This is a genomic window from Bradyrhizobium sp. HKCCYLRH3073 (assembly GCF_051167995.1).
GTDB lineage: Bacteria > Pseudomonadota > Alphaproteobacteria > Rhizobiales > Xanthobacteraceae > Bradyrhizobium.
This window is the reverse complement of sequence record NZ_JBNPUD010000018.1, coordinates 1-57,671: the sequence shown is the minus strand read 5'-3', so window position 1 is coordinate 57,671 and position 57,671 is coordinate 1. Positions and strand designations below refer to the sequence as shown.

The following is a 57,671-nucleotide window of genomic DNA, read 5'->3' as shown; positions in this document are numbered from 1 at the left end:
GCTACGAGGCCGCGTTGTCCTGGGCCCGCGAGGAGCTGTTTCTCTACCCGAACCATCTGCAGGCGCTGACGATCCGCGCGGCGACCCTGGCGCAGCTTGGCGCGACCGATCAGGCGGGCGACGCCGTCGACGTGCTGCGCGCGCAATATCCCTGGCTGACGCTCGACCGCCACATCAAGAACATCCGATGGAAACGCCGGGAGGATATCGATCACTACCGCGACGGACTGATCAGGGCCGGGCTGGTTTGAGCCAATCGGGCCGCATGGTGCCGGCCCGCCACATGGCCTACACATTGCTTCCGCAAATTGATTGGATTCGACCGCTGTTGCCGTGGTATCGCCGTGTGTGGGAGCAAAGACGGAATGGAGAGACGGCTGGCCGCGATTGTCTGTGCCGATGTGGTCGGTTACTCGCGGATGATGGGCGCCGACGAGGCGGGAACCCATGCCGCGTTCAAGGCGCATCGCGGCGCCATCCACCCGATCATCCTCAATCACGGCGGCCGCATCGTGAAATACACAGGGGACGGGTTTCTCCTGGAATTTCCGAGCGTCGTCGGCGCCATCGCGGCCTCGGTCGAGGTGCAGAAGCTGATGGCCGAGCGCAATGCTCATTTGCCGGCCGACCGCGTGATGCAGTTTCGCCTCGGCCTCAACATGGGCGACGTCATCTTCGATGAGGACGAGGTATTCGGCGACGGCGTCAATACTGCGGTGCGACTTGAAGCCGCAGCACCGCCTGGCGGAATTGCCGTCTCCCACAAGGCCTACCAGGAAGCCAGCAAGCACCTCACGGTCACCTTCGTCGACCGCGGGCCGTTCCGCTTCAAGAACATCGAAGACACGATCAACGTCTGGACCTGGGATCCGTCCTCGCCGGAGAAGAGACGCGAGCAGCGGTCCGCCACGGCCCTGCCGGCGCAATACCGGACCGCCATCGTCGGCGTGCTGCCATTCGCCAATCTCAGCGGCGAGACCGACGAGTACTTCTCGGACGGCCTGGCGGAGGACCTCATCCATGCGCTGTCGCTGCAGTCGTTCTTCCGGGTGCTCAGCCGCAACTCCACCTTCGCCTTCAAGCATGCCGGCATGAGCGCCCGCCTGATCGCACGCGAGATCGATGCGACCTATCTCATCCAGGGCTCGGTGCGGCGCTCCGGCGACAAGATCAGGGTCACCGCCGAGCTGGTCGCGCCGGAGAACGGCGAGCAGCTGTGGGCCGGCCGCTACGACCGCGACATCGGCGACCTGTTTGCCGTGCAGGACGACATCACCGCCAACCTGTGCACCGCGCTGATCCCCGAGATCTACCGCGCCGAGGCCGCGGTGCCGGTGCGGTCCAAGACGACCGACCTCACGGCGTGGGACCGCTTCCTGCGCGGGCTGTCGCACTACTACCAACCGACCAAGGCCGACTACGAGAGCTCGATCGCGCTGTTCCGCGAGGCGATCAGGATCGACCCAGGTCTCGCGATCGCCCACACCTATCTCGGCACCATCCTGCTGCAGGGCATCCATTTCGGCTGGATCAGGAATTCACGGGAGCTGTGGGACGAGGCAATGGCGCTGGCCGAGGCCGGTGTCCGGCTCGATTCCCGCTCGTCGTTCTCCTATTCGCTGCTGGCCTATGTCCATGCCATGCAGGGCCGGGTCGAGGCCGGGATGGAGGCGGCGCGCAAGGCGCTGCAGCTCAATCCCTATGACATGGGTGCGCGCGGCGTGCTTGGCGTCTGCCATCTCGTCGGCGGCGAGCACCGTCAGGCGATCGAGCTGTTCTCGGTCGCTGCCCAGCGCGGCAACAGCGATCCGCGCTATCAATGGTCGGTGCTGAGCGCGTTCAGCCACTACATGCTCGGCCAGTACGACGCCTCGCTGTCCTGGGCGCGGGAGTCGCACTATCAGAATCCGAACCATCTTCAGTGCCTCGCGATCCGCGCCGCCGCGCTGGCGCAGCTCGGACGCTCGGTCGAAGCCGGCGAGGCCGTCGCGGCGCTTTTGAGCCAGCATCCGTGGATGACGATCGAGCGCCTCCTGAGCAACATCCGCTGGCGCAATCCTGCTGACATCGCGCATTATCGCGACGGCCTCACCAAGGCCGGCATCCCGTTGACCAAGCTCACCCTCGTGGACACCAAGGCCAAATTCGCGGGCGAATAGCGCGATCGCGACTTGAGGTTGACACTTGAGGTTGACACTTGGGCGGGTTACTCCAATCATTCACGATTGCATTGTAGCGTTCAGACGGCGGCCGACCCGCCCGTTCCTCGGCGCAATTCGGCGCCGCCTTCGTTTGTTTGCGTGATTTCGTTTTCATCACTCAGGTGCTTTCCAAGGATGTTCTTCGATGCAAGAAGACAGCGCCCGCGCCCGTGACGCCCTGCCCGGACAGCTTCCGGTCTCGTCCGACAACCCGTGCCCCTTCCTGCGCGCGCTCGTCGCCGGCGGCTTCGTCGACGGCCACAGCGTCCCGCTGAAGACCATCGGCGACCGGGTCGAGGCGGCAAGCGGCGAGACCGGCTTCAAGAAGCGGCTCGTCGGCATCGAGACCTTCGGCGTGGCGCTGATCGCGAACGGCCTGTCGCCGCTGCGGCTCCTGAAGAGCCTGTGGTCCGGCGCCGATCTCGACCAGTTGCGCAACGGTCCGCTCGACAAGCATGGCGGCGGCTCGCGCATCCTCGACGCCGAGGCCAAGGTCCATCCCGAGGAGATCGACCGCTTCGCAAGCTTTGGCAGCGACTATCCCGATCCCAACGGGGGCACCGAGCGCGGCCTCAACGCGGCCCAGATCCAGACCTTCATGAAGGCCAATCTGACGCGCGACGGCGACCAGGCACGCTGGTACTTCCCGATCCTGATGCAGGGCGAATGGCCGGTGCTGCTGAACATCCTCGGCAAGGGCGACGGCGATGGCCGCTATCTCTCGGTCGCCGAGGTCCGCACGCTGTTCGTCGAGCGTCGCCTGCCGCAGCGTATCGCCGCGCGGCTGATGGCCAAACCCAAGCCCGCGAACATCGTCTGGCGCATCGGCAAGGCGCTCGTCGGCGGCGCGGTCGCCGCGGCGCTGGCGCTGCTGCTGCTCTGGGTGGCCGCGCCGGACGCGGTGAGCGACAAGCTACGCTCCATCCTGCCGTCCGATGCCGCGGCCCTGGTGCCGCCCGCGCTGCCCGAGACCGAGCCGACCAAGGCGGCCTACTGGCTCGACCAGGGCTGGAGCACGCAGGACCGGCACTGGTTTCACCACGTGACGCAGGGCACCGCGACCTTCCCGATTCCCTACGCCTGGTTCATGGCGATGGAGCAGCCTTATCTGACGCCGTTCGGCGCGCCCGGCCTGATCTCCGACAGCGCCTATCTCGAACGTTTCGGCTTCATCCCGAGCCCGAAGAGCGTCGACGGCGACCCAAGCGTCCTCCGGCCGTTCGGCTACGCCGCCACGGCTGCCAAGACCGAACCCGCCGCGCCGCTGCCCGCCGGCCTCAAGCCGACCCCGGCCGGCAATGAAGGCGGCCTGCCGGTCGGCTTCGCGCGGCTCACTGGCGCTGCCGATCCCACCACCGGTGCGCCGCAATCCGACAAGATCGGCCTCACCTGCGCGGCCTGCCACGCCGGCAGCATTCACTACAAAGGCGTGAGCGTGCGCTTCGACGGCGGCCCCGGCATGGTCGACCTGCGCAAGCTGGAAGAAGCCATGGGTTTTGCGATGATCTTCACGCAATACGTGCCCGGACGCTTCTCGCGCTTTGCCGATCGCGTGCTTGGGCCCAATGCAACCGATGCCGATCGCGACGCCCTGAAGAAGGGGCTGAAGGACGCGACCTCCTTCGCGCTCAACATGCAGGCCAAGAACTACAAGGACACGATCAAGGCCAAGAAGCAGATCGAGACCGAGGAAGGCTTCGGCAGGCTCGATGCACTCAACCGCATCGGCAACCAGGTGTTCTATCTCGACATGGCCGTGAGCGGCCTGCCGAACATGCTCGGCAACCAGGAGGCCATCGACGCGCCGGTGTCGTATCCGCCCATCTGGACGGTGCCGTGGTTCTCCTGGGCGCAGTATGACGGCTCGATCGCGCAGCCCTTGATCCGCAATGCCGGCGAGGCGCTCGGCGTGTTTGCACAGATCAACCTCTCGCCGGAGACCGCACGGGACAAGCTGTGGCGCTCGTCGATGGCGATCGAAAATCTGCTCTACATCGAGAACATGCTGCGCGGTCCCGATCCGTTCGCGACGACGACGCCCGCGTTCGGCGGGCTGACCTCGCCGAAATGGCCGGAGAAACTGTTCGCCGGCGACGACGCCTGGAAGATCGATCCGGCCCGCGTCGAACGCGGCCGGAAGCTCTATGCAACGATCTGCGTCGAGTGCCATCTCGGGCCGGTCGCCGACACCGTGTTCGACAAGACCTATCCGGACAAGAGCTTCTGGAAGATCAAGCCGGCCGATGACTGGGAGAGCAAGGGCTGGAATGCCAAGGGCCCGATCCTCGACCTCGTGCAGAAGCCGGTCGACGCGATGCAGACCGACCCTGGACAGGCGAGCATTCTCGCCAACCGCAAGGTCAGGGTGGCAGGCTTCCTCGAGGTCGATCCGGCCAAGGACCTGAAGGGCTGCAACCTGCCGCAGGACTCGACCACAGACATGCCCTATGCGCTGGCGCTGATGGCCGTCGTGCAGAAGGCCAGTGACAAATGGATGGAAGACCGCAAGCTCTCCGAGGCAGAGCGGGCCGCATTGTGGGGCGATCGCAGGAACTGCCCCAACCCGGCCGGCAAGAGCTATCGCGCCCGCCCGCTCAACGGCGTCTGGGCGACCGCGCCCTATCTGCACAACGGCTCAGTGCCGTCGCTGTACTGGCTGCTGACGCCGGCTGCCGAGCGGCCGACGTCGTTCTGCCAGGGCGCGCGCGACTATGACCCGAAGCCGGTCGGCTTCGCCGTGCCGAAGGGCGGCGAGAGCGCGTGCAAGGTCGGACAGACGCTGTTCATGGCCAATGATTCCAACGGCAAGCCGATCAAGGGCAACAGCACGCTCGGTCATTCCTTCGAAGGCCCGACCAAGCCCAACAAGGATTATCCGAACGGCATCATCGGCGGTGCCTTCTCGGAGGACGAGCGCTGGGACCTCATCGAATATCTGAAGACGTTGTGAGGATGTGAAGCGGCGCGCCTTGCCGACGGCGAGGCGCGCCAGCGCGTCATGCCGCTCTCCAGAGACCGGGGCGTAGGCACCGCCGGATGGTCGTGCCCTGCTCGCTCAGCGAATGCAGCATCACCCAGCCGTTGGCGACGAGATCGCGGACGCCCTGGTGGCGTTGCATGATCTCGTCCATCGCACTCTCCGGCGCGGCGATGAACACGTTCAGGCGAACCGGCTCGTGGATGAAGCGGGTGCCGTCATGCACCGACTGCCAGGGCAGTCCGACCCGGAGATCGCCGGCATTGCCCTCGAGCACGCCGAGTTGCCCGACGATGTTGTGCAGCACCTTGTTGCCGCTGCCGAAGGCGGCATTGTTCACGGTCGAGCCGTAGTACTGCAGATTGATCCAGCTCGCGACCACCATCGGCGCCGTCATGATCAGTTCGAGCGTCCGATGTCCCTCGTCGCGCCCCGCCTCGTAGGAGTGCAGGAAGACGCGGCCGCCGAGGTCAAGCCCGCGGGTGAAGCTGCGCGGCGCGGCGATGAAGGCGGCGTTGCCGGCGAGCCCCCATTCCGGCCGCACCTGCGACCAGTCGCGGGTGCGCGCGACGACGGCCTCGTCGACATCCGAGGCGTCGCGGATGCCGAGCAGCGCGCTGCGCTCGAGCCGCGCCAGCCGTCCGGCCTCGGTCAGCCGCGCCCTCAGCCGCGCGAGGTCCTGCGCGAGCGCCGCCGGAACGTCGTCCTCATCGAACAGCGTGACCGCATCGGTGGTGGTGTCGTGCAGCGCGCCGATGAACCAGCAGTCGGCGGGAATGTCGATGTCCTTGGCACGGAGGCCCTCGCGGACGCGCCGGTCGTTGAGCACGGCTGCCGCGACACGCGCGTTGGCTTCGCCCGTATGACCGCCGCAGGCGCCGCAATCGAGCCCGGAGGCGTGCGGATTGTTGACCGTCGTGCTGCCGTGGCCGGCCAGTAGCACGAGCCGCGCGAACGGCCCGGTCAGCGACATCGCCTTCAGCACCGCCTCCGCCATCGCGACGCGCTGCACGTCGTCGAAGCCGGTCACGCGCCCGCCGAGTTCGCCGGGCGTCAGTTGCGGCATCACCCGCGAGGCGACCTCCGGATCGAGACCATCTACGACCGGCGACGGCACCGGCCGTGTGACGCCGGCGCTATCGGTCGCGATCTTGGCGGCGAAGCCGAGGCCCGCAGCCTCCACGAAGGAGAACGACGACACGGCCGAGACCTTGAACGACTTCCATGCCTTGGCCGCGCGCCGCCGCAGCAGCCGCAGGCCGAGCACCTCGGCCTCCTCGACATCGTCGGCGCCCTTGACGGCCTCGCAGACGATGAAGGCGGGCTTCAGCAGCACCGGGCATTGCGCGCCGCCTCTGGTGTGGCCAATCGGCACGTATTCGATCGGGAAGCCGAAGAAACCGGCGAAGCCGATGGTCTCGGCTTCCGGATAGGCGGTCTCCAGCGCGCGGCGGAAGATCTCCGAGCGCACGTCGATGCAGAACGCGGCCTGGACCAGCGGCCGGGCCGGCAGCTGCGTGATCGAGCCATGCGCGCCGTGCGCGGCGAGCCGCGCGACAAGCTTCTCCCGAAATGCGATCTCATAGGCCTCGTGAAGGACGAGATCGATCGCGAGCTCTGGCGTCTCCTCGAGGCGATGATCGGCCGGCAGCCGGGAGGCCTCGGCCATCGCCTGCGCCCAGGCCGCCTTGAACGCCTCATCGGTCCGGGCCTGGAACAGCGCAAAGCCCCAGGCGAGCCGGATCGTCAGGAGCTCCAGCAGCGTATCGTCCCGCCGGCCATCGAGCTGCGCGTTCCAGCCGATATAGCGCGCATAGGCCGACCAGCCGCCGAGATCGAACAGCGCCCGCACCAGATAGTCCTCGACGGCGCGATCCGGGATTCCCAGCCGGTCGACGATCAGGCCGATCGCCTGCACCGGATCCGCCGGCAGCTCGGCGACAGCTTTGCGGAATCCCGCAAGGCCCATCGCCTCGGGATTGCGATCGTAGGCCGCGAATTTGCGCCAGGCCGCGTAGGGCTTGAGCTTGCGCACTGGGCTCGGCCAGCTCGCCTGCCCCTCGTCGAAATAGGTGGCGCAGAAGGCCGAGATCTCGTCGATCATGAAGGCGACAAGCGAGACGTAGCGGTCGCCCTCGGCGAGCCGGTCGAGCACCTCGGCGACGGTCGCGACCACGGCGGGCGGCGACGACTGCGCGGCCTCGGCAAGAGCCTTGCTCTTGAGCTGTTCGACGTCGAGGCCCATGGATGGATGCGACATGAGAGCCTGCGTCAGCGCGGCATCGTCGATCCGGCCGTCATCGAGCGCCTGCCGGTAATACGCCCGCGGCATCAGCATGCGCGTGCGCACCACGCGCTCGAAGGTGGCGGCGGTCGCCGCGAAGCTTTGGCCGGTGAAGCCGAGGAACGGATTGACCGCGACGAAGTGCTTCAGCGGCCACAGCGGCGCGACCCGCTGACAGGCGCTGTCGATGCGGGCCATGAGCCCGGCATCGGCGGGGGTGTCGAGCGGATCGGCCATGGACATGGCGAGGGCGGCCTGGGTCATCGGAGATCTCGGATCACTGGTTGGACGGGAGACGTGCGGTCGAATGCCTCGGCCCTAAGGTCAGCACGAGACGGTTGGCGAGCGTGTTGAGATAGAGGCCGTTGCGCAGGTGGACGTAGGCCGCGATCCAGAACGGCGCGTCGGCGCGGCGCATCATCTGGTTCTGGAACACGGTGACGGCCGCGAACGACACGACGACGGCGGCCGCGATCAGCATCGGCACGATGCCGTCGACCGGCCGTGCAGCCGGGATGCTGCCCCCGACCAGCCAGGCCATCGCGGCCTGCAGCGCGAAGTAGACGATCGCGACACCGGCCGCGGTGACCGCGGCGCGAGCGACGACGAAGGCGTTCGGCCGCTCGTCGATGGCGTTGGCCATCAGGTGAACGAGCCCCATCAGCAGCACCGAGCCGAGTGCGATCTGCGCCGGGTTGGTGCGCAAGGTCATGCCGAAGGCGAACCCGGTGAGCAGCGCGAGCCCGATCACGGCGACCAGCGCCAGGATCAGCCGTGCCGCGTGCGGCTGGCCGCCGGGGCTCGGTGTCCAGGACGCCCGGGCAAGATCGATGATGCTGCCCGAGGACAGGAAGGCATGCGCCTTGTAGAGCGAGTGCGCCACGATGTGCAGCAGCGCCGCGGAGAAGGCGCCGAGCCCGCATTGCAGCAGCATGAAGCCCATCTGCGCCACCGTCGAATAGGCCAGTTGCACCTTCACCGAGGTCTGCGTCAGCATCACCAGCGAGCCGAACAGCGCGGTGGCGCCGCCGACGATCGCGAGGACGTCGAGCGCGGGCGTGGCCAGCAGCAGCACGTCGCTGAGCCTGAGCACCAGGAAGCCGCCGGCATTGATGATGCCGGCATGCAGCAGCGCCGACACCGGCGTCGGCGTCTCCATCACCTCGATCAGCCAGCCATGCAGCGGCAGCTGGGCGGATTTCAGCATGGCGGTCGCGACGATCAGGAGCGCTGCAATCGTGACGATCGCCGAGCCAACCCCCTCGCCCGCCCGGGCGTGGGCGACGAGGCCGGCAATCTCCAGCGTGCCGAACCGGATGTAGAGCAGCAGCGCAGCGAGTGCGAGGCAGGCGTCGCCGAGCCGGCTCGCGACGAACTTCTTGCGCGAGGCGCGGATCGCAGCCGGCCGGGTCTCGTAGAACAACAGCAGCTTGCCGAGCGAAAGGCTCGTCGCGACCCAGGCGGCGAGCAGAAGCACCAGATTGCCCGCGATCAGCAGTGTCAGCACCGCGGCGAGGGTCAGCAGCAGCCAGCGCGTGAACCGGACCTGACCTGGATCGCCGTCGAGATAGTTGCGGCTGTAGCGCACCACGACCATGCCGATGAAGCTGACGAGAACCGAGAGGATGGCGCCGAGCGCGTCGAGCTGAAGCGACAGCCCGAGGTCGTATCCGCCAAGCAGCGGCGTCCGCCCTGCCCCGACGACGGCCGCAGCGAGGCTCGCGACCGTCGCGATGCCGAAGGCGATCGCCGCGGCGAGGATCGCGCGGCGAGCAACGTCACGGGCGCTGGCGTGGATGCCCACAAGTGCGGCGACACACAGCGTGAGCGGCGCAAGCGCCGCGAGGCAGGGAATGAGCGGGTTCATGACGGCTCGACAGGTTGATCAAATGAGACGGCTGCCCCCTGCTTTACCGGCCCACGATGCTTCTTAAAATTTCAATGATTGAACCTGATCGTTATAAAATATAGAACGATGCCATGCCGCACCTGAACTACCATCACCTGCGCTATTTCTGGGTCATCGCCAGCGAAGGCAGCATGAGCCGCGCCGCGCAGCGGCTCAACGTCTCGCCCTCCTCTCTCTCGGTACAGATCAAGGCGCTGGAGGCGCAGCTCGGGCAGAAGCTGTTCGAGCGCACCGGCCGCACTCTGCAGCTCACCGAGGCCGGGCGCATCGCGCTCGACTATGCCGGCAGCGTGTTCAAGTCCGGCCATGAGCTGATCGAGACGCTGTCGGGCCTACGGCCGGGACGACAGTTGCTGCGGGTCGGCGCCGCGGCGAACCTGTCGCGCAACTTCCAGATCGCCTTCCTGAAGCCGCTGATCGCGCGGGTCGACGTTGAGCTGATCATCCGCACCGGCCAGTTCGCCGAGCTCCTGGAGCAGCTCGATTCCCACAAGCTCGACCTCGTGCTCGCCAACCATCCGGCAGCGCCGGACATGCGCAGCAGTTTCGAGAACACACTGATCGACGAACAGCGCGTCAGCCTCGTCGGCCGCAAGCCGACCAGGCCCGCGCGATTCCGCTTTCCGCAGGATCTCGCGACGACGCCCGTGATCCTGCCCGGCCGAGGCAGCGCGCTGCGCTCGGCCTTCGATGCGCTAGTCGGATCGGGCGGGATCCGCCCGATCATCGCCGCCGAGGTCGACGACATGGCGATGCTGCGCCTGATGGCCCGCGAGAGCGGCACCGTCACATTGGTGCCGTCGATCGTCGTGATCGACGAGTTGCGCTCCGGCACGCTCGTCGAGCGCGCGCGGCTGAGTGCGCTGAAGGAGCAGTTCTTTGCCGTGAGCCAGCAGCGCCGCTACGCCAATCCGCTCGTCGCCGAGCTGATCGGATCGCGCGCCAGGAAGACCGGTTCACGGCCCGAATGACTGTCGGTGACAGCTTGTCTCGAGAGAGGTTGCAGGCAGCCCGCCTCGGGACGGGTGAGTCCTGCGGACCAACTACCGACTGGGGCCGGGTCGGCAGCAGTCCGATCAGAACATCGCGGGCGGGCTGACATTCACCCCGTGCTGGACCAGCACGAGTGAAGCGACCACGCCGGTCAATGAGAACATGGTCACCAGACCGAAGCCGGAATTGAGCGCGTGGGGACCAACCAGCTTCCGCGCAATCTTCATAATCATCAATGTCTCCTCCAGGAATGTCGTTAGTGGACGCCACTAGCGGGACGGCGCGTTACCGGGACGTTTCCAAACTTGGAGAGATCGGCGCGTGGTGAATGCATCCTTGAATGCACAGCAAGCCCGGCATGAAGCCCGATTAACACTGACGGCGGATTCACAAATGCATCGGGACGAGGGAAGCGTCGGCGCTCGAAAAGGTTGAACCTTCTTAACAGCTCGCGCTTGACGGATGATGTCGACGACAAGGGTGGACTACGACCGCGCTCGAGGCATGGTGGTTCGCGTCGCGCCGAGCGATCGCATCTACGCGCGGCGCGCTTAGTTCGACGCTTCTCAGCGGAAGTACATCGCCCCCCGAATGAAGTGTCCGCAGCCGTCAGGCTACCCTCATTCATTCGGCTGGTGACATCCGGTTAGGGACGGATCGCGTCGAAGACGTTCGCCGTCTGCGTCCTGATAGGGTCCTACTTCGCCTCGTTCATCGCCGTCGCTGCGAGCAGCGCCGCCTCGATCGTGTCCCGGGTCTTGTCGAGATGCGCCGTCATGAGCATCACCGCGCGCTCGGTGTCGCGCGACAGCGCCGCCTCCATCAGTTCGCGATGCTCACGCGCGGCATCGCGGTTGCCCCGATCGGTCTTGCGGGCAAGATCGAGATAGCGCTCATTGTGCGCAAACAGGAGATCACGCACCCGCATCATCCAGGCGCTGCCACAGGCCTGGGCCAACGCGGCATGAAAATCGGCGTGCGCCAGCATCCAGGCCGGCGAGAAGCTGCCGTCATGGGCCGCGATCGGCGTCCCGGTCAGACGGTGATGCGCGGCAACGACCGTGGTCTCCCAGGCGAGATCACCGTTGGCGATGGCGCGGCGCAGGCACTTGGTCTCGATCTCGACGCGCATGTCGGTCAGATCGCGCAGATCGGCCACCGAGACCGGCGCCACGCGAAAGCCGCGCTGCGGCGTAGCCGTCACCAGCCCCTCCGCCGTGAGCCGCGCCAACGCCTCGCGGATCGCCCCGGTGCTGACCGAGAAAGCTGATCCGAGCTCGCTGATCTTCAGCTTCTCCTCCGGACGATAGAGGCCGGCGAGCAGGCTGGCACGCAACTGCTCGTAGACGGTCTGGGTGGCGCTGCCGGACATCGACTCACTTTCGCGAAACAATTCATACTAGCAGAGCCAGAAAGTACATTTTTATAAAAAAGTATATTTTAATTGCACGGCCCTCAACCTCCCCCTATGCTCAGCGCCAAAACGCCGCCGACAGCGCGGCCATCAGGGAGGTCTCCATGCGAAGCGCCATCGCAGCGGCAGGATTGTTCGTCGTCGCGTCCGTCCACGCCGCGCCCGTGCGGGCGGAGGATCAGCCGGGCGTCACCGCCACCGAGATCCGCATTGGACAGACCATGCCCTATAGCGGGCCGGTGTCCGCCTTCGGCATCCTCGGCAAAGGCGAGGTGGCCTATTTCAAGATGGTCAACGACCGCGGCGGCATCAACGGCCGCAAGGTCAACCTGATCTCGCTGGACGACAGCTACGTGCCGCCCAAGACCGTGGAGCAGACGCGACGGCTGGTCGAGAGCGAAGAGGTGTCGTTCATCTTCTCGACCATGGGCACCGCGCACAACACTGCGATCGCCAAGTATCTCCAGGGCAAGAAGGTGCCGCAGCTGTTCGTGGCCTCGGGCGCCTCGAAGTTCGGTGATCCCCAGCAGTTTCCGCTGGCCTTGATGGGGGTGATGGCGCCGTTCCGCAACGAGGCTCGGATGTATGCGCGCTACGCTCTGCAGAAGAAGCCGGATGCGACCTTTGCCATTCTCGCGCAGAATGACGATTTTGGTCGCGACTATCTCGCCGGGCTGAAGGACGTGCTGGGCGAGCGTTTCGACAGCGCGGTGACCGTCGCAAGCTACGAGTCGACCGATCCGACCATCGACTCGCAGATCGTGAAACTGAAATCGACCGGCGCCGATGCGCTGATCATCGCTGCGACGCCGAAATTCGCCGCGCAGGCGATCCGCAAGATCCACGAGATCAACTGGCGCCCGCTGACGTTCCTGACCAACGTCTCGGTGTGGATGTCGTCAGTGATGGAGCCCGCGGGCCTCGAAGCCGGCAAAGGCATCATCTCGACGGCCTATGTCAAGGATCCTCTGGATCCGGCCTGGGCGGACGATGCCGGCGTCAAGGGCTGGCGCGAATACATGGCGAAATACGTGCCGGACGGCGACATCCGCGATTCCAACTACGTCAACGGCTACAACAACGGCATGGTGCTCGAGCAGGTGCTGAAGGCCGCGGGCAACGATCTGTCGCGCGAGAACATTTTGCGGCAGGCGCTGTCGATCAAGGATCTGGAGCTGCCGATGCTGCTGCCGGGCATCAAGGTCAGCACCAGCGAGAGCGACCACCTCCCGGTCGAGCAGGTGCAGTTCATGCGCTTCACCGGCAAGCAGTGGGAGCGGTTCGGCGAGGTGCTGTCGACCAAGTAGCGGCGGCTGCTCCGTGGATCGTCGGCGCGGCTCCGCGCTGACGACAGGTGCATGCATGGGCTGGCACGGTATTGGAGGACGGCGCCTCTCTCTCGCCACGTAAACAAAATCGCAACAGTCGCCTGCGATGTTTCGTCGCAGGTCAACCGAATTCGCAATCGGCGTCCGCATACATCCACATGTGGTCCCGCGCGCGACGGCGTACCCCTCTGCTCACGACCGGGGAGCGGGCGGAGCTCGTGCCCGGTTCTCACTGCAGGTCTCCTTGAAGCAGTCGCGGAGATGATCGCCGCAGGGAAGCGCCAACAAGGAAAAGAATACAGGTCCTCACCGCCCCAACGGGATCTTTTGAGGAAGAGCATGACGGATATCAGCCGACCAGCGAGCCGGGCGATCGCCGCCATCGCGCGCTTCTCCCGCGACAGCAAGGCCAATATCGCGGTCACATTCGCGCTGGCGCTGTTGCCGATTCTCACGGCGATCGGATGCGCGACCGACTACTCCATGGCCATGCGCATGAAGATCAGGCTCCAGTCTGCGGCCGATGCCGCGAGCATCGCCTCGATCTCGGTCAACTCGGCAGGCTATGCAGCGGCGATGGCGATGACGTCGGACGGAACCGTTACCGCCGGGGTCTCCGAGGCGGACAACATCTTCAAGGGCAACGCCTCTACCTTTCAAGGCTACACATTGACGTCTGAGACCAGCACCGTCACCAAGAGTGGGTCCACACTGACGTCGCAGGTGCAATTCACCGCCAACGTGCCGGCCACGTTCCTGACGGTGATCGGCTATCAGAATCTGACGGTCAGCGGCCAATCGTCCTCCTCCGTCACCCTGCCGCTCTATCTCGACTTCTACTTGACGCTGGACGTCTCCGGCTCGATGGGCCTGCCGTCGACATCGGCCGAAGCGCAGCGCATGCAGGCGATCAGCCCGGACAACTACCGGCAATACCCCACGGGGTGCACGCTGGCGTGCCACTTCTCGCCGCAGAACAGCGCGTGCACCGATACGGGGACCCAGGGATATCCTACCAACAACTATTGCCTGGGCTATGCGATCTCGCGCGTCAGCCAGAGCGGCTACAAGAGCCTGCTGACCACCAACAAGAACAACCCCAAGGGCGTTCAACTGCCGTCGTCGATCGTGTCCGGCCTGCCGAACTCGCTGTACAAGAACCTGGCGACCGTTGCGAACTGTCCGACCGACGGGACGGATTCTTGCATCCAGCTGCGGCTGGATGCGGTGGGCTATGCCGTGAACCAGCTGTTCGTCACTGCGAACAACACCAAGAAGGTCAGCAACCAGTTCCGGATCGGTCTCTATCCCTTCATTCGCTATCTCTATTCCTACTTCCCGCTCACCAGCAGCATCAACGGCTCGACGTCGGATTCGACCACCATCAACTATGCAGCCGCCAACCTCGCGACCCTGCTCGACACCAACACCAACGCATCTCTGGGCTCGGGCGGCACGCACATCGACACGGCCCTCTCCAGCGTCAACAACCTGATCGTCAGTGTCGGCAACGGCAGCGCTTCGACCAACACCCTGCCCTACGTATTCCTGGTCACCGACGGCGCACAGGACCCGCAGGTCAAGGGCGTCCCCAATGGCTCATGGTCAGGCAGCAACCATGCCACCGTGATCGATCCGAACACCTCCTGCACACCGCTGAAGAACCGCGGCATCATCATTTCCGTGCTCTACATACCCTACCAGGTGATCAATCCGGTGAACGCATCCTTCGCCGGTGACGAAGACGACTATGCCAACAGCAACATTCCTTCGATTCCGCCGAGCCTGAAGGCCTGCGCCTCGCCAGGATTCTTCTATACTGCGAACACGCCCGCCGACATCACGTCGGCGCTGAACGCGATGTTCAATCATGCGGTGTCCGAGGCGCATCTGACGAGATAGAGCATCGCCAGGCCCAGGCTCGGCCGGTTGGACTTTCGGCGGCGAAGGCGTAGACATCTGCCGTCGTCCCCAGGAGAACCGCGGCGCCGATGTCCGAGACTGAACCGCTCATGCTGAAATTCCGGTGTCCGAAGGAGCTCGAAGACCTCATTCCGCAGCCGGTACCGGCGCCGATGGGCGTTCCCGACTGGGTCAAGACGATGCCGGCCACCGCGTTCAGCGCGCTCAACCAGGCCGAGGAGCAGACCGTCAAGCGCTGCCCGCCCTTCATCGACGCGATGACGACCGGCTTCCTCATTCCGCTGATCTGCGATCTCACGGTCGAGGATGGCGGCATCAGCTGGGACAACGAGCTGCCGCCGGGCGGTGCGATCGATTTTCCGCGCTCGCCGATCAGCTTCCACGACGTCGCCCAGGTCACGGGCTCGCCGCTGTTCGAGGCCGACCGCTTCCTGCTCAAGTTTCACAATCTGTGGACGATCGAGTCGCCGGAGGGCTGGGCATTGCTGTTCACGCATCCCGTCAACCGCTTCGACCTGCCCTTCACCACCTTGACCGGATTGGTCGACAGCGACCGCTTTCACGACTCGTTCGTGCACTTCCCGGCGCACTGGCATGACACGGCGTTCCGTGGCCTGATCCCGAGAGGAACGCCGGTCGCGCAATGCATTCCGGTGAAGCGGCAGGCATGGGCGATGCAGACCTCGGCCTTCACCGAAGAGGAGATCGCCGAGATCCACGAGGTGCGCGATGCGCTGAAGCGCGAGACCGGCGTCTATCGCAAGCGGTTCAGGGCTTAGCTGTCGCAGCGCCGTCGATCTGCAGGAATCTGGCAGCGTCGCTCGGACGGAAGAAGAAACGGCCGTGCGAGGTGACGGCGAGCGTATAGGCCGCGCGGGTCAGCAGATGCGGCCGGCCGCGCACCGCCGTGCGCAGCGCAGCCTGGGCGCCATCGCGATCCCCCATCTCGGCGAGACACATCGCGAGATTGGCGCGGGTCTGCGTGTCCTCCGGCCGCAGCCCGAGCGCATGGCGGTAGGTGCCTGCGGCCTCGGCATAGTCGCCGTCGAGGAACTGCACCCAGGCGAGCTCGATCAGGATGTCGGGCCGTCCCGGCGCGGCCTCGCGCGCCGCCAGCAGGTGCGTGCGGGCACGAACGCGGTCATTGGCCTGAAGAGAGAGGCGTCCGAGATCGAGCTGGAGGTCGACGCTGTCGGGTGACAGCGTCAGCGCCTCCTCGATCACGGCGATGGATTCACCAAGCTGCCCCGACTTGGCAAGCCGCCCCGCCAGCTCCTGGAACGCCGGCAGAAAAGGCGGCCGCCGCGCCGCGGTCTTGCGCAGCTGCGCGATGCCGTCGGCGGCGCGTCTGGACTCGCACAAGGCGGCGCCGAGCAGCGTCTCGAGTTCCGGATCGCTGCCGCGGAGCACCGCCTTCTCCAGCGGCACGATCGCCTCGTTTGCGCGGTGCTGGCCCAGCAGCGCATGGGCATGAACGAGCAGCGCGGCACGATCGGTCCTGGCCGTGCGCAGGATCGAGGCGGCGATCTGCTCGGCGCGGGCGAACTGCCGTGCACGCAGCGCGTGGATCGCCTCCTGCAGCGCCTGCGCCTGCTGATTTTTCCGCCGTTCACTCACGTCTGCCGCCAAGCTCCGAGGAGGACGTCGGGTCTAGCTAGCCCGCCCGCCCAGGGGTGTCCAGCGGACGGCGCGACGGCTCAGCCGAACAGCGGGGTGCCCGGCACGAAGGCATCGAACGCGGCCCAGAACTGCGAGCGGTAGCGGTCCTGCTCCTGCAGGATCTCGTGCTTGGCGCCGGCGATCACGAGATGCGAGCCGGCGCGCAGATGATAGGCGAACTCCTCGATCGCAGCCGTCGACACCACGGTGTCGCTGGAGGCCGCCAGCATCAGGATCGGCTGGCGGATCTGCGACGGATAGCTCATGCCGCGGAAGGTCATCATCGCGGAGAACGCGGCGTCGGCCCAGGCGACCGTGGGCGAGGCGATGCCGAGCGTCGGATCTTCTTCGAGGATCGCGGCGTTGCGGGCATAGCGGACCGGATCGGAGGTCAGCGGATTGTTGACGAATGGCGCCAGTCCGCTGATCTCGTCGTTGCCGCCCGGCACGTAGCGGCCGCCCTGCCCGGCGATGCGCATTGCCCGCAGCAACAGCCGCGCCGGCAGCGCTGTGCGGCTGCCCGGAAGGTCGATCATCGGCGCCGACAGCACGATGCGATCGAACCAGCGCTTGCCGGCATGCGCGAGCCGCAGCAGCACCGTGCCGCCCATCGAATGCGCCAGCGCGAAATAAGGCGGCGGACAGTCCGGCAGCACGACTTGCGTGACGAAGGTCTCCACGTCGGTCTCGTAGTCGGAGAACGAGCGCACATAGCCCTTGCGGGAATCGCGCAGGCGCCGCGACGAATGGCCCTGGCCGCGCCAGTCGATGATGGCGACCGCAAAGCCGCGATCGCGCAGATCGCGCACCGTCTCGAAATACTTCTCGATCATCTCGCTGCGGCCGGTGAACACGCACACCGTGCCCTTGCGCCCGGCCGGCGGCGCCCAGCGCGCAAAGCGCAGCTCGGCGCCATCAGGGGTCTTGATGGTGCCGGCAGTGACGTTTTCGGGAACGGGATTGGCGGGAATCGAGACGAGCGTCATGAGGCACCCATCGAATAGGTGAAAGGCAGCGGGAATCAAGGGGTGGAACGGCAAAAAGAGCAGGTCCCGAACGCCCTTGAACGTCGAAACGCCTGCCCTACATCGAGATCGTGCAGGCCTCTGATGGCTGCACGACGGCCCGGCCCGATGGCGGGCGGGTTTGCCCAATAGTCGCTCAATGGAGGACTTTGACCATGCGTACCTACGACCTCACCCCCTTCTATCGTTCCACCGTCGGTTTCGACCGTCTGTTCTCGATGCTCGATCAGGCCACCGCCGAGCCCACCCCCGGCTATCCGCCCTACAATATCGAGCGCACCGGTGAGAACGCCTACCGCATCACCGTCGCCGTCTCCGGCTTTGGCAAGGATGAGCTCTCCCTCGTCGCGAAGGAAAACACGCTGACGATCAAGGGCGAGAAGGCCGCCAATGAGAACGGCAAGAAGGCTGAGGTGCTGTATCGCGGCATCGCCGCCCGGGCGTTCGAGCGCTCGTTCCAGCTCGCCGACCACGTGGTGGTGAAGAACGCCAGCCTCGAAAACGGCCTGCTCCACGTCGACCTCGTACGCGAGATTCCGGAAGCGAAGAAGCCCCGCTCGATTCCGATCTCAACCGGCGCGCAAGGCTCCGAGCAGCCGGTGATCGAGGGATCGGCCGAGAAGGCCGCCGCTTAACCGGCACTCAGACTTGAGAATGCGAACGCCCCGGGCAGCCGGGGCGTTTTTTTGTGCGTTGCTGCAGTGCAATCAAACGATCGTGACGGGCGGTAACGGCCTGCACCCGGCCAGCGAAGACGCCAGTGATGACCTCACTCACCCGAGCCACTGGAGCCTCAACGATGAACGTCGTTCGCACCCTCACTTTCGTCGCCGCCCTGACGGCATTGGCCGGCCCTGCTCTGGCGCAGCCCGCGCCGCCGCCCAAGGTCCACAACGTCGTGCTGGTGCACGGCGCCTGGGCCGACGGCTCGAGCTGGGCCAAGGTCATCCCCTATCTGCAGGCGGCCGGCCTCAAGGTCACGGCCGTGCAGAACCCGCTGACCTCGCTGGCAGACTCCGCGGCCGCCACCCGCCGCGCCCTGGCCGAGCAGGATGGGCCGGCCGTGCTGGTCGGCCATTCCTGGGGCGGCACGGTCGTGAGCGAGGTCGGCACCGATCCGAAGGTCAGCGCGCTGGTCTATGTCGCCGCCCGCGCCCCCGATGCGGGCGAGGATTTCGTCAAGCTCGCCGGCCAATATCCGACGCCGCCGGCGCGCGCCGGCATCGTCGACCATGACGGCGAGACCAAGCTCAACGAGGACGCCTTCCTGACGGACTTCGCCAACGGCGTCGATGCGACGACGGCAAAGGAGCTCTATGCGGTGCAGTGGCCGACCGCGGCGACGATCTTCGGCAACCGCACCACCCAGGCGGCATGGCACGACAAGCCGTCATTCTATGCAGTGTCGAAGCAGGACAAGACCATCGATCCGGATTTCGAGCGCTTCCTGGCCCACCGCATGAAGGCGACCACGATCGAGCTCGACGCCGGGCACCTGTCGCTGGTGTCGCATCCGAAGGAGATCGCTGATCTGATCCTGAAGGCCGCCGGTCAGCACGAGTAGTGCGACCGATGGTGCTGGGGTCTCATCGGCTGCTCCAAACGACCTGTCATGCCCGCGAAAGCGGGCATCCAGTCCGCGGCGGCGGTCGTGAATGACCGAGATGCCGGTGTTGACTGGATCGCCCGGTCGAGCCGGGCGATGACGGCGTTGGGGGTGGCAAGCGGCCGGGCAGACCGTCTGACTGCCTCTATTCCAAACCCTGTACAGCCGGCATCTTTGCCGTCGGCAGGATCTGGGGCACCGGCTTCGCCGCGGGCGCCGCGACGGAGCCAGTCGTCTGCGGCGTGGCCGTAGCCGCGGCCGATTGCACGGGCTTCGGCTCAGAGGGTTTTGCGTCTGAAGCCTTGGCCTCTGAAGCCTTGGCGTCTGAAGGCTTCGCGTCAGAGGTGTTGGCGTCCGAAGCCTTGGCCTCGGCCGGCTTGATGTCCGCGGGCTTGGGCGGAAGGGCCTTGGGTGCGTCCGCCGGTTTCGGATTGAGCGCTGCGGTCTGCGGTGCCGGTGCACTCGGCCGCGCGGCAGGCGTCGGCACTTTCGGCTGGATCGGCGCCGCGGTGGCAACGCGCGGCGCAGCCGGCATCGGCGGCACCAGGCGCGGATCGGCCCGGATCACGCTCGGCGGCGGCAGGCGGTCGAGGCCACCGCGCGGGGCGGGCTCATAGCGCATCCGCTCGTACTCCTCGCCCCATTGGAACGCCGGCACGAAGCGGATGATGCGGCCGGAGCGGGCATCGACGACGAGCTTGCCGTCCTCGCCCTGGCGATCGAGCACCGCCACGATCCAGACATTGCCGCGCTGGCGCGGCGCGCCGAGCGGCGAGAAACCGTTGTCGCGCAGAATGGCATAGACCTCATGCACCGGCAGGAACGCGGGCGCATAGCCATAGTCCTGCTGATAGCCCTCTCTGTAATTGTCCTGACGGTAGACCGGCGCCGGCGGCACATAGCGCTCGTCGCGGTAGCCGTAGTCAGGGCCCGGCCGGTAGCCGTAACGCGGCGGTGGCGCAGGCACGACGGCCGGCGGCGGCAAGTCCGAATAAGGCGCATCGAAATCGGAGACTGCCGTATACGGCCCGTGGAGGCCGGACGGTGGCAGCGGCTCGGCCTGCGCGGCGGCGAACGTCGCGACCAGCGCGGCTGAGACGACTCCAACTAGCAACTTCATGGTTCAAAGCTCCTGCATGCCCCCGCACGTGAAGCTGTTCGCTTCTTCTCAAGTGCGGCGGAAGTTCTGCCGCGATTCCGGCGGTCCTGGGTCGGCGAAGGGGCGGGATCGGGGCGTTAGGTTTCAAAATCGAGCGCGGCGCGTGATCGCCGGCCCGGCCGGATCGTTCGGTCAGCGGCAGAAACGGAAGATTTGCCGGGGAATGAGCGTGTTGCGGCGCCCGAACTCGAGGACTCCGCAGTGCTTGTGTGATAGGTTAAAGTTTGGCATCTTGCGGTTTAGGACAGAAATGCTGTCTAAAATTTCGTTGCAAAGGTGACCGAGACTTTGCAATGATGTTACGGCGCCTGAGGGCGCTGCGACATTAACAGGCCGCGGTCGTCCAGCGGGGACATGGTCCCCCGGCGGCTGGCCTGAATTCTGCAAATGCGGCTCGCTGAAAAAGGACGAGCGTTGGCTCCGGAGAGGGGCCGCGCAGCGCCCGGGGTGCGCCGGACTGTGTACCGGACTGTGGTGAAGGCCCTGACCAATAACTGATGGGGACGGATATGAGCGGATCGAAGGTCGAGCACGGAATTTTGGGCGGCGCGGTGCTGGCTGTGGATTCGCACGAGAAACCGGCCGAGATCACCCGCGAGCTGCACACCTGGCGTCCGGAGGCCGAAGGTCTGTATGACCCGAGCCAGGAGAAGGATTCCTGCGGCGTCGGCTTCATCGCCAACATCAAGGGCCAGAAGTCGCATCAGATCGTCGCCGACGCGCTGAACATCCTGTGCAACCTCGAGCATCGTGGCGCCGTCGGCGCCGACCCGCGCTTCGGCGACGGCGCCGGCATCCTGGTGCAGATCCCGCACGCCTTCTTCTCGCGCAAGGCGAAGGAGCTCGGCTTCACCTTGCCCGCCCCCGGCGAATACGCCATCGGCGCGCTGTTCATGCCGCGCGACGATTCCTGGCGGAACGTCATCAAGAGCATCATCGCCGACCAGATCGAGGAGGAAGGCTTGGTCCTGCTCGGCTGGCGCGACGTGCCGACCGACAACTCCTCGCTGGGCGTGACGGTCAAGCCGACCGAGCCGCGCAGCATGCAGGTGTTCATCGGCCGCAACGGCGCCGCCAAGACCGAGGACGAGTTCGAGCGCAAGCTCTACATCCTGCGCAAGTCGATCTCGCAGGCGATCTATCAGCGCCGCGACCGCGGCATGTCGGGCTATTACCCGTGCTCGATGTCCTGCCGGACCGTGATCTACAAGGGCATGTTCCTGGCCGACCAGCTCGGCAAGTACTACGCCGACCTGCACGAGCCGGACTTCGAGAGCGCGCTGGCGCTGGTGCATCAGCGCTTCTCGACCAACACCTTCCCGACCTGGTCGCTGGCGCATCCCTACCGGATGATCGCGCATAACGGCGAGATCAACACCCTGCGCGGCAACGTCAACTGGATGGCGGCGCGGCAGGCGTCGGTGTCGTCGGAGCTGTTCGGCAAGGACATCAGCCGGCTCTGGCCGATCTCCTATGAGGGCCAGTCGGACACCGCCTGCTTCGACAACGCGCTCGAGTTCCTGGTGCAGGGCGGCTACTCGCTGCCACACGCGGTCATGATGATGATCCCGGAGGCGTGGGCCGGCAATCCGCTGATGAGCGAGGAGCGCCGCTCGTTCTACGAATATCACGCCGCCCTGATGGAGCCGTGGGACGGCCCGGCCGCGATCGCCTTCACCGACGGCCGCCAGATCGGCGCCACGCTCGACCGCAACGGCCTGCGGCCGGCGCGCTATCTCGTCACCAAGGACGACCGCATCGTAATGGCATCCGAGATGGGCGTGCTGAAGATCCCGGAGGACCAGATCGTCACCAAGTGGCGGCTGCAACCCGGCAAGATGCTGCTCGTCGATCTCGAGCAGGGCCGCCTGATCCCGGACGACGAGATCAAGGCGCAGCTCGCCGCCAGCCATCCCTACACCGAGTGGCTCGGCCGCACGCAGATCCAGGTCGAGAAGCTGCCGGATGCGCCGACCACGGGCGCGCGGACCAACCTGCCGCTCTTGGACCGGCAGCAGGCGTTCGGCTACAGCCAGGAAGACATCGCGATCCTGATGACGCCGATGGCGGCGACCGGCGAGGAGGCCACGGGCTCGATGGGCAACGACACGCCGATCTCGGCGCTGTCGGACAAGCCGAAGCTGCTCTTCACCTACTTCAAGCAGAACTTCGCACAGGTCACCAACCCGCCGATCGATCCGATCCGCGAGGAGCTGGTGATGAGCCTGGTCTCGATCATCGGCCCGCGACCGAACCTGTTCGACCTCGAGGGTGTCGCCTCGACCAAGCGGCTCGAGGTGCATCAGCCGATCCTGACCGATGCGGACCTGGAGAAGATCCGCTCGATCTCTGAGGTCTCCGACAGCCACTTCGTCTCACGCACGCTGGACACCACCTTCGATGCGAGCCTGGGCGCGGCCGGCTTCGAGCAGGTGCTCGACGATCTCTGCGGCCGCGCCGAAGCCGCGGTGCGCGAGGGCGTCAACATCATCATCCTGTCCGACCGCATGGTCTCGGCCGACCGGATTCCGATCCCGTCGCTGCTCGCCTGCGCCGCCGTGCATCATCACCTGATCCGCACCGGCCTGCGCACGTCGGTCGGCCTCGTCGTCGAGAGCGGCGAGCCGCGGGAGGTGCATCACTTCGCCTGTCTGGCCGGCTACGGCGCAGAGGCGATCAATCCGTATCTCGCCTTCGAGACCATCATCGCGCTCAAGGACAAGCTGCCGGGCGCGCTGAGCGACTACGAGGTCGTCAAGCGCTACATCAAGTCGATCGGCAAGGGCCTGCTCAAGGTCATGTCGAAGATGGGCATCTCGACCTATCAGTCCTACTGCGGCGCGCAGATCTTCGACGCGGTCGGCCTTCGCGCCGAGTTCGTGCAGAAGTTCTTCGCCGGCACCCACACCCGCATCGAGGGCGTCGGCCTCGCCGAGATCGCCGAGGAGACCACGCGCCGTCACCGCGACGCGTTCGGCGATGCGCTGGTCTACAAGAGCGCGCTCGATGTCGGCGGCGAATATGCCTACCGCACCCGCGGCGAGGACCATGCGTGGACGGCCGAGTCGGTTGCGACCTTGCAGCACGCCGTGCGCGGCAACTCCAGGGAGCGCTACCAGGCGTTCGCCAAGCTGCTCAACGAGCAGTCCGAGCGGCTGCTGACCCTGCGCGGCCTGTTCCGGATCAAGTCGGCCGAGGACGACAAGCGCAAGCCGGTTCCGCTCGACGAGGTCGAGCCGGCGAAGGAGATCGTCAAGCGCTTCGCCACGGGCGCGATGAGCTTCGGCTCGATCTCGCGCGAGGCGCATACGACGCTCGCGATCGCCATGAACCGGATCGGCGGCAAGTCGAACACCGGCGAAGGCGGCGAGGAGGCCGACCGCTTCAAGCCGCTGCCGAACGGCGATTCCATGCGCTCGGCGATCAAGCAGGTCGCCTCGGGCCGGTTCGGCGTGACGACGGAGTACCTCGTCAACTCCGACATGATGCAGATCAAGATGGCGCAGGGTGCCAAGCCCGGCGAAGGCGGTCAGCTGCCCGGCCACAAGGTCGACGCCACCATCGCCAAGGTGCGCCACTCGACGCCCGGCGTCGGCCTGATCTCGCCGCCGCCGCACCACGACATCTACTCGATCGAGGATCTCGCGCAGCTGATCTACGACCTGAAGAACGTCAATCCCGACGGTCAGGTGTCGGTCAAGCTCGTCTCGGAGGTCGGCGTCGGCACGGTTGCGGCCGGCGTCGCCAAGGCGCGCGCCGACCACGTCACGATCGCGGGCTTCGAGGGCGGCACCGGTGCCTCCCCGCTCACCTCGATCAAGCATGCGGGATCGCCGTGGGAGATCGGCCTTGCCGAGACGCATCAGACGCTGGTGCGCGAGCGGCTGCGCAGCCGCATCGTGGTCCAGGTCGACGGCGGTTTCCGCACCGGCCGCGACGTCGTCATCGGCGCACTCCTTGGCGCCGACGAGTTCGGCTTCGCCACCGCGCCGTTGATCGCGGCCGGTTGCATCATGATGCGCAAGTGCCACCTCAACACCTGTCCCGTGGGCGTCGCCACCCAGGACCCGGTGCTGCGCAAGCGCTTCACAGGCCAGCCCGAGCACGTCATCAACTTCTTCTTCTTCGTCGCCGAGGAAGTCCGCGAGATCATGGCCGCTCTGGGCTACCGCTCGTTCAACGAGATGGTCGGACAAACCCAGATGCTCGACCAGTCCAGGCTGGTGGCGCATTGGAAGGCCAAGGGCCTCGACTTCTCGAAGCTGTTCGTCAAGCAGAAGGCGGAGCCGGGCCAGAAGGTCTATCACGCCGAGAAGCAGGACCATCACCTCGACGCCGTGCTCGACCGCAAGCTGATCGAGCAGGCCAAGCCCGCGCTCGACCGCGGCGCGCCGGTCAAGATCGAGGCCGAGATCAACAACACCGACCGTTCGGCGGGCGCGATGCTCTCCGGCGCGGTGGCGAAGATCTACGGCCATGCCGGCCTGCCGCAGGATACGATCCATGTCAGCCTGAAGGGCACCGCCGGCCAGGCGTTCGGCGCCTGGCTCGCCAACGGCGTCACCTTCGAGCTCGAAGGCGAAGGCAACGACTATGTCGGCAAGGGCCTGTCGGGCGGCCGCATCATCGTCAAGCCGCCGCGCAACTCCGGCATCGTGCCGGAGGAGTCGATCATCGTCGGCAACACCGTGATGTACGGCGCCATCTCCGGCGAGTGCTTCTTCCGCGGCATCGCCGGCGAGCGCTTCGCGGTGCGCAACTCGGGCGCGGTCGCCGTCGTCGAGGGCGCGGGCGATCATTGCTGCGAGTACATGACCGGCGGCATCGTCGTCGTGCTTGGCAAGACCGGGCGCAACTTCGCGGCCGGCATGTCCGGCGGCGTCGCCTATGTGCTCGACGAGGCCGGCGACTTCGACAAGCATTGCAACATGGCGATGGTCGAGCTCGAGCCGGTGCTGTCGGAGGAGATGATCGCGGAAGCCTCCTATCACCAGATGGGCGATCTCGAGGCGCATGGCCGGGTCGACGTGTTCAAGAACCTGCTGGCGTCCGACATCGAGCGCCTGCACATCCTGATCTCGCGTCACGCCAAGGCCACCGGCTCGAAGCGCGCCGCAGAAATCCTGGCGAACTGGAAGGACTATGCGCCGAAGTTCCGCAAGGTGATGCCGGTCGAGTACCGCCGCGCCCTGAAGGAAATGGCGGCCAACGCCGACGCCGAGCCGAAGATCGCGATCGGGGCTTGATAACTCTCCTCATGGTGAGGAGGCGCGTAGCGCCGTCTCGAACCATGAGGCCGAGAGCGGGGCCTCACCCTTCGAGACGCGGCGAAGACGCCGCTCCTTAGCGGTGAGGAGAAAATAGGAGCAAACCCTCATGGTGAGGAGGTGCGCAGCACCGTCTCGAACCATGAGGCCGAGAGCGGGGCCTCACCCTTCGAGACGCGGCGAAGACGCCGCTCCTCAGGGTGAGGAGAAGTAGGAGCAAATCCTCATGGTGAGGAGGTGCGAAAGCGCCGTCTCGAACCATGAGGCCCGAGCAGTCAGGGACGTCGTAGGTCATGGGCAAGGTCACAGGTTTTCTCGAAATCGAGCGGCACGATCGCAAGTACGCGCCGGTTGCCGAGCGTCTGAAGAACTTCAACGAGTTCGTGGTGCCGCTCTCCGAAAAGGAGCTGCGCGACCAGGCGGCGCGCTGCATGAATTGCGGCATCCCCTACTGCCACGGCACGGGCTCGGCCGCGCCGGGCACCACCGGCTGCCCGGTCAACAACCAGATCCCGGACTGGAACGACCTCGTCTACAACGGCAACTGGGAAGAGGCGTCGCGCAACCTGCACTCGACCAACAACTTCCCGGAGTTCACCGGCCGCATCTGCCCTGCCCCGTGCGAGGCGTCGTGCACCTTGAACATCGACGACAACCCGGTGACCATCAAGACGATCGAATGCGCCATCGTCGACAAGGCCTGGGAGAATGGCTGGCTGAAGCCGGAGCCGGCCTCCGTCAAGACCGGCAAGAAGGTCGCGGTCGTCGGCGCGGGTCCGGCCGGTCTCGCAGCCGCGCAGCAGCTGGCGCGCGCCGGACACGAGGTGCATGTCTATGAGAAGCACGCCAAGGCCGGCGGTCTGCTGCGCTACGGCATTCCCGACTTCAAGATGGAGAAGGGTATCATCGACCGCCGCATCGCACAGATGGAGGGCGAAGGCGTCGTCTTCCACTACGGCGTCAATGTCGGCGGCAAGGATGGCCTCGATGCCAAGACGCTGCTGAAGGATTACGACGCCGTGGCGCTGACCGGCGGCGCGGAAGCCCCGCGCGACCTGCCGATCCCCGGCCGCGATCTCGCCGGCATTCATTACGCGATGGACTTCCTGCCGCAGCAGAACCGCCGCGTCGGCAACGAGCCGGTGAATGCGACCGAGATCCTCGCCGGCGGCAAGCATGTCGTCGTGATCGGCGGCGGCGACACCGGCAGCGACTGCATCGGCACCTCGCTGCGCCAGGGCGCGCTCTCCGTGACCCAGCTCGAGATCATGCCGGCCCCGCCGGAGCGCGAGGACAAGGCGCTGACCTGGCCGAACTGGCCGCTGAAGATGCGGACATCGTCGAGCCAGGCCGAGGGCGCGATGCGCGAGTTCGCGGTGCTGACGCAGAAGTTCGAGGGTGAGAACGGCGCGGTCAAGAAGATGCACTGCGTCCGCGTCGACGCCCAGTTCAAGCCGATCCCGGGCACCGAGTTCGAACTCGCAGCCGACCTCGTGCTGCTGGCGATGGGCTTCGTGCATCCGGTGCACGAGGGTCTGCTCAAGAGCCTTGGCGTCGACCTCGACCCGCGCGGCAACGTCAAGGCCAACCTGACCGACTACCAGACCTCGCTGCCGAAGGTCTTCTCCGCCGGCGACATGCGGCGCGGCCAGTCGCTGGTGGTCTGGGCGATCCGCGAGGGCCGCTTGTGCGCCCAGGCCGTCGACAAGTTCCTTATGGGCAAGACCGAGCTGCCGCGCTGAGCGCGGAGTGTAGTGGACGTGCTGTAGATCAGCCTTAGCCCGACTGCCCACCCCGACGCCGGTGCGCTCCCCTCCCCCTTGCGGGGAGGGGTCGGGGGTGGGGGTCACCGGGCGCCGAACAGCGTTGGATCCGCCGGCGCTTCAACATGCCCAAGAACATGCCGAAGAACATGCCCAAGGCAGTCACCGCTTTCGTCGCCCTCTTCTTCTGAAGTCAGCTATGAGCTTCCGTCATTGCGAGGAGCAAAGCGACGAAGCAATCCAGAGCCGCGCAACCGACTCTGGATTGCTTCGCTGCGCTCGCAATGACGCGGTGAGACTATCGAGCTCAGCATGCGCCCTACTCACGGATAGAGAATTCAGCTCTCATCAGATCGAACGTGACTCGGGGACCCCCACCCCCGATCCCTCCCCGCAAGGGGGAGGGGAGCGCACCGATTGCGTCGCTTGCAGCTCCAATCCAATTTGCAGCATTCATTGCACGGACAACAAAAAAAGGGATGGGGGCTTCCTCGACGAGAGTCTCCGCTCGGCCTGAAGTGGCAGGTCAGGCCGTGGTCTCATGATCGATCGGATGAGCGTCGAAGCGTCAGGGTCGACGTTGCAACCGTGAAGCCCCCACCCGTCCTGGCCGTGAGGCCAGCTCGGATGAGCCGCGGTGCGCGGCTCCGATGTCAGGAAGGATGCGGCCGTGTTCGGTGAGGGCAGCCCCGCGCGGACACACTCGGCAGGATTGATCGCGTCGCGTGCATCACGATGTCAGTCATGCTGGACGATCCCCATTGTTCGACGGCTGGCAGCCGCGAGCCCCTCAGGTTCCCGCAACCTAAGGGTGCGACTCTTAACATAAACACAATGAGAGGGCCGGCATTCCCGTCAAATTCCGCACGACACGCGAAAAAGGTCCGCAGCGACTCGTGCTCGCATGCGCGGCCGCAACGCACGTTCGATCACAGAACATCGCGTGCAACCTGCAACGCGATCAGCTCGACGTCCGCGCCCAGATGTCTTCGACCGGCACCGGGGGCGTCACACGGAAGATGTCGTCGATGAGACGGCCAAGCTCGCCGGCGCTCTCGATGATCCGCTCCTCGATCACCTCGCCATCGCGCGCCTGCCGCTGATAGCGGCGGCTGACCAGCTTGTGCCGCACACGAGGCTCGACACGCTCCATCATCAGCGTATGCGTGGCCGGCACGTTCGGGCTGGTCGAGGTGTACCAGTTGCCGAGCACGTAGTCGGCATGGATCTGCGGCGCGAGATCGAAGGCGTACATCATGCGCCAGCCCGCCGGCTGCTTTGCGCTGACCGTGTAGAGTCCGTCCCACGTGCCGATGCGAAACGTCCCCATCGGCGTCTGCTGCTCGGGCCCGATCTCGAGACGGATGGGCGCATCCATCATGCAGATGCCGAAGCCGACATCGACGAGATGCGGATGGCCGTCGACCTCGACGAGCAGCATCATGTGCTGGCGCGGCCCGAGCGGATCTGATGGCGCCGAGCGCCAGCGCACGCGCCCCGTCAGGCCGTTGACCTTGAATCCGATCGCTTCCAGCGCAGCCTGGAACAGCACGTTCTGCTCGAAGCAGTAGCCGCCGCGGCGGCCGAGCACGAGCTTCTGCTGCACGGACGGCAGGTCGACATGGACGAGACGGCCCATCAACGGATCGAGCGCCTCGAATGGCAGCGCGTCGACATGCGCGGCCTGCAGCGCTGCGAGCGTCGCCAGGTCGGGCGCGAGCGGCCCGCGATAGTCGATGCGGGCAAGATAGGAATCCAGCTGAAACTCATCCGCCATCGCAACGCCTTCCCGTCAACCCTCGATGCGCGCCCAGATCACATCGACGGACACCGGAGGTGTCAGCCCGAACACCTCCTCGATGACGCTGCGCAGCGTCTCGGGCGTTTCGATGATCTGCTCGCTCCTCACCTCGCCATCGCGCGCCTCGATGACCAGGCGGCGATTGACCAGCTTGTAGCGCGCCTCTGATGTCAACCGCTCCAGGATCAGCATCGAGGTGAACGGCGTCAACGGGCTGGTCGAGGTAAACCAGTTGCCGAGCACGTAGTCGGCATGAATCTGCGGCGCGAGGTCGAAGACGTACATCGTGCGCCAGCCGGCCGGCTGCCTCGCCGCGAGCCAATACAGCCCATCGGAGAGCGTCAGACGGAACGTACCCATCGCGGTCGGCTGCTCGATGTCGGCAACCATCTGCAGCGGCGTATCGAGCAGGCAGGAGCCGAAACCGACATCGGCGATGTACGGCCCCTCCGGCAGGTCGACCTTCAGCATCATGTGCGTGCGCGGCGTCAGTGGCGCGTCGGCATCGAGCCGCCAGCGCACCCGCGCCGAGAGCGGCGTCACCGCAAAGCCGATCGCCTCGAGCGCGGCCTTGAACAGCGCGTTCTGCTCGAAGCAATAGCCGCCCCGACGGCCGTCGACGATCTTGGCCTGGACCGAGGCGAGATCGATGTTCACGGGCCGGCCGAGCAGCGGATCGATGCCTTCGAAAGCGATGGCATCGACATGGGCGGCCTGCAATCCGGCGAGCGTCTGGAACGTCGGCGTCAGCGGGCCGCGATAGCCGATGCGGGCGAGATATCTGTCGAGATCGAAACGGTCGGTCATGGTGGGAAGGTCACGCCACCCCTGCCCGCAACAGATCGTGCATGTGCAGGATGCCGACCGGCTTGGCGCCGTCGGTCACGATCAGGGTCGTGATCTTGGCGGAGTTCAGGATCTCCAGCGCCTCGGAGGCCAGCGCCTCGCGGCGCACGGTGCGCGGGTTCGCGGTCATGATCTCGTCGACCGAGACGGACAGCAGGTCGGCACGCATCTTCCGGCGGAGGTCGCCGTCGGTGATGATGCCGGCGACATGGCCACGGCCATCGACGATGATGACGCAGCCCAGACCCTTGGCCGACATCTCGGCAAGCGCATCGGCCATGCCGGTGCCGAGCGGCTTCAGCGGCACCGCGTCGCCCGAGCGCATCAGATCGGAGATATGTTTGAGCATGGCGCCGAGCTTGCCGCCCGGATGGAAATTGGCGAATTCGAGCGCGGTGAAGCCGCGGCCTTCGAGCAGCGCGATCGCGAGCGCATCGCCGATCGCGGCCTGCATCAGGGTCGAGGTGGTCGGCGCCAGATTGTGCGGACAGGCCTCGCGCGCCTTCGGCAGCTCCAGCACGATGCGCGCCGCCTCCCCCAGCGACGATTGCGCATTGGAGGTGACCGCGATCAGCGGGATGGCGAAGCGCTTGGTATAGTTGACCAGCGTCTTCATCTCCGGCTGCTCGCCGGACCACGACAGCGCGATGACGACGTCGTCCGAGGTGATCATGCCGAGATCGCCATGGCCGGCCTCGGCGGAATGGACGAAGAAGGCGGGCGTGCCGGTCGAGGCGAGGGTTGCGGCCATCTTGCGGGCGACGTGGCCGGACTTACCGAGGCCGGTGAGGATCGCCCGGCCCTTGGCTTGGCGGATCAGCTCGACGGCAGCGGCGAAGGCTGCTCCCAAGGGCCCGGATAGCGCCGCGGAGATCGCGGCAATGCCGTTGCTGCCGGCGTCGAGCGTGCGCAGTGCCGACTGGATATCTGCGTTGGCGGGAGCGGTGTCGGGCAACGGCTTCGATCTCGGCATGCGGACTTCCAGGGCTGAACAGTCAGGCGCCGCTCTTTAGCATGGGTAAGGCAGCAAGGCGCCATCAACAGCCCATTAACCATATTTGTTTTTACTCCCTTAACGACGCGGTTTGCCGGCGGCGCGGGCGTCCCGACGACGCAATTGATTTTGTTGGAGTATTTTCATCGTGGGGTGGAGGCCTGACAGCGGCCGCGCGAGGCGCGCGCGAAGGCGCGCGGTGTGGCGCGGCGCGTCCGCCGCATGCCTGCTGCTCGCCGCGCTCGGCCCCGAGGCCGCCCGCTCCCAGACCATCGACGTGTTCCGGCCGGTGCGCGACGGCTTCCTGGCTCCGCAGGACTCCCCGTTGCGGCGGACCGTGGTCAGCGGCCTGACCGATGCCGTCCCGACGCCAGGGCTGCCCGCGACGCCTGCGCCGGCCAGCTCGGCCGCACGACGAAATCTGGTCCCCCTGCCCGGTGTGCCCGCGGCCAGCGGCGCATCCGATGTCGGCTATGATTCGCTGAATCGCACCCGCAAGAAGCCGAAATACTATCCCGCCCAGGCGCGGCCCAAGCCGGCGCCGGGCCCCGGCACACCGCCGTCCGGCGAGCTCACCGGCCAGTTGCGCCCGACCTTGCCGCCCTCGGCCTCCGCCAACCGGCAGCCGCTGCCGCCCGCGATGGCGGGCACCGTCCCCGGCCAGCCGCCGCGCAAGCGCCTCAGGATCGACGACGACCCGTTCGGCGCGGTCGGCGACTACGCCGGGCCGTTCCTGATCAAGGGCGCGGTCGAGCTCTCCGCCGGCTATGACAGCAACCCGGCCCGCCTCGCCAGGCCGCGCGGCATGCCGGCCTGGGTGATCGCGCCGGAATTCCTGGCGGTGTCGAACTGGGATCGTCACGCCCTCGTCGCCGACCTCAGGGGATCCTTCACCGGCTATGGCAGCACCCTGCCGGCCGTCATGGACGGCGGCATCAATTCGGCACCGACCACGCTCGACCGCCCCGACTTCACCGGCCATGTCGACGGCCGCCTCGATATCACGCGCGACACCTCGATCGGCGCCCAGCTCCGCCTGCGCGCGGCGACCGACAATCCCGGCAGCCCCAGCGTGCAGGCCGGATTGTCGCGCTATCCGGTCTACACCACGCTCGGCACCACCTTAGGCATCGACCAGCGCTTCAACCGGCTGCAGGTCTCGGCCGGCGCCACCGCCGATCGCACCAGCTATCAGCAGAGCAAGCTGACCGACGGCACGATGACGTCGAACGATGACCGCAACTACAACCAGTTCGGCGGCATCGGCCGGGTGTCCTACGAGGTCATGCCCGGCCTGAAGCCGTTCGCCGAGATCCAGGGCGACAGCCGCGTGCACGATGAGCGGATCGACCGTTCCGGCTATCAGCGCGATTCATCCGGCGGCTACGCCAAGGCCGGCACCTCGTTCGAGTTCACCCGGCTGCTGACCGGCGAGGTCTCGCTCGGCTATGCCACGCGCAGCTATGTCGACCCGCGGCTGAACCGGCTGCAGGGCTTCCTGACCACGGCCTCGCTGGTGTGGTCGGCGACGCCGCTGACCACCGCGCGCTTTCTCTCCGACACGCAGCTCGCGGAGACCACGGTGGCCGGCGCCTCCGGCGTGCTGGTGCGCACCTACACGGTGCAGGTCGATCACGATTTCCGCCGCTGGCTGACCGGCATCGGCAAGTTCAGCTTCGGCACGCTCGACTATCAGGGCTACGGCCGCAGCGACCGCACCTATTCGGCCGAAGGCAACCTCGTCTACAAGATGTCGCGCAACGTCTGGGTCAAGGGCACGCTGCGCTATGACAAGCTGGACTCCAACATTGCCGGCGCCGGTTCGTCGGGCACGGTGGTGATGCTGGGCGTGCGGCTGCAAAACTGATCCCCGCTCTCTCCTCCGTCATTGCGAGGAGCGCAGCGACGAAGCAATCCAGGGTTTTGGAAACGACTCTGGATTGCTTCGCTGCTGTTTAGCCCGGAGACATAGCTTACACCTGTTCGGGGACATGGTTGACACTTTTGGGGTCACGCAAATCGATCGCTGCGATCTGATGAGCGGCAAAGAAAACTCCGAATTTTCCGTCTTGGCTGAGTGGACGAATAGCGAGTCGCTCACCGCGAAAGGCTTGAGGGACTTTCCAGAGCCGTCCCTCGAAACTGACATAGGCCTTCGTGCTCGACACGGAACGGACGATCTCCCCCTCGTCGTAGTCCACCGTCGGAAGGCGATCCGGCATGGTGCGTTGGCTGGGCCGATAGCGGCTTGCCGGCACATTGAAGTCGAGAGCCTCATGGGGGCGGTCGAGATTGTAGACGGCTCGCCATTCGTCGAGTGCCCGCTGGACATCGGGAAGGTCCCTGTAACGCTTGAAGGCAAAGACCTCGGCCTTCAGGCTGCGGTGGAAGCGTTCGTTCTTGCCGCGGCTCTGGGGATGATAGGGCCGGCTATGGATCGTTCGAACGCCGAGCTTCAGCAGCCAGACCGTCAACGCGGTCCAGGGGTCTTCGAGAGTAAAGCCCCAGGGGCCACCGTTGTCGACGAACATCGCATCCGGCAGTCCATAGCGGCGGAACGTCGTCTCCAAATGTCCTTTGACCGTAGAGCCGCGCTCATTGTCGCAGGCCGCCAGGCACAAGGAAAAGCGCGAGTGATCGTCCAGCGCGGTGAGCGGATGACAAGACACACCGTTCTCCAGCGCACTGTGTCCCTTGAAGTCCATCTGCCACAGCTGATTGGGCGCATCCTTCTCGAACCGCGTGTAGGGCTGCCCGGGCGTGCCGCCAGGCTCCGTCACCCGATCGTAGCGGCGCAGGATGTTATGCACGGTGGAGATCGCCGGGACAGCTTGCCCATCGCGATCGAGACGATGCGCGAGCTTGCGCGCGCCCCAGGCCGGGTGAGCATCGCGCAACGCGACAATCTGCTGCTCAGTCGCAGCTGCGGTGCGCTCCGGACTTCGATGCGGCCGCCGCGACCGGTCCGCCAGCGTCGTATCGCCGGCGTCAGACCGCTCGATCCATTTGTAGCCGGTCTGGGGGCTGATGCCGAACCGCCGACACAGCTGCCGCCGGTTGGCTCCCTCCTGCTTGGCAAGCATCACAAACTCTCGTCGCTGGTCCATGACAGACACCTCTCGCCACGGCATCGCTCGCCCCTTTGCTTGACGAATCGAGCCAATTTTGAGGTGTCAACCATGTCTCCGAACACCTGTCAGCCATGTCCCCGGGCTGAACACTGCGCTCGCAATGACGTGGTGAGAGCGTTGCTTCAATCAGGCGACATCACCCGGAGCTTACGCCGCCGTCACCGTCAGATGTGCGCCGTCCGCCTGCACGATGCGCACGCGGCTGCCGGCGGGCGTGTCCGGGCCGGCGACGCGCCACACCGTGTCGTCGATGCGCACGGTGCCGTTGCCGCCGACGATCGGCTTCTCCAGGGTGAACTCGCGGCCGACCAGCGCGGCCGAGCGGCGGTTGAGGAACGGATTGTCCTGCGATGGCGCCGCGTTGGCGCGCGCCAGCCGCCGCCACAGCGGCACGGCCGCGATCGCGAACAGCGCGAACAGCAGTATCTGCAGTTGCCATCCCGGCGCGACGACGAACGAGATCAGGCCGACCAGCAGCGCCGCGAGGCCTAGCCAGAACAGGAAGATGCCGGGCGCCAGCAGCTCCAGCGCCATCAGCAGGACGCCGAAGATCAGCCAGTTCCAGGTGCCGAGCGTGACGAACATGTCGCTCATGATCGCCTCCTTCGCTCTACGTCCGCGGCGGCACGGGCGGCGCCGGCGGCGTCCCCGCCGACGGCACCGAACCGCCGCGGCGCGCGGCGGCCACGGCCGAAGCCGCGCTCTCGCCGAACGTCGCCTTGGCGATCTCGCCGATGCCGGCGAGCGAGGCCAGCATGCCCGTCGCCTCCAGCGGCAGCATGATCACCTTCTGGTTCGGTGAATCGGCGAGCTGGCCGAATGCCTTGATGTATTTGTCCGCGATGAAGTAGTTGAGCGCGGCGACATCGCCCTTGCCGATCGCGTCCGACACCATCTGCGTCGCCTTGGCCTCGGCTTCGGCCGCGCGCTCGCGCGCCTGGGCATCGAGAAAGGCCGATTCGCGGCGGCCCTCCGCCTGCAGGATCTGGCTCTGCTTCGCACCTTCCGCGCGCAGAATCTCCGACTGGCGCTGGCCCTCGGCCTGCAGGATGTCGGCGCGCTTGACGCGCTCGGCCTTCATCTGACGGCCCATCGCCTCGACCAGATCGGCCGGCGGCACGATGTCCTTGATCTCGATCCGGTTCACCTTGAGGCCCCACGGCGACACCGCGGCGTCGACGACCCGCAGCAGCCGCTCGTTGATCTCGTCGCGATGCGACAGCACCTGGTCGAGATCCATCGCGCCCATCACCGAGCGGATGTTGGTCATGGTCAGCGTGACGATCGCCTGGTTGAGGTTCGACACCTCGTAGCTCGCCTTGGCGGCGTCGAACACCTGGTAGAAGGCGACGCCGTCGACCGTCACGGTGGCGTTGTCCTTGGTGATGACCTCCTGCTCGGGGATGTCGATCACCTGCTCCATCATGTTGATCTTGCGCCCGATGCGATCGAAGAAGGGCACGATGATGTTGAGGCCCGGCGACAAGGTGCGGGTGTATTTGCCGAACCGCTCGACGGTCCAGTCGAACCCCTGTGGCACGGTCTTCACGCCGGAATACAACGTGAAGATGACCAGCAGCACCAGCGCTATGGCGAAAATGTCGAAACCGCTCATGGATCCTCCAAGGGAGGAGACGGTCGTCCCCTCACCAGCCTCTGCAGCCATCACAATCTAGGGATTGCTGCATGATTTTGTCGGGGATTCGCTAGGCGCGGTTCAGGAAAGTATTTTCGAAGGTTGCAGCGGCATTAACCTTGCGCCGCCGCACGGCTCACCTAGCCGAAGGCAGAGAAGCGCCGGCGGGCCGGCTCAGAGCCAGCCCGTTACAGCCAACCCTGCAGCTCGCGCAGCACGAGCTGCCGCAGCACCTCCATGCCCGGCGCGCTGTCGTTCAGGCACGGCACGGCGGAGAATTCCTCGCCGCCATTGTGCTTGAAGATCTCGCAGTTCTCGCCGGAGATCTCCTCCAGCGTCTCCAGGCAGTCGGCGGCGAAGCCGGGCATCACCACGGCGATGCGCTTGACGCCGTCCTTGGCGAGCTTCTCGATGGTCTTGTCGGTGTAGGGCTGCAGCCACTCCGAGAAGCCGAAACGCGACTGGAAGGTCAACAGCAGCTTGGTGTCGTCCATGCCGAGCCGCTTGCGCAGCAGCTCGGTGGTGGCGACGCACTGCTCGCGATAGGGGTCGCCCTTGTCGACATATTCCTTCGGCATGCCGTGGAACGACGCCACGATCAGCTCGGGCGTGTACGGCAGCGTCTTGAGATGGTCCTCGATCGAGACCGCCAGCGCCTCGATGTAGAAATCGTCGTTGTAATAGGGCGGCGTCACCCGGATGGTCGGCTGCGCCCGCAGCTCGGTCAGGACGCGGAACGCCTCGTCGCACACGGTGGCCGAGGTCGCGGCCGAATATTGCGGATACAACGGCACGACCAGGATGCGGTCACAGCCTTTGGCCATCAGGCCATCGACACCGGCCTTGATCGACGGATTGCCGTAGCGCATCGCCCAGTCGACGAGGACGTGGCTGCGGTCGGCGATCGCAGCGGCCAGCTTCTCACTCTGCGCGCGGGTGATCGTCTTCAGCGGCGATTCGTTCTTCTCGGTGTTCCAGATCGACTGGTAGTCCTTGGCCTTCTTGCGCGGCCGGACGTTGAGGATGATCCCGTTGAGGATGATCTTCCACAGCAGGCCCTGGTCCTCGATGACGCGACGGTCGGACAGGAACTCTTTCAGATACACCCGCACGCCAGCGGCGTCGGCCGTATCGGGCGTCCCGAGATTGACCAGCAGCACGCCGACGCGTGACGTGCTCGCGGCCGGCAACGGCTTCGCATCAAGAGCCTTGGCATCAAGAGCCTTGGCATCGACAGGCCTGGCATTGTCGAGGGAGATGGCGGCGGTCATGATGCCTGTGACTGGTGAAGGGCGTGGCTTGGCGGCTTGTTTCGACATTGTCAAGATAAGGGCCATTTCACCGATGTCATCGGGCTGGAGGAGCCATGACGATTGCAGAATGGTGCATTTTCGCCAGCGTAATGCTCTACCTTTTAACGATCGTGCCGGCGAAATGGATCAAGGTCGACGGCGCCGGGCGCTATGACAACGCCCGGCCGCGAGATCCCGCCTTCTACGCCGGCGGCATCCGCGAGCGGGCGCTGGGCGCCCACCAGAACGGCATCGAGGCGTTCCCGTTCTTTGCGGCGGCGGTACTGCTGGCCGAGTTCCGCGGCGCGCCGCAGAACCTGATCAACGAGCTGTCGGTGCTGTTCCTGATCGTGCGCATCGCCTACGTCCTGACCTACGTCGGCGACCGGCCGTCGCTGCGCTCGATCCTGTGGGCGATCGGCTTCCTGATCACGGTCGCGATCTTCTTCCTGCCTTTGCTGCGCAATTACCTGCCGGTTTGAGCGGAAGCCGCGGCCCCCGCGCGTGAGCGGTGTCACATCCCTGTCCCCGCCGAGGTGCTAACCACGAGCGCTGAAGACCTCGGTCCGTACGCTTTTCGTTTCCGCTTTGATCCGGCCTGGTACGGCCAGTTGATTGGATTTGACGGCGAAATTCCCTATAGGGCGGGGTGAATTCGACGGCTGCAGCGGCGCTATCGGGCCGCCAGAGGGATGATGATGACTTTGACCAGCTCGGCTTCCGCGCGCGCGCCGCGCGACCCGGGAAATTACCAGACCGCCCTGCAATCGACGGTGCGGGCGGCTTCGGACTGGCTGATCGCCAACCAGAAGCCGGACGGCCACTGGGTCGGCCGCGCCGAATCCAACGCCTGCATGGAAGCGCAATGGTGCCTGGCGCTGTGGTTCATGGGGCTCGAGGACCATCCGCTGCGCAAGCGCCTGGGCCAGTCGCTGCTCGACAGCCAGCGCCCGGACGGCGCCTGGCAGGTTTATTTCGGCGCGCCCAATGGCGACATCAACGCGACCGTCGAGGCCTATGCCGCGCTGCGCTCGCTCGGCTTCCGCGACGATGAGCCGCCGGTGCGCCGCGCCCGCGAATGGATCGAGGCCAAGGGCGGCTTGCGCAACATCCGCGTGTTCACGCGCTACTGGCTGGCGCTGATCGGCGAATGGCCGTGGGAGAAGACGCCGAACATCCCGCCCGAAGTGATCTGGTTTCCGCTCTGGTTTCCGTTCTCGATCTACAATTTCGCGCAATGGGCACGCGCCACCCTGATGCCGATCGCCGTGCTGTCGGCGCGGCGCCCGAGCCGGCCGCTGCCGCCCGAGAACCGGCTCGACGCGCTGTTTCCGCATGGACGCAACGCGTTCGACTACAACCTGCCGGTCAAGGCCAACGCCGGCGGCTGGGACAAGTTCTTCCGCGGCGCCGACAAGGTGCTGCATGCCCTGCAGAACTTCGGCAACAAGCTCAATCTCGGCCTGTTTCGCCCGGCGGCGACCAGCCGCGTGCTGGAATGGATGATCCGCCATCAGGATTTCGACGGCGCCTGGGGCGGTATCCAGCCGCCCTGGATCTACGGCCTGATGGCGCTCTACGCCGAGGGCTATCCGCTCAATCACCCCGTTCTCGCCAAGGGCCTCGATGCCCTGAACGATCCCGGCTGGCGGGTCGATGTTGGCGACGCCACCTACATCCAGGCGACCAACAGCCCGGTGTGGGACACGATCCTCACTTTGCTCGCCTTCGACGACGCCGGCGTGCTCGGCGATTATCCGGAAGCCGTCGACAAGGCGGTGAACTGGGTGCTGGAGCGCCAGGTGCGGGTGCCCGGCGACTGGTCGATGAAGCTGCCGCACGTCAAGCCCGGCGGCTGGGCGTTCGAATACGCCAACAACTACTATCCCGACACCGACGACACTGCCGTCGCGCTGATCGCGCTGGCGCCGCTGCGCCATGATCCCAAGTGGAAGACCAAGGGCATCGACGAGGCCATTCAGCTCGGCGTCGACTGGCTGATCGGCATGCAGAGCCAGGGCGGCGGCTGGGGCGCGTTCGACAAGGACAACAACCAGCAGATCCTGACCAAGATTCCGTTCTGCGACTACGGCGAGGCGCTCGATCCGCCGTCGGTCGACGTCACCGCCCACATCGTCGAGGCGTTCGGCAAGCTCGGCATCTCGCGCAGCCATCCCGCCATGGTGCGCGCGCTGGACTACATCCGACGGGAGCAGGAGCCGAGCGGTCCGTGGTTCGGCCGCTGGGGCGTCAACTACGTCTACGGCACCGGCGCGGTGCTGCCGGCGCTGGCCGCGATCGGCGAGGACATGACGCAGCCCTATATCGGCCGCGCCTGCGACTGGCTCGTCGCAAATCAGCAGGCCGATGGCGGATGGGGCGAGAGCTGCGCCTCCTACATGGATGTCAGCGCGGTCGGGCGCGGCACCACCACCGCGTCGCAGACCGCCTGGGCGCTGATGGCACTGCTCGCCGCCAACCGTCCTGATGACAAGGAGGCGATCGAGCGCGGCTGCATGTGGCTGGTCGAGCGCCAGTCCGCCGGCACCTGGGACGAGCCGGAGTTCACCGGCACCGGCTTCCCCGGCTATGGCGTCGGCCAGACCATCAAGCTGAACGATCCCTCTTTGCAGGAGCGGCTGATGCAGGGCCCCGAGCTGTCCCGCGCCTTCATGCTCCGCTACGGCATGTACCGCCACTACTTCCCGCTGATGGCGCTCGGCCGCGCGCTGCGGCCGCAGGGGCATGGCAACACCGCATCCGCACCCTCGCTGTCGTCCCGGCCTTGAGCCGGGACCCATAACCACAGGGAGCGGTTTGAGGCAGGCGTGTAGTTAAAGGCTCGCTCAATCACAGCCGCCGCGGAGTATGGGTCCCGGCTCAAGGCCGGGACGACACCGATAGTTTTGCGCGATCTCGGCCCACCCCACCGCTGTCATGCCCCGCGCAGGCGCATCCAGTACGCCGCGGCGGACTGTTGCGCAGGAGCGGAGTAGCTGACCGCACCCCGCTCAGAAGCAGGTCGTGCGTTCCGCCGCCATGTAGCCGAACAGCAGGCCGACACCGAACAGCAGCACCAGCCCGGCCGCGCCGAACTCCAGTCCCCGCATGATCAGGGCGCCGCCGCCGTCGCGGCCGGCGCTGAGGCGGCGGGCGATGTCCTTGGCGGCGACCGCGATGACGGCGATGGTGGCGACGGTCACCGCCGTGCCCATGCCCATCACGAAGGTCGCAGCGACGCCGGCCCAGAACAGGCCCTGCGCCAGCGCGAACACCAGCACCAGGATCGCGCCCGAGCACGGGCGGATGCCCGCGGCGAAGATCGCCTGGAAGCCGCGCTGCCAGCCGCCGGGACCGGCGAGCTCGCTCGGCGCGGGCCCGTGGGAATGGCCGCAACCGCAATCATCGCCGTGAACGTGATCGTGAGCAGCGTGACCATGCGCCGCCGCAGCATGGGCGTCCGCACGATCGTGGTGATGAGGATCGTGGCCGTGGTGGTCGTGACCATGATGGTGATCATGACCGTGATGATCATGATGAGGCGCGCGGTGCTGATGATCATGCGCATGGCCATGATCATGCACTGACGGCGCCACCGCCGCCGCAGGCGCGCCCGCCAAGGCCAGCGCCGGCGTCGCCGGCTGCCAGGTGCGCAGGAATGCCGCGCCCTTGACCCAGACCAGACGTGCGCCGAGCAGCGCGATCAGGCCGTAGCTTGCAATCTCCACCACCTTCTCGGCGCTGCACATGTTCGCAGCCGTGGCGTTGAGCAGCACGGCACCGATGCCGACGATGACGACCGCGACCAGCGACTGCATCAGGCCCGAGGCGAACGAGAGCACGATGCCGCGCTTTGCCGTCTCCTGGTTGGCGACGAGATAGGACGCGATCACGGCCTTGCCGTGGCCGGGACCAGCCGCATGAAAGATGCCGTAGGCGAACGAGATCGCCAGCAGCCACCACACCGCCGAGCCATCTTGCTTGGCCGAGCGGATCGCCCCCGACATCTGCCGGTAGAACTCCGATTGCTTGGCGAGCAGCCAGCCGACGATGCCGCCGACCTGCGGCTCCGCCGGCGCGCCGAATGGCGGCTTGGCGAGCAGCGCATGCGAGGCGGCGTCGGCGGCGAGAAGCGCTGCGAGGATCGCAGCGCAGGTGAGGAGCGGACGGGCGGAGCTGGGGCGAGGTGTCATGGACATTCCACTGAGATCTTGTTGGCGAAATTCATTCCGAAATTGGCGTTCGCCCCGCCGCTCAGGAATGTCTGTTCGTTCATGGTCTGCGCGACGGAGCCGCCGTCGCTCGGTCTCACCAGGCCGAACTTGCAGCCCGCGGGAGCACTGACCAGCTTGACGGGATCCTTCTCCGCCATCTGGAAATCGATGAAATAGCTGGGATCGTACACCTCGACCTGGAGCTCCCTGGGCTTCACCGGCGCCTTCAGCGGCAGAGTGAAGTGCAAGGTCAGCTTGGTGTCCTTGTATTCGAGGTAGTAGTCGACGGGATCCTCGAGCTTCTGCTTGCGGCCGTCGGACTTGATGAAGGTGAAGTAGGCATATTCCTTCAGCGACTCGGCATTGGTCTGCGCCAGCGGCGCCAGCTCCTCGCGGGTGTAGACGCCCTTCTGCTTGGTCTCGAGGCCCTGCAACGCGTAGGTCGCGAACATGTCGTCGAAGGTCCAGGCGTGCCGCACGCCGGTCAGCGAACCGTCGGCCGCGTAGAGCAGCTCGCTGGTCGCGGTGACCCAGACATGCGGATGGGCGCTCGCCGCGCTCGCGCCGAGCACGAGCATCAGCGCACCGAGAACGAAACGAACCACCGCCATCCCCTTCACCTCAAGCCGCCGCGGGGACATCGAGCAGGCCACGCCGGCGGAGCAGCGCGTCGGGCTCGGGCTCGCGGCCCCGGAACGCGACATACGCCGCTTCCGGATCGAGCGAGCCGCCCGAGGAATAGACGTTGTCGTGAAGCCGCTTGGCGACGGTGGGATCGAAGATGTTGCCGGCTTCCTCGAAGGCGCCGAAGGCATCCGCATCCATCACCTCCGACCACATGTAGCTGTAATAGCCCGCCGCATAATGGTCTCCCGAGAAGATATGGCCGAATTGAGTCGGCCGGTGGCGCAGCGCGATCTCCTGCGGCATGCCGATCTTCTCCATCTCGGCCTTTTCGAACGCGCGCACATCCTTCGAAGCCGATGCCGACTGGGTGTGGAACTCGAGGTCGATCAGCGCCGAGGAGACGAACTCGACCGTGGCAAAGCCCTGGTTGAAGCGGCGCGCCGCCAGGAAGCGGTCGAGCAGGTCCTGCGGCAGCGGCTCGCCGGTCTGGTAGTGACGCGCGAAGGTTTGCAGCACCTCGGGGCGCTCCTGCCAGTGCTCGTAGAGCTGCGACGGCAGCTCGACGAAGTCGGTGAACACGGCAGTGCCCGACAGCGACGGATAGGTCACGTTGGACAGGATACCGTGCAGGCCGTGGCCGAACTCGTGGAACAGCGTGCGCGCATCGTCCGGCGACAGCAGCGAGGGCTGGCCGTCGGCGCCCTTGGCGAAGTTGCAGACGTTGATGATCAAGGGCGCGGTGTCGCCGTCGAGCTTCTGCTGGTCGCGCAGCGAGGTCATCCAGGCGCCGGAGCGCTTCGACGAGCGCGCAAAGTAATCGCCATAGAACAGCGCCTTGTGGCTGCCATCGGCCGCCTTGATCTCCCACACCCGGACGTCCGGATGCCAGACCGGGATGTCCTTGCGCTCGGCGAAGGTGATCCCGAACAGCCGCGTGGCGCAATCGAAGGCGGCCGCGATCATGTTATCGAGCGAAAGATACGGCTTGATCGCCGCGTCGTCGAAGTTGGCCTTCGCCTGGCGCAGCTTCTCGGCATAGTAACGCCAGTCCCAGGCCTCGAGCTTGAAGTTGCCGCCCTCCGCCGTGATCATCGCCTGCAACTGGTCGCGGTCGGCCAGCGCCTTGGCGCGGGCCGGCTTCCAGACCCGCTCCAAGAGGCCGCGCACCGCCTCCGGCGTCTTCGCCATGGAATCCTCGAGGCGATAGGCGGCGAAGTTGGGAAAGCCCATGATCCTGGCGGCCTGCTCGCGCAACGCCAGGATCTCGCCGATGACGGCGTTGTTGTCGTTGGAATTGCCATTGTCGCCGCGCGCGGTGAACGCCTTGAACACCTTCTCGCGGAGGTCGCGGCGGGCGGAGCTCTGCAGGAACGGCTCGACCGAGGAGCGCGACAGGGTCACGATCGCCTTGCCGGGCATGCCGCGCTCTTCCGCCGCAGCCTTGGCGGCAGCCACGAAGCTCTCGGACAGGCCGGCACGGTCGTCCTCGCCGAGCTCGAGGACCCAGTCCTGCTCGTCGCCGAGCACGTGGTGGCTGAAGGTGGTGCCGAGCTGGGCGAGCTTCTCGTTGATCTCGGCCATCCGCACCTTGTCGTCATCGGACAGGCCGGCGCCGGCACGGCGGAAGCGGGTGTAGGTGCGCTCCAGGAGCCGCTGCTCCTCACCGGTGAGCTTGAGGTCCTTGCGGTTGTCGTAGAGCAGCGCGATGCGGCCAAACAGCACGGCATTCATCATGATCGGGTTCCAGTGCCGCGCCATCCGCAGCGACACGTCCTTGTCGATCTCCAGAATCGCCGGGTTCGAATGCGCCGACACCAAGTCGTAGAACACCGCCGCGACCTTCGACAGCAGCTTGCCCGAGCGCTCCAGCGCCGTGATGGTGTTGGCGAAGTCGGGCTCGGCCGGATCGTGAGTGATCGCGGTGATTTCGGCGGAATGGTCGGCGAAGGCGCGCTCGAAGGCCGGCAGGAAGTGCTCGGGCCTGATCGCGTCGAAGGGCGGTGTCTGGTGGGGGGTCTCCCAGGCCACGAGCAGCGGGTTGGTCTGGGCGTCGATCACAGCGGTGGTGTCTGACATCGGCTGGGGTCCGTCCTCTCCCGGAAGTTCGATGCGCCCTCATATCACGGAGCCGGCCCTTTTTGGGTCATTTCCCCTTGAAGGGCCGGGCCTTTTCGGAGAGATTGCGGCCCGCAACAGGACCCTGGACCATGAACGCAGAGACCACCTCCAAAGCCGGCCGCCAGATCGCCTGGCCGACCGTGATCACCGTCATCTCGGCGGCGATCCTGATCGGTGCCGAAGTGTTCGGTGCGGCCTTCGCCGGCGGCTGGGCGCTGGCGATTCTGTTCGGGCTCGGCGATAGCGGCGCGCACATCGTTCAGGCCGTGCTGTTCGCGATCGGCGTGTTCGTGATGATCGGCTTCATCCGCGGCGCGCAGCGCATCGAGCCTTTCACCAAGCGCGCGTGAACAGCACAAAAACACTGTCCTGCAAGCGTGAACGCGTTACGAAAGTTTAAGCTCGCTTAACGTTCGTTCAGACATCGACGCCGCTCTGTGTGTCGCGCAAGCACAGATGAGGGAAATCTTTCCCCGCGTCCAAAAATGCCTTGCGAACGAAATTCAAAACGCTTATTTCCGCTTCTGCCCAATTTCGCACGTGCCTGTGGTCGTGTGTCAGTCGGTAGGTATCCGGACAAGAGGCCGGACAGCCGCCAAGGGATGAGGAACCGAGGGGCCCTCGGATCGTTGCGGTCAAGATCATCATGATCGAGATCGTCATGCTCCAGAGCCCAGCATCTCTCTCAAGAGATGCCGCTGAAGGTCACCCCATCTTTTGCAACCGTGACTGGCAGCCGGAGGCGAACCGGCGCACCCCGCTCTCAACGGGGGACGCGACTTAAAGCAACGACGGATCGGGCTTTTTTGGTCTCTACCGGCAGTCCAAAGCCGGCGCGGGCTACTGAAAAGGCTTGTCCTTCATTGCCAGGTGTGCGGGCGGGAAATTCCCAACCAATCCACGGCAGCACAATTCGGCTACGGGTTCGAGGTTTTGTCGCCTTTCCATCGGGCGGCAACGCCAAGGCACCCGTGTCGGGATCATTTTGAACGGGTCTCGTCGCTGGGGCCGTTTGGAGGGTGCTATGACCGAACGTATCCGGGAATTCCTGCGCAACCGCCGCGAGGAAGGTCTGGACCACGAGCCCTGTCTCGTCGTCGACCTCGAGATCGTGCGCGACAACTACATGAGCTTCGCTCGGGCGTTGCCGGACAGCCGCGTGTTCTACGCGGTCAAGGCCAACCCGGCGCCGGAAGTGCTGTCGCTGCTCGCCTCGCTCGGCTCGTCCTTCGACACGGCGACCGTCGCCGAGATCGAGATGGCGCTGGCCGCCGGTGCGACGCCGGACCGCATCTCCTATGGCAACACCATCAAGAAGGAGCGGGACATCGCGCGCGCCTATGCGCTCGGCATCCGCCTCTTCGCCGTCGACTGCGCCGCCGAGGTCGAGAAGATCGCGCGCGCAGCGCCGGGCGCGAAGGTGTTCTGCCGCATCCTGTACGATTGCGCCGGCGCCGAGTGGCCGCTGTCGCGCAAGTTCGGCTGTGATCCCGAGATGGCGGTCGAAGTGCTGGACCTGGCGAAGCGCCTGGGCCTGGAGCCGTGCGGCATCTCGTTCCATGTCGGCTCGCAGCAGCGCAAGGTGAAGGCGTGGGACCGCGCGCTGGCGATGGCCTCGACGGTGTTCCGTGACTGCGCCGAGCGCGGCATCAACCTGACCATGGTCAACATGGGCGGGGGCTTCCCGACCAAGTACCTGAAGGACGTGCCGCCGGTCGTGCAGTACGGCCGCTCGATCTTCCGTGCGCTGCGCAAGCATTTCGGCAACCAGATCCCGGAGACGATCATCGAGCCGGGCCGCGGCATGGTCGGCAATGCCGGGATCATCGAGTCGGAAGTGGTGCTGATCTCGAAGAAGAGCGACGAGGACGAGCTGCGCTGGGTCTATCTCGACATCGGCAAGTTCGGCGGTCTCGCCGAGACGATGGACGAGTCGATCCGCTACGCCATCCGCACGCCGCATGAGGGCGCGGAGATGACCCCGTGCGTGCTCGCCGGCCCGACCTGCGATTCGGCTGACGTGATGTACGAGAAGCTGCCGTATCCGCTGCCGGTGACACTCTCGATCGGCGACAAGGTGCTGATCGAGGGGACCGGGGCGTATACCTCGACCTACGCGTCGGTGGCCTTCAACGGCATCCCCCCGCTGAAGACCTATCACATCTGATCTGGCTGCCCTCGCCCCTGCGCGGGTGAGATGGGCAAGAGCCTCGGGTGGGGCTGCCCCCACCCCGACCCTCCCCCGCAAGCGGGGGAGGGAGCGATCCACCGTCATCTTCAACCTGACATCACGTGTTTGCGCGCGAGCCCAAGGTCCGCCGCGCAGGCCGGGGACTGACGTGCCATGACCGCTTTTCGCATCCCTTCGACCACGCCGCTTCGGACTGCCGCTCCGTTCGTGATCCGTGCCGAGCGTGCCTCCGACGTCCCGGCGCGCGAGACGCTGCTCGATGCCTGCTTTGGCGACAATCGCCATGAGCGCACCTGCCAGCGCCTGCGCGACGGACGCGCGCCCGCCGCAGGCCTCGCCTTGTCGGCGACGCGCGGCGGCGTCCTCGTGGGAACGCTGCGGCTGTGGCACGTCAGCGCCGGCGGACGCGACGCGCTGATGCTCGGCCCGCTGGCGGTCGCCGCCGAGGCGCGCAGCCTCGGCGTCGGTGCGGCGCTGATGAATGCCGCGCTGATGATCGCGGCGTCGCGCGGCCATGGCGCGGTGATCCTGCTCGGTGATGCGCCCTACTACGCCCGCTTCGGCTTCTCGGTCGCGCAGACCGCCGAGCTGGAGCTGCCTGGTGCGTTCGCGCGCGAGCGCCTGCTCGGGCTCGAGCTGGTCGATGGCGCGCTGCACGGGGCGACCGGCATGATCGTCGCCACGGGAGCGGCCGAGCGCAAGGCCCGCCGCTCGCGCCGCGAGCGGCAGATATCGTGCGCGGCGTGAGGACCAGGGCGGCGGCCACGCCGCGGCGGCGAACGCTGTTGCCAACGCTCCTGCTGATCCTGCTCGGGATCATGATCGTTCGCGACATCATGGTCCGGCGCTGGAGCAGCGGCCCGCCCGCCGGACCCGACGTCACCCGCCTGCGTTAGGCATTCCGGCAACGGGCGCCGCAGCAGCCCCGCGAGGGGTTGCGCAGGTGCAGCAAAAGCTCTTTAACCCCCGAAAATCCCCCACGAGGTCCGTCATGTCCCGCCGCCTGATCTCTACCGGATCACCGTTCGAGAAGACCGCCGGCTACAGCCGCGCCGTCGTCGATGGCGACTTCGCCTTCGTCGCCGGGACCACCGGTTATGACTACAGCACGATGACGATGCCGGCCGATGTCACGAGCCAGTCACGCAACTGCTTCAAGACCATCGCGGCCGCCCTGCAGGAGGGCGGGTTCGAGATGGCCGATATCGTCCGCGCGACCTACTACCTGACCGACGTCAGCGACGCCGACGCGCATTTTGCGGTCTGCGGCGAGGTCCTCGGCGACATCCGCCCCGCCGCCACGATGGTCGTCGTCGCGGCGCTGCTGAAGCCGGAGATGAAGGTCGAGATCGAGGTCACCGCCAAGCGCCGCGGCACCTAAACGCGGCGAGGCATCTGAAGGCGCGCGCCGCCTGAGTCCATCCATCCCACGCACCTTTCGCGGAGAACCATTCATGAGCTCGCAGATCCACGCGAAGATCACCGGCCCCATCGTGATGATCGGCTTCGGCTCGATCGGCAAGGGCACCCTGCCCCTGATCGAACGCCATTTCGATTACGACAAGAGCCGGTTCGTCATCATCGATCCGCATGACGATGGCGCGCTGGCGAAGAAGCATGGCGTGCGCTTCATCCAGCAGGGCGTGACCCGCGACAATTATCGCGAGCTCCTGGTGCCGCTGCTCACCGCAGGCGGCGGCCAGGGCTTCTGCGTCAATCTCTCGGTCGACACCTCCTCGGTCGACATCATGACGATGTGCCGCGAGATCGGTGCGCTCTACATCGACACCGTCGTCGAGCCGTGGCTCGGCTTCTATTTCGACAAGCAGAAGGGTGTCGAGCAGCGCTCCAACTACGCGCTGCGCGAGACGCTGCTGGCTGCGCGCCGCAAGAGCCCGGGCGGCACCACCGCCGTTTCGACCTGCGGCGCCAATCCCGGCATGGTCTCCTGGTTCGTCAAGCAGGCGCTGCTGAACATCGCCAAGGACACCAAGACCGAGATCGTCGAGCCGAAGAGCCGCGAGGGCTGGGCGCAGCTGATGCAGAAGCTCGGCGTCAAGGGCATCCACATCGCCGAGCGCGACACCCAGCGATCAAAGAATCCGAAGCCGATGGACGTGTTCGTCAACACCTGGTCGGTCGAGGGCTTCGTGTCCGAGGGTCTGCAGCCGGCCGAGCTCGGCTGGGGCACGCACGAGAAGTGGATGCCAGAGAACGGCCGCTGCCACACCGAGGGCTGCGGCGCTGCGATCTACCTGCTGCAGCCCGGCGCCAACACCCGCGTCCGCTCGTGGTGCCCGACCCCGGGCGCGCAATACGGCTTCCTGGTGACCCACAACGAGTCGATCTCGATCGCCGACTATTACACCGTGCGCGACGGCGACAAGGTGGTGTACCGCCCGACCTGCCACTACGCCTATCACCCGGCCAACGACGCGGTGCTGTCGCTGCACGAGATCTTCGGCGCCACCGGCAAGATGCAGGAGAAGTGGCACATCCTCGACGAGAACGAGATCGTCGACGGCATCGACGAGCTCGGCGTGCTGCTCTACGGCCACGGCAAGAACGCCTATTGGTACGGCTCGCAGCTGTCGATCGAAGAGACCCGCCGCATCGCGCCCTATCAGAACGCCACCGGCATGCAGGTGTCCTCGGCCGTGCTCGCCGGCATGGTCTGGGCGCTGGAAAACCCAACCGCCGGCATCGTCGAGGCCGACGAGATGGACTTCCGCCGCTGCCTGGAGATCCAGTCGCCGTATCTCGGCCCGGTCAAGGGCTACTACACGGACTGGACGCCGCTGAACGATCGGCCGGGACTGTTCCCGGAGGACATCGATACGAGCGATCCCTGGCAGTTCCGCAACATTCTGGTACGGTAAGCCGTCGCCGTCTGCGCCAACCTCCCCCGTCGTCCCGGGCAAGCTGCGACGGCAACGCCGACGCAGCGCCGACCCGGGACCCATACGCCGTGGCGGGTATGAGGCGGGAGGTGGAGCTGATAGCCTGCCTCAAACCACTCCCTGTGGTTATAGGTCCCTGCGTTCGCAGGGACGACAGCGGAGTGTGTTGCGGAAGCGTGCCCTACAACCGCGCTCCACAACAGGCGGGGCGGCCCAATCAACGGTGTCGTCCCTGCGAACGCAGGGACCCATACCGCGGACGCTATCGGGGAAGTTGGCTGTCAGCGGCCCGTCTCATGACGGCCGGTGGCTATGGGTCCCGGCGTTCGCCGGGACGACGGCGGAGTTCGCCGCCGCGTTACGGGCTGACCGAACTACTTCTTCTCCATCGGCGGCGCGACCTTTTCGGCGGGCGCCGGCGGCAGCGCCGGCTTGGCGCCTTCCTTCTGGGCCTCGATGTCGGGACGCGCGGGCTCGGGTGCCGGCGTGGTCGGGCGGGTGCCGCCGGGCTTGGATTCGGCTGGCGTCGCCGACGGCTCGGGCGTCGCCTGGGCCATGCGGTCGAGATGGCCGGCCTTGATCTCGGTGAAGGAGATGATCGCGACCAGCGCGCCGAGGCCGAGCAGTCCGCCGGCAAGCCACAGGTCGCGGCGCAGGGTGCGTTTGCTGTTGATCGGGGCCATCGCTCGTCCTCCGCATCGTCCGATGCGCAACACGCCACTGGATGTGGCGCTCGCATCAGATCATGCCTGGGAACAACGGACTGATAGCGGCCAGGTTCCCATTTGGGCCTGCGCCGCTATGCCCCATTAACCTTTCGGAACGGGCCCTATAGCCGCAGCAGCCCGGCCTCGCCGCTCTCATCCGAGAACGCCAGCCAGGTTCCCGCGGCATTCCAGCCCAGCGCCACGACCGGCGGTGTCTCGTTCCGCCGCACCAGGATCTCGGCGCCATCCTGCATCCGCACCATCAGCACGGTGCCGTCCTCGTAGCCGCAGGCCAGGATGTCCTGCTTGGGATGACAGGCGACCGCGGTGACCTTGGCCTTCATCGGCGCCAGCATCGCCGGCTCCTTGCCCATCGGGCCGTCCTTGCCGACGAACGGCCAGAGGATGACCATGTCGGCGCCGGAGGTGGCGAGAAAGCGCCCGCCGCTGCCCCACGACATCGACTTGACCCGCGACGGGTAGCCGGTCATGCGCATGTGCCGGGAATCGGCCAGCCGCCAGCCATGCAGCGCCGGCTCGTGCATCGCCGTGACCAGGAACTTGTTGTCCGGGCTGAAGGTGACGGCGTGATGCGAGCCGGCCCAGCCGAGGAATTCCGGCTCGCCCGCCATGTTCGGAAACCACAGAGTGGCGCCGTTGTAATGCGCGATCGCAAGCCGCAGGCCCTTCGGCGCGAACGCCAGTCCGCCCGCGGTCGAGGGCACCTCGAGCGACTTCTCCTCGCCCTTCGGCGCGCGCACGAACGCGGTCTTGCCGACCGACCAGGCGATCGCCCCATCGGGGTGAACCGCGACGTTGTCGATCCAGCGCCGCTTCGGATCGGTGGCGAGCACGCTGACTCTGCCGGCCTTGTCGAGCGCGGAGACCTTGCCGTCATCACCGCCGAACAGGATGCGCGATCCGTCCGACACCGCCGACAGGATGCCGCCGCCTGATACCTCGATCTTGCTGATCTCGCCCTCCGCGTCGACAACCGCGACGCTCTCCTCGGTGCCGACGAAGACCGCGCGGTCGCCGAGATAGTGCACGGCCGCGACGGCCATGCCGAGCGCGACCTGCTTCACCTTGTCGGTGACGGAGACGATGGATGCGGCCTCGCCGCCCTGGTCGAACGACGTCATCAGGTCACGATGCAGCGTTCGAAGCCTTCGCGGATGGCGTCTTCCGGCAACTCGCGGCCGATGAAGACGACGCGGCTCTGGCGCGCCTCATCCGGCTTCCACTTCCGCTGATGATCGCCTTCCAGCATCATGTGCACGCCCTGGAAGACGTAGCGGTCGTCATCGTCCTGAAACGCCAGGATGCCCTTGGAGCGCAGGATCTTGCCGCCCTCGGTCTGCACCAGGTTCTGCAGCCACGGCATGAACTTCGACGGATCGAGCGGCTTGTCGGAGCGCAGCGACAGCGACTGCATCTCCTCGTCGTGATAGTGCTTCAGGCCGTGATCGTGATGGTGGTGATGATGATCATGACCGTGGTCGTGATCATGATGGTGATGATCGTGGTCGTCGCCGGCTTCGAGGAATTGCGGCTCGATCTCCAGGATACGATCGAGATCGAACGCGCCGCGCTCCAGCACATCGGAGATCGCGATCTGGCAGCGCTCGGTGCGATGCAGCTTTGCGTAGGGGTTGATGGCGCGGATGCGCGCCTCGACCTCGGCGAGCTCCGGCTTGCTGACGAGATCGGTCTTGTTGAGCACGATGACGTCGGCGAACGCGATCTGGTTCTTGGCCTCCGGCGCATCCTTGAGCCGGTCCGACAGCCACTTCGCGTCGGCCACCGTCACCACCGCATCGAGCCGGGCGTTCTTCTGCACGTCCTCGTCGACGAAGAAGGTCTGCGCCACCGGCGCGGGGTCGGCGAGCCCGGTGGTCTCGACGATGATGGCGTCGAACTTGCCCTTGCGCCGCATCAGGCCGGAGATGATGCGCACGAGGTCGCCGCGCACCGTGCAGCAGATGCAGCCATTGTTCATCTCGAACACTTCCTCATCGGCGCCGACGATGAGATCGTTGTCGATGCCGATCTCGCCGAATTCGTTGACGATGACGGCGTACTTCTTGCCGTGGTCTTCCGAGAGGATGCGGTTCAGAAGCGTGGTCTTGCCCGCCCCGAGATAGCCGGTCAGGACCGTCACTGGTGTCTTGCTCGCGTCGGACATGCTCACTCCGAAAACCTCAGATCGCATCGAAAATGGCTCAAAAGCGCTGGCCGCGAGGGCTTGAAAACCCTAACGGACCAGCGCGCTCGTCAAGGCCCTTATATTGTGCCTGACCATGGCAATGTAAGTGGGAACGGGGCCCTTTTCATCGCTCAGTGCGTCGGAATACAGCGTACCGCCGATCTTGGCGCCGGTCTCGGCGGCGATCCGGCCGACCAGCCGGTCATCGTTGAAATTCTCCAGGAAGACGGCCGGAATCCCTGTTTTTTTCACCTGGCGGATGATCTCGGCGACGTCGCGGGCAGAGGGCTCGGTCTCGGTGGAGACGCCGAGCGGGGCGATGAAGGCGACGCCATAGGCATCGGCGAAATAACCGAAGGCGTCATGGGTCGAGATCACCTTGCGCCGCTCGGCCGGGATCTTGTCGATCTCGGCGCGGACCTCGCGGTCGAGCGCATCGAGCTCGGCGAGGTAGCGCTCCGCATTGGCCTTGAAGACCTCCGCGTCTGCGGGGTCGGCCGCCACCAGCGCGTCGCGGATATTCCGTACGTAGACCTTGGCATTGCCGACCGACTGCCAGGCATGCGGATCGGCATCCGTGCCGCGCTTGCGCGGCCTGATGCCCTGCGTGGCCGTGATGATCGGCGCCTTGCTGCCGGAGGCCTGCTGCAGCCGCGGCAGCCAGCCCTCCAGCCCGAGGCCGTTGACGATCAAGAGCCGCGCGGCGCCGACGTCCTTCGCATCATGCGGCGTCGGCGTGTAGACGTGCACGTCGCTGTCCGGCCCGACCAGCGAGGCGACACTGACCTTGTCGCCGCCGACCTGGCGGACGAAGTCGGCGAGGATCGAGAAGCTGGTGACGACGTTCAGCCGGGTCTCGGCCGATGCGGGGGCGACGAGCGACAGCAGCAGAGTGAGGACGGACAGCAAACGTTTCATGGGGATGGACTTCAGGCTTCGAGGTGACGTCCCGGAAACAGTTGCGGAAGCACGCCGCCCACGCGTCCGAACAGCACCGAGCCGAGATAGAGGAGCGACGCGACCAGGATGATCGCTGGCCCCGAGGGAATGCGGGTCTGGAACGACAGCACCAGGCCGACATAGCCGGAGACGATCGCGGAGGCGACGGCGATGCAGATCATCGGCGTGACGTCGCGCGACCAGAACCGGGCGATGCCCGCCGGGAGGATCATCAGGCCGACCGCGAGCAAGGTGCCGAGCGCCTGGAAGCCGTTGACCAGATTGACGACGATCAGGCCGAGGAAGATCAGGTGCGCCGGCGCGCCGGCGCGGCTGACGGTGCGCAGGAACAGCGGGTCGACGCTCTCGACCACCAGCGGGCGATAGATCACGGCGAGCACGACCAAGGTGAGCGTGGCATTGAAGGCCACCATCAGCAGGGTCGGATCGTCCATCGCCAGGATGTTGCCGAACAGCACGTGCAGCAGATCGATATTGGTGCCCTTGACCGAGACGATGGTGACACCGATCGCCAGTGACGCCAGATAGAAGGTCGCGAGCGACGCGTCCTCCTTCAGCCCGGTCGAGCGCGACACCAGGCCCGACAGCAGCGCCACGGCGAAGCCTGCGATCAGCCCGCCGGTCGTCATCGCGAACAGATTGAGCCCCGACAGCAGGAAGCCGATCGCGGCTCCCGGCAGGATCGCATGCGCCATGGCGTCGCCGACCAGGCTCATGCGCCTGAGCATCAGGAAGACGCCGATCGGTCCGGAGCCGAGCGACAGCGCGATGACCGCGGCGAGCGCGCGGCGCATGAACTCGAAATCCGAGAACGGAGCGAACAGCACCTCGCGCAGCATCATGCCGCCTTGGAGGCTGGCGCGGGCACGCAGGGCGCGGCGGCGTCGTCGAACGCCTCGCACATCCGGCGCGCCTGCGCGAGATTGTCCGTCGTCAGCACCTCCGCCGTCGGCCCCCAGGCCACGGCCTCGCGCGCCAGCAGCAGGGTCTGCGGGAAATGCGCGCGCACCATGTCCATGTCGTGCAGCGCCGCCAGCACGGTGCGCCGCTCGCCATGCCAGTGCTCGATCAGTTGCAGAAGGTCGGCCGAGGTCTTGGAATCCATCGCGTTGAACGGCTCGTCGAGCACGATCACGCGGGCATCCTGCAGCAGCACGCGCGCGAACAGCATGCGCTGCATCTGGCCGCCCGACAGCGTGCCGATGCCGCGGCCCTCGAAGCCGGTGAGGCCGACGGCGGCGATGGCCCGGGCGATCTTCTCGCGCGCGGCCGCGCCGATGCCGCCGAACATGCCGGTGCTGCGCCACAGTCCGGTGCTGACGAAATCGAACACCGAGATCGGGAAGGAGCGGTCGATGTCGGCGATCTGCGGCAGATAGGCGATCTCGCGCGGCTTGAGGCCGGCGGCCGTGATGCTGCCGGCGAGCGGCTTCAACAGGCCGACGATGCCGCGGAACAAGGTCGATTTGCCGGCGCCGTTGGGACCGATCACGGCCAGCAGCGCGCCCTCCGCCACGTCGCCCGAAAGATGATGCACGGCCGGGTGCCGGTCATAGCCGAGCGTGACGTCCCGGAACTGCAGCTGCACCATCGCCATCCTCACCGCATCGCCATGATGACGATGACCCAGAGCACCGCGCTGGCCGCGATCGCGGCCCCCAGCCGTGTCGTCACGGGCATCCGCAGGATCGACCAGGACGCCGGCTGCGCCGGATGCGGCGCGCCCGGACCATGACCGTGGGCGTGATTGTGGCCGTGGCCATGCCCGTGCGCGCCATGCGCATGGCTGTGATCGTGGCTCTGGAGCGCGGACTGGGTCATTTCGTTATAATGTTACATTATAACATCACCCCTGTCCACCGGCCGCGCGCTATGCCAAGGCCGTCACCATTGACGCCCGCTCGTGCGGGCCTCGCCCTTCGAGACGCCCGCCTGCGGCGGGCTCCTCAGGGTGAGGAGCGAAGGTTCGCACTCTGGACTGGACTGAGCAGATCGCAGCGGCCCTCGCGCCGTCAACACGCTGTTTCCGATCAACGTGCCACGCTGGCTACGAAGCTGCCCCTCATGGTGAGGAGCGCCGAAAGGCGCGTCTCGAACCATGAGGCCCGGAATGTTTCCGGGGCCATTAGCGCCAGCGGGAGCCGAAGATGCCTCAGCTCAAGACCCGCACCAGCGCCAGGCCGCCGAACAGGCCGGCGATGGAGATGCCGACCGAGCCCAGCACATACAACGCCGCCAGCCCCGGTGCGCCGCGCTCATAGAGCAGCGCGGTATCGAGCGAGAATGCCGAGAAGGTCGTGTAGCCGCCGAGGATGCCGGTCATCAGGAACAGCCGCCAATGCTGAGAGGCGCCGCCCTTGAAGGCGAGGTAGCCGGCGATCAGCCCCATCACGGTGGAGCCGGTGATGTTGATGATGAAGGTGCCCCACGGAAAATCGGTGCCGAGCGCGCGGGCGCTCGCCATGTTGATCGCGTGCCGGAGCGAGGCGCCGCAGCCACCGCCGACGAAGACGAGAAGATAGCCCAACAATTGATTCACAGAACCTGACCTTGCACACGGCGCCGGAGAACGGATGCCCTACCCTCCGCACCTCACCAGCAAAATTCTTGCCGAAACGCGCCTTCGCTTGCAAGGACCGGTCGCGTCAATATCCTGTCACGAAAAAGGGCGGCGAGCTTAGAGCTCACCGCCCTCCTCCGTGGATCATAAGCGATCAGACAGCCTTGCCGTAGAGCTCGTCGACGTAGTCCCAGTTGATGAGATTCTCGACGAACGCCTTCAGATAGTCGGGACGGCGGTTGCGATAGTCGATGTAGTAGGAGTGCTCCCAGACGTCGCAGCCGAGGATCGGGGTCGCGCCGTGCACCAGCGGGTTCTCGCCGTTCGGGGTCTTGGAGATCTCCAGCTTGCCGTTCTTGACCGAGAGCCAGCACCAGCCCGAGCCGAACTGGCCGACGCCGGCGGCGGCGAAGTCGGCCTTGAACTTCTCGAAGCCGCCGAGATCCTCGTCGATCTTCTTCTCGAGCCGGCCGGGCAGCTTGGAGCCACCGCCATTCGGCTTCATCCAGGACCAGAAATGGATGTGGTTGAAATGCTGGCCGGCATTGTTGAAGACGGCGGGGTTCTTGCCGAACGAGCCCTTGACGATCTCCTCGAGGGACTTGCCTTCGAATTCGGTCCCCTTGATCGCATTGTTGCCGTTGGTCACATAGGCCTGATGATGCTTGTCGTGATGGTACTCGAGCGTCTCCTTGGACATGTAGGGTCCGAGGGCTTCATAGGCGTAAGGCAGGGGGGGAAGCGTAAAGGTCATGGGGGAGGTTCCGCAACTTGTGGAAGACGGGATTTAACGGGACCTTCTTATAGAAGGTTCCGACACCGTAAAACACCGTGAATTTGGAAAAAGCGAGCCGCTTTGATGAGCATCGAGATCGACGTATTGAATGGTGACGCCGCCTGGCCGCTGGTCAAGCCGCTTTACGACGCGGTTTGGCCGCCGGAGGTGGTCGCCGGTTTGCCGTGGGCTGGTATCACATTTGCGCATGCCGACCTGCGGGTGCTGGTGCAGGACGACAGGGGCGAGGTGCTGTGCCATGTCGGCATCTATCGCCGACTCGTGAAGTGGAACGGCCAGAACGTCAATGTCGCCGGCATCGGCGGCGTTTTGACGCGTCCCGACATGCGCAACCGCGGCCTCGCCACGGTGGGACTGAACGCGGCGATCCAGACCCTGCGGCACGAGGACTCGATCAACTACGCCGTGCTATTCTGCGCGGCGGATCGCATCCCCTTCTACACGGCGAGAGGCTTCATCCCGTTCGACGGCGACGTCTACGCCGAGCAGCCCGAGCAGGGCCGCATCCGCTTCGACCGGCTGTCCGCGCTGGTCCACGACGTCAAGCGCACCGCGCCGACCCGCGGCACCATCGACCTCTGCGGATTGCCGTGGTGACTCCGTTCTCCCCTCCCTTGTTTGAATCGTAAATCCGTTCTCCCTTCCGCTGTCGTCCCGGACAAGCCGTGACGCGCGCCAGCGCGTCGCGGCGCCGATCCGGGACCCATACGCCGCGGCGGTTGCGAGACGCGAAAGGCCAACGGCCAGCGTGCCTCAAACCGCTCCCTGGGGGTATGGGTCCCGGCGTTCGCCGGGACGACAGCGGAGTTTGTCGCGGCAGTCCAAACCATGTCCCGACCGGGACGACAGCGCAGCGCCCGGCGCAACTTCCGGAAAAAATAATTCACTTGCGCATTATCGGAAATCATGATTATCTCCGTGCATCCCGCCTCACCGCAGAGGGGCGTAGCGCGCGATCGTCACGACACGCGAGGTGGGGATGCGATGGCCGCGAGTGATCGCAGCATTCTCTTCGACGAGGATGCGGACGAACGATACCTCGCGGACGTGAAGTCGCAGCGTCCTGACACCCCGACGCTGGTGTCACCCGCGCAATGCGCAAGCATGGTCGCGGCATGGTGGCCAACAAGCCCGGCGCACCAGGGAGACTGCGTATAAGCGTGAAGACCGTCGCGCAGGGAATG

At 66.1% G+C, this 57,671-nt stretch carries 46 protein-coding genes (1 of these 46 running past the window's edge); 20 read left to right on the top strand and 26 right to left on the bottom strand.

Going from position 1 to position 57,671, the window contains the following annotated elements:
- From ACQR1X_RS29260 to ACQR1X_RS29250, 3 genes are all read left to right on the top strand, one after another.
- Nucleotides 1-251, top strand: the end of a protein-coding gene (locus ACQR1X_RS29260) for an adenylate/guanylate cyclase domain-containing protein (protein WP_316217172.1). The gene continues 1,492 nt to the left of window position 1, outside the view; the window shows 251 of its 1,743 coding nt (coding positions 1,493-1,743); its start codon lies off the left edge, out of view; it ends in the stop codon at nt 249-251.
- Nucleotides 252-365: 114 nt separating this feature from the next.
- A complete protein-coding gene (locus tag ACQR1X_RS29255; RefSeq protein ID WP_315801827.1) occupies nt 366-2,159 on the top strand; it encodes an adenylate/guanylate cyclase domain-containing protein in 1,794 nt (597 codons plus the stop codon).
- Between the two features lie 187 nt (nt 2,160-2,346).
- Nucleotides 2,347-5,151, top strand: coding sequence for a di-heme-cytochrome C peroxidase (locus ACQR1X_RS29250; protein ID WP_434900136.1), 2,805 nt, complete (start codon nt 2,347-2,349; stop codon nt 5,149-5,151).
- 46 nt (nt 5,152-5,197) lie between these two features.
- On the opposite strand, the gene ACQR1X_RS29245 is transcribed toward ACQR1X_RS29250, so the two are convergent.
- On the bottom strand, nt 5,198-7,726 hold the full coding sequence (locus tag ACQR1X_RS29245; RefSeq protein WP_315801825.1) for a YbcC family protein: 2,529 nt from the start codon (nt 7,724-7,726) through the stop codon (nt 5,198-5,200).
- Between the two features lie 13 nt (nt 7,727-7,739).
- Nucleotides 7,740-9,329, bottom strand: coding sequence for an NADH-quinone oxidoreductase subunit L (locus ACQR1X_RS29240; protein WP_315801824.1), 1,590 nt, complete (start codon nt 9,327-9,329; stop codon nt 7,740-7,742).
- Nucleotides 9,330-9,442: 113 nt separating this feature from the next.
- Here ACQR1X_RS29240 and ACQR1X_RS29235 point away from each other — a divergent pair, with 113 nt between their 5' ends.
- The gene (locus ACQR1X_RS29235; protein WP_315801823.1) at nt 9,443-10,342 is read left to right on the top strand and encodes a LysR family transcriptional regulator; all 900 of its coding nucleotides are present in this window, start codon (nt 9,443-9,445) and stop codon (nt 10,340-10,342) included.
- Nucleotides 10,343-10,447: 105 nt separating this feature from the next.
- Here the strand turns inward: ACQR1X_RS29235 and ACQR1X_RS29230 are convergent, their stop codons facing one another.
- Together ACQR1X_RS29230 and ACQR1X_RS29225 are read right to left on the bottom strand one after the other, a co-directional pair.
- Nucleotides 10,448-10,597: a hypothetical protein gene (locus ACQR1X_RS29230; RefSeq protein ID WP_316179605.1), complete on the bottom strand. Its 150-nt coding sequence runs from the start codon at nt 10,595-10,597 to the stop codon at nt 10,448-10,450.
- A gap of 464 nt (nt 10,598-11,061) precedes the next feature.
- Nucleotides 11,062-11,736, bottom strand: coding sequence for a GntR family transcriptional regulator (locus ACQR1X_RS29225; RefSeq protein ID WP_434900135.1), 675 nt, complete (start codon nt 11,734-11,736; stop codon nt 11,062-11,064).
- Between the two features lie 146 nt (nt 11,737-11,882).
- Here ACQR1X_RS29225 and ACQR1X_RS29220 point away from each other — a divergent pair, with 146 nt between their 5' ends.
- The 3 genes from ACQR1X_RS29220 to ACQR1X_RS29210 all read left to right on the top strand — a co-directional run bounded on the left by ACQR1X_RS29220 (nt 11,883) and on the right by ACQR1X_RS29210 (nt 15,808).
- Nucleotides 11,883-13,085, top strand: coding sequence for an ABC transporter substrate-binding protein (locus ACQR1X_RS29220; protein ID WP_434900134.1), 1,203 nt, complete (start codon nt 11,883-11,885; stop codon nt 13,083-13,085).
- Nucleotides 13,086-13,445: 360 nt separating this feature from the next.
- Nucleotides 13,446-15,008 carry a TadE/TadG family type IV pilus assembly protein gene (locus ACQR1X_RS29215; RefSeq protein ID WP_315801819.1) on the top strand — a complete coding sequence of 521 codons (1,563 nt, stop codon included), beginning with the start codon at nt 13,446-13,448 and terminating at the stop codon, nt 15,006-15,008.
- Nucleotides 15,009-15,097: 89 nt separating this feature from the next.
- Nucleotides 15,098-15,808, top strand: a complete 711-nt coding sequence (locus ACQR1X_RS29210) for a hypothetical protein (protein WP_316236793.1) — start codon at nt 15,098-15,100, stop codon at nt 15,806-15,808.
- Here the strand turns inward: ACQR1X_RS29210 and ACQR1X_RS29205 are convergent.
- Complete coding sequence (locus ACQR1X_RS29205) at nt 15,798-16,646, bottom strand: tetratricopeptide repeat protein (RefSeq protein WP_434900133.1); 849 nt, start codon at nt 16,644-16,646, stop codon at nt 15,798-15,800. The genes ACQR1X_RS29210 and ACQR1X_RS29205 overlap by 11 nt on opposite strands.
- An 80-nt stretch (nt 16,647-16,726) precedes the next feature.
- Complete coding sequence (locus ACQR1X_RS29200) at nt 16,727-17,674, bottom strand: alpha/beta hydrolase (RefSeq protein ID WP_315801816.1); 948 nt, start codon at nt 17,672-17,674, stop codon at nt 16,727-16,729.
- Nucleotides 17,675-17,868: 194 nt separating this feature from the next.
- Here ACQR1X_RS29200 and ACQR1X_RS29195 point away from each other — a divergent pair, with 194 nt between their 5' ends.
- A complete protein-coding gene (locus ACQR1X_RS29195) occupies nt 17,869-18,348 on the top strand; it encodes an Hsp20 family protein (RefSeq protein WP_315801815.1) in 480 nt (159 codons plus the stop codon).
- A gap of 164 nt (nt 18,349-18,512) precedes the next feature.
- Nucleotides 18,513-19,277, top strand: coding sequence for an alpha/beta fold hydrolase (locus ACQR1X_RS29190; protein ID WP_316179614.1), 765 nt, complete (start codon nt 18,513-18,515; stop codon nt 19,275-19,277).
- A 187-nt stretch (nt 19,278-19,464) separates the two neighbouring features.
- On the opposite strand, the gene ACQR1X_RS29185 is transcribed toward ACQR1X_RS29190, so the two are convergent.
- Entirely contained in the window at nt 19,465-20,439 is a 975-nt protein-coding gene (locus tag ACQR1X_RS29185) for a hypothetical protein (protein ID WP_316236791.1), read from the bottom strand.
- Between the two features lie 548 nt (nt 20,440-20,987).
- On the opposite strand from ACQR1X_RS29185, the gene gltB reads away from it, so the two are divergent.
- The gene (gene gltB / locus ACQR1X_RS29180; RefSeq protein ID WP_434873540.1) at nt 20,988-25,724 is read left to right on the top strand and encodes a glutamate synthase large subunit; all 4,737 of its coding nucleotides are present in this window, start codon (nt 20,988-20,990) and stop codon (nt 25,722-25,724) included.
- A 314-nt stretch (nt 25,725-26,038) separates the two neighbouring features.
- A complete protein-coding gene (locus ACQR1X_RS29175) occupies nt 26,039-27,487 on the top strand; it encodes a glutamate synthase subunit beta (RefSeq protein WP_316179620.1) in 1,449 nt (482 codons plus the stop codon).
- 982 nt (nt 27,488-28,469) lie between these two features.
- Here the strand turns inward: ACQR1X_RS29175 and ACQR1X_RS29170 are convergent.
- From ACQR1X_RS29170 to ACQR1X_RS29160, 3 genes are read right to left on the bottom strand one after another with little or no spacing between them, the layout of a single operon-like run.
- A complete protein-coding gene (locus ACQR1X_RS29170; protein WP_434882746.1) occupies nt 28,470-29,285 on the bottom strand; it encodes an arylamine N-acetyltransferase family protein in 816 nt (271 codons plus the stop codon).
- A gap of 15 nt (nt 29,286-29,300) precedes the next feature.
- Nucleotides 29,301-30,116, bottom strand: a complete 816-nt coding sequence (locus ACQR1X_RS29165) for an arylamine N-acetyltransferase family protein (protein WP_316179622.1) — start codon at nt 30,114-30,116, stop codon at nt 29,301-29,303.
- A gap of 10 nt (nt 30,117-30,126) precedes the next feature.
- Nucleotides 30,127-31,128 carry a KpsF/GutQ family sugar-phosphate isomerase gene (locus ACQR1X_RS29160; protein WP_315801808.1) on the bottom strand — a complete coding sequence of 334 codons (1,002 nt, stop codon included), beginning with the start codon at nt 31,126-31,128 and terminating at the stop codon, nt 30,127-30,129.
- A gap of 169 nt (nt 31,129-31,297) precedes the next feature.
- Here ACQR1X_RS29160 and ACQR1X_RS29155 point away from each other — a divergent pair, with 169 nt between their 5' ends.
- Nucleotides 31,298-33,016: an outer membrane beta-barrel protein gene (locus ACQR1X_RS29155; protein ID WP_434900132.1), complete on the top strand. Its 1,719-nt coding sequence runs from the start codon at nt 31,298-31,300 to the stop codon at nt 33,014-33,016.
- A gap of 106 nt (nt 33,017-33,122) precedes the next feature.
- Here ACQR1X_RS29155 and ACQR1X_RS29150 read toward each other — a convergent pair whose 3' ends face one another.
- The 4 genes from ACQR1X_RS29150 to hemH all read right to left on the bottom strand — a co-directional run bounded on the left by ACQR1X_RS29150 (nt 33,123) and on the right by hemH (nt 37,187).
- Nucleotides 33,123-34,280: an IS481 family transposase gene (locus ACQR1X_RS29150; RefSeq protein WP_315800828.1), complete on the bottom strand. Its 1,158-nt coding sequence runs from the start codon at nt 34,278-34,280 to the stop codon at nt 33,123-33,125.
- 147 nt (nt 34,281-34,427) lie between these two features.
- Entirely contained in the window at nt 34,428-34,874 is a 447-nt protein-coding gene (locus ACQR1X_RS29145; protein ID WP_316236783.1) for an NfeD family protein, read from the bottom strand.
- Between the two features lie 16 nt (nt 34,875-34,890).
- Nucleotides 34,891-35,895, bottom strand: coding sequence for an SPFH domain-containing protein (locus tag ACQR1X_RS29140; RefSeq protein WP_315801805.1), 1,005 nt, complete (start codon nt 35,893-35,895; stop codon nt 34,891-34,893).
- A 209-nt stretch (nt 35,896-36,104) separates the two neighbouring features.
- Nucleotides 36,105-37,187 (bottom strand): ferrochelatase, encoded by a 1,083-nt coding sequence (gene hemH / locus ACQR1X_RS29135; protein ID WP_316217184.1) that lies wholly within the window; start codon nt 37,185-37,187, stop codon nt 36,105-36,107.
- Between the two features lie 95 nt (nt 37,188-37,282).
- On the opposite strand from hemH, the gene ACQR1X_RS29130 reads away from it, so the two are divergent.
- Nucleotides 37,283-37,690, top strand: coding sequence for an MAPEG family protein (locus tag ACQR1X_RS29130; protein ID WP_315801803.1), 408 nt, complete (start codon nt 37,283-37,285; stop codon nt 37,688-37,690).
- 216 nt (nt 37,691-37,906) lie between these two features.
- Entirely contained in the window at nt 37,907-39,997 is a 2,091-nt protein-coding gene (gene shc, locus ACQR1X_RS29125) for a squalene--hopene cyclase (RefSeq protein ID WP_434900151.1), read from the top strand.
- A 222-nt stretch (nt 39,998-40,219) separates the two neighbouring features.
- Here shc and ACQR1X_RS29120 read toward each other — a convergent pair whose 3' ends face one another.
- The 3 genes from ACQR1X_RS29120 to ACQR1X_RS29110 are packed head-to-tail and all read right to left on the bottom strand — an operon-like array spanning nt 40,220 to nt 44,125.
- Complete coding sequence (locus tag ACQR1X_RS29120) at nt 40,220-41,401, bottom strand: nickel/cobalt transporter (protein WP_434900131.1); 1,182 nt, start codon at nt 41,399-41,401, stop codon at nt 40,220-40,222.
- Nucleotides 41,398-42,033 (bottom strand): DUF1007 family protein, encoded by a 636-nt coding sequence (locus ACQR1X_RS29115; protein WP_316179634.1) that lies wholly within the window; start codon nt 42,031-42,033, stop codon nt 41,398-41,400. The genes ACQR1X_RS29120 and ACQR1X_RS29115 overlap by 4 nt, the downstream gene beginning before the upstream one ends.
- Before the next feature lie 10 nt (nt 42,034-42,043).
- The gene (locus ACQR1X_RS29110) at nt 42,044-44,125 is read right to left on the bottom strand and encodes a M3 family metallopeptidase (protein ID WP_434900130.1); all 2,082 of its coding nucleotides are present in this window, start codon (nt 44,123-44,125) and stop codon (nt 42,044-42,046) included.
- A 131-nt stretch (nt 44,126-44,256) separates the two neighbouring features.
- Between ACQR1X_RS29110 and ACQR1X_RS29105 the strand changes: the two genes are divergently transcribed.
- The 5 genes from ACQR1X_RS29105 (at nt 44,257) to ACQR1X_RS29085 (ending at nt 49,237) form a co-directional block, all read left to right on the top strand.
- On the top strand, nt 44,257-44,517 hold the full coding sequence (locus ACQR1X_RS29105) for a hypothetical protein (protein ID WP_434873548.1): 261 nt from the start codon (nt 44,257-44,259) through the stop codon (nt 44,515-44,517).
- Nucleotides 44,518-45,191: 674 nt separating this feature from the next.
- On the top strand, nt 45,192-46,334 hold the full coding sequence (locus tag ACQR1X_RS29100) for a type III PLP-dependent enzyme (RefSeq protein ID WP_315716540.1): 1,143 nt from the start codon (nt 45,192-45,194) through the stop codon (nt 46,332-46,334).
- Between the two features lie 177 nt (nt 46,335-46,511).
- Nucleotides 46,512-47,105, top strand: a complete 594-nt coding sequence (locus tag ACQR1X_RS29095; RefSeq protein ID WP_316179637.1) for a GNAT family N-acetyltransferase — start codon at nt 46,512-46,514, stop codon at nt 47,103-47,105.
- 244 nt (nt 47,106-47,349) lie between these two features.
- Nucleotides 47,350-47,739 (top strand): RidA family protein, encoded by a 390-nt coding sequence (locus ACQR1X_RS29090; RefSeq protein WP_434900129.1) that lies wholly within the window; start codon nt 47,350-47,352, stop codon nt 47,737-47,739.
- Nucleotides 47,740-47,812: 73 nt separating this feature from the next.
- Complete coding sequence (locus ACQR1X_RS29085; RefSeq protein ID WP_434900128.1) at nt 47,813-49,237, top strand: homospermidine synthase; 1,425 nt, start codon at nt 47,813-47,815, stop codon at nt 49,235-49,237.
- Nucleotides 49,238-49,632: 395 nt separating this feature from the next.
- On the opposite strand, the gene ACQR1X_RS29080 is transcribed toward ACQR1X_RS29085, so the two are convergent.
- The 9 genes from ACQR1X_RS29080 to ACQR1X_RS29040 all read right to left on the bottom strand — a co-directional run bounded on the left by ACQR1X_RS29080 (nt 49,633) and on the right by ACQR1X_RS29040 (nt 56,445).
- On the bottom strand, nt 49,633-49,941 hold the full coding sequence (locus tag ACQR1X_RS29080) for a hypothetical protein (protein ID WP_434839642.1): 309 nt from the start codon (nt 49,939-49,941) through the stop codon (nt 49,633-49,635).
- Nucleotides 49,942-50,087: 146 nt separating this feature from the next.
- Nucleotides 50,088-51,107, bottom strand: coding sequence for a WD40 repeat domain-containing protein (locus ACQR1X_RS29075; protein WP_434900127.1), 1,020 nt, complete (start codon nt 51,105-51,107; stop codon nt 50,088-50,090).
- Nucleotides 51,107-52,150 carry a CobW family GTP-binding protein gene (locus ACQR1X_RS29070; protein WP_409997906.1) on the bottom strand — a complete coding sequence of 348 codons (1,044 nt, stop codon included), beginning with the start codon at nt 52,148-52,150 and terminating at the stop codon, nt 51,107-51,109. The genes ACQR1X_RS29075 and ACQR1X_RS29070 overlap by 1 nt, the downstream gene beginning before the upstream one ends.
- Nucleotides 52,151-52,219: 69 nt before the next feature.
- On the bottom strand, nt 52,220-53,089 hold the full coding sequence (locus ACQR1X_RS29065) for a metal ABC transporter substrate-binding protein (protein WP_315801792.1): 870 nt from the start codon (nt 53,087-53,089) through the stop codon (nt 52,220-52,222).
- A gap of 11 nt (nt 53,090-53,100) precedes the next feature.
- On the bottom strand, nt 53,101-53,973 hold the full coding sequence (locus ACQR1X_RS29060; protein ID WP_409997905.1) for a metal ABC transporter permease: 873 nt from the start codon (nt 53,971-53,973) through the stop codon (nt 53,101-53,103).
- Nucleotides 53,970-54,728, bottom strand: coding sequence for a metal ABC transporter ATP-binding protein (locus ACQR1X_RS29055; RefSeq protein WP_315801791.1), 759 nt, complete (start codon nt 54,726-54,728; stop codon nt 53,970-53,972). The genes ACQR1X_RS29060 and ACQR1X_RS29055 overlap by 4 nt, the downstream gene beginning before the upstream one ends.
- 2 nt (nt 54,729-54,730) lie before the next feature.
- Nucleotides 54,731-54,952: a hypothetical protein gene (locus ACQR1X_RS29050; RefSeq protein WP_315801790.1), complete on the bottom strand. Its 222-nt coding sequence runs from the start codon at nt 54,950-54,952 to the stop codon at nt 54,731-54,733.
- 331 nt (nt 54,953-55,283) lie between these two features.
- Complete coding sequence (gene crcB / locus ACQR1X_RS29045; protein WP_315801789.1) at nt 55,284-55,670, bottom strand: fluoride efflux transporter CrcB; 387 nt, start codon at nt 55,668-55,670, stop codon at nt 55,284-55,286.
- A 175-nt stretch (nt 55,671-55,845) separates the two neighbouring features.
- Nucleotides 55,846-56,445 (bottom strand): superoxide dismutase, encoded by a 600-nt coding sequence (locus ACQR1X_RS29040; RefSeq protein ID WP_315801788.1) that lies wholly within the window; start codon nt 56,443-56,445, stop codon nt 55,846-55,848.
- 105 nt (nt 56,446-56,550) lie between these two features.
- On the opposite strand from ACQR1X_RS29040, the gene ACQR1X_RS29035 reads away from it, so the two are divergent.
- A complete protein-coding gene (locus tag ACQR1X_RS29035; protein ID WP_316236775.1) occupies nt 56,551-57,084 on the top strand; it encodes a GNAT family N-acetyltransferase in 534 nt (177 codons plus the stop codon).
- Nucleotides 57,085-57,671: the final 587 nt, after the last annotated feature.

Bases quoted from the DNA above. Each gene is read 5' to 3' on its own strand.
- ACQR1X_RS29060 (WP_409997905.1), bottom strand. From the start codon at position 53,973: ATGATGCTGCGCGAGGTGCTGTTCGCTCCGTTCTCGGATTTCGAGTTC.
- ACQR1X_RS29085 (WP_434900128.1), top strand. From the start codon at position 47,813: ATGAGCTCGCAGATCCACGCGAAGATCACCGGCCCCATCGTGATGATC.
- ACQR1X_RS29240 (WP_315801824.1), bottom strand. From the start codon at position 9,329: ATGAACCCGCTCATTCCCTGCCTCGCGGCGCTTGCGCCGCTCACGCTG.
- ACQR1X_RS29075 (WP_434900127.1), bottom strand. From the start codon at position 51,107: ATGACGTCGTTCGACCAGGGCGGCGAGGCCGCATCCATCGTCTCCGTC.
- ACQR1X_RS29170 (WP_434882746.1), bottom strand. From the start codon at position 29,285: ATGGCGGATGAGTTTCAGCTGGATTCCTATCTTGCCCGCATCGACTAT.
- ACQR1X_RS29185 (WP_316236791.1), bottom strand. From the start codon at position 20,439: ATGAAGTTGCTAGTTGGAGTCGTCTCAGCCGCGCTGGTCGCGACGTTC.
- ACQR1X_RS29070 (WP_409997906.1), bottom strand. From the start codon at position 52,150: ATGTCCGACGCGAGCAAGACACCAGTGACGGTCCTGACCGGCTATCTC.
- ACQR1X_RS29230 (WP_316179605.1), bottom strand. From the start codon at position 10,597: ATGATTATGAAGATTGCGCGGAAGCTGGTTGGTCCCCACGCGCTCAAT.
- shc (WP_434900151.1), top strand. From the start codon at position 37,907: ATGACTTTGACCAGCTCGGCTTCCGCGCGCGCGCCGCGCGACCCGGGA.
- ACQR1X_RS29245 (WP_315801825.1), bottom strand. From the start codon at position 7,726: ATGACCCAGGCCGCCCTCGCCATGTCCATGGCCGATCCGCTCGACACC.
- ACQR1X_RS29140 (WP_315801805.1), bottom strand. From the start codon at position 35,895: ATGAGCGGTTTCGACATTTTCGCCATAGCGCTGGTGCTGCTGGTCATC.
- hemH (WP_316217184.1), bottom strand. From the start codon at position 37,187: ATGACCGCCGCCATCTCCCTCGACAATGCCAGGCCTGTCGATGCCAAG.
- ACQR1X_RS29105 (WP_434873548.1), top strand. From the start codon at position 44,257: ATGAACGCAGAGACCACCTCCAAAGCCGGCCGCCAGATCGCCTGGCCG.
- ACQR1X_RS29120 (WP_434900131.1), bottom strand. From the start codon at position 41,401: ATGACACCTCGCCCCAGCTCCGCCCGTCCGCTCCTCACCTGCGCTGCG.
- ACQR1X_RS29255 (WP_315801827.1), top strand. From the start codon at position 366: ATGGAGAGACGGCTGGCCGCGATTGTCTGTGCCGATGTGGTCGGTTAC.
- ACQR1X_RS29110 (WP_434900130.1), bottom strand. From the start codon at position 44,125: ATGTCAGACACCACCGCTGTGATCGACGCCCAGACCAACCCGCTGCTC.
- ACQR1X_RS29040 (WP_315801788.1), bottom strand. From the start codon at position 56,445: ATGACCTTTACGCTTCCCCCCCTGCCTTACGCCTATGAAGCCCTCGGA.
- ACQR1X_RS29175 (WP_316179620.1), top strand. From the start codon at position 26,039: ATGGGCAAGGTCACAGGTTTTCTCGAAATCGAGCGGCACGATCGCAAG.
- ACQR1X_RS29145 (WP_316236783.1), bottom strand. From the start codon at position 34,874: ATGAGCGACATGTTCGTCACGCTCGGCACCTGGAACTGGCTGATCTTC.
- ACQR1X_RS29160 (WP_315801808.1), bottom strand. From the start codon at position 31,128: ATGCCGAGATCGAAGCCGTTGCCCGACACCGCTCCCGCCAACGCAGAT.
- ACQR1X_RS29235 (WP_315801823.1), top strand. From the start codon at position 9,443: ATGCCGCACCTGAACTACCATCACCTGCGCTATTTCTGGGTCATCGCC.
- ACQR1X_RS29035 (WP_316236775.1), top strand. From the start codon at position 56,551: ATGAGCATCGAGATCGACGTATTGAATGGTGACGCCGCCTGGCCGCTG.
- ACQR1X_RS29050 (WP_315801790.1), bottom strand. From the start codon at position 54,952: ATGACCCAGTCCGCGCTCCAGAGCCACGATCACAGCCATGCGCATGGC.
- ACQR1X_RS29225 (WP_434900135.1), bottom strand. From the start codon at position 11,736: ATGTCCGGCAGCGCCACCCAGACCGTCTACGAGCAGTTGCGTGCCAGC.
- ACQR1X_RS29055 (WP_315801791.1), bottom strand. From the start codon at position 54,728: ATGGCGATGGTGCAGCTGCAGTTCCGGGACGTCACGCTCGGCTATGAC.
- ACQR1X_RS29220 (WP_434900134.1), top strand. From the start codon at position 11,883: ATGCGAAGCGCCATCGCAGCGGCAGGATTGTTCGTCGTCGCGTCCGTC.
- ACQR1X_RS29195 (WP_315801815.1), top strand. From the start codon at position 17,869: ATGCGTACCTACGACCTCACCCCCTTCTATCGTTCCACCGTCGGTTTC.
- ACQR1X_RS29100 (WP_315716540.1), top strand. From the start codon at position 45,192: ATGACCGAACGTATCCGGGAATTCCTGCGCAACCGCCGCGAGGAAGGT.
- ACQR1X_RS29200 (WP_315801816.1), bottom strand. From the start codon at position 17,674: ATGACGCTCGTCTCGATTCCCGCCAATCCCGTTCCCGAAAACGTCACT.
- ACQR1X_RS29065 (WP_315801792.1), bottom strand. From the start codon at position 53,089: ATGAAACGTTTGCTGTCCGTCCTCACTCTGCTGCTGTCGCTCGTCGCC.
- gltB (WP_434873540.1), top strand. From the start codon at position 20,988: ATGAGCGGATCGAAGGTCGAGCACGGAATTTTGGGCGGCGCGGTGCTG.
- ACQR1X_RS29210 (WP_316236793.1), top strand. From the start codon at position 15,098: ATGTCCGAGACTGAACCGCTCATGCTGAAATTCCGGTGTCCGAAGGAG.
- ACQR1X_RS29130 (WP_315801803.1), top strand. From the start codon at position 37,283: ATGACGATTGCAGAATGGTGCATTTTCGCCAGCGTAATGCTCTACCTT.
- ACQR1X_RS29190 (WP_316179614.1), top strand. From the start codon at position 18,513: ATGAACGTCGTTCGCACCCTCACTTTCGTCGCCGCCCTGACGGCATTG.
- ACQR1X_RS29165 (WP_316179622.1), bottom strand. From the start codon at position 30,116: ATGACCGACCGTTTCGATCTCGACAGATATCTCGCCCGCATCGGCTAT.
- ACQR1X_RS29080 (WP_434839642.1), bottom strand. From the start codon at position 49,941: ATGGCCCCGATCAACAGCAAACGCACCCTGCGCCGCGACCTGTGGCTT.
- ACQR1X_RS29150 (WP_315800828.1), bottom strand. From the start codon at position 34,280: ATGCCGTGGCGAGAGGTGTCTGTCATGGACCAGCGACGAGAGTTTGTG.
- ACQR1X_RS29115 (WP_316179634.1), bottom strand. From the start codon at position 42,033: ATGGCGGTGGTTCGTTTCGTTCTCGGTGCGCTGATGCTCGTGCTCGGC.
- ACQR1X_RS29095 (WP_316179637.1), top strand. From the start codon at position 46,512: ATGACCGCTTTTCGCATCCCTTCGACCACGCCGCTTCGGACTGCCGCT.
- ACQR1X_RS29215 (WP_315801819.1), top strand. From the start codon at position 13,446: ATGACGGATATCAGCCGACCAGCGAGCCGGGCGATCGCCGCCATCGCG.
- ACQR1X_RS29090 (WP_434900129.1), top strand. From the start codon at position 47,350: ATGTCCCGCCGCCTGATCTCTACCGGATCACCGTTCGAGAAGACCGCC.
- ACQR1X_RS29250 (WP_434900136.1), top strand. From the start codon at position 2,347: ATGCAAGAAGACAGCGCCCGCGCCCGTGACGCCCTGCCCGGACAGCTT.